This is a genomic window from Methanohalobium sp. (genome assembly GCF_018609725.1).
Taxonomy (GTDB): domain Archaea; phylum Halobacteriota; class Methanosarcinia; order Methanosarcinales; family Methanosarcinaceae; genus Methanohalobium.
Window position 1 is genome coordinate 1 of sequence record NZ_JAHENT010000117.1, and the last position, 42812, is coordinate 42812.

Below are 42812 nucleotides of genomic sequence, written 5' to 3' on the forward strand. Positions count from 1 at the left end.
AATAAGAGTCTATTATGAGCGAAACCGATGTTTTGAGAATGTTTGCAGAGGCAGGTTACCAGATCAGTCCGGATGCAGCCGAGCTAATAGCATCACAAAGTTCACAGGATAAATTGGTGGATTATGTTCTCAAAAACATCGATGATTCTGTACTTGTTATTGATGTTGACGATATAGACTTTGATGGTTTTTTATCCCATAATGGAAATGGTTCAGAAGATGATACATCAACTGTAACTGAAAAATCGGCAGAAACAGAACCGAATTGTTCATCTGAGTCTTTTAATGCATCCTCTGTTACCCATTCTTCCCAGTTACAATCATCGTTTTCACCCGAGTTATCAGGAAAAACAGCCAATCCGGTCAATGTAATTTCTGATATAACAAACCAATCAACCTGTGTTGGAGAATATATGGAATTTGTACAGTATTTTAGAGATAGGTACAGTAAACTTAGTGAGATAATACGTGGAAGAATTAATGCAAGACCAATAGAAAGTCTTACCAAAAACCGAAGACTGGGTGATGGGGGAAACAATGATGAGGTATCTATCATAGGTATGATATCAGATGTAAGAACAACCACAAAAGGTCATAAGCTTATTGAAATAGAGGACAATACCGGTTCACTTTCTGTTTTGGTACGCACAGTAGATAAAGAATTATTTGAACAGGCAAATTCATTTGTTCTGGACGAAGTTGTCGGTGTAACAGGGATGCTAACCAACGATAAAAAACTGTTAATGGCTTCCAAATTCACATTGCCCGACCTTCCTAATACCAATTTCACAAACAAAGGCAGTAATGGTAAAGCGGTGTTTATTTCTGATGTACATGTAGGCAGTTCGACATTCCTTGAAGATGAGTGGTTGAGGTTTATCGATTTTTTGAATGGGTATATTGATGACAAAAAAATGAAGGAAATTTCGAGCGATATAAGGTATGTTGTTGTTTCAGGTGACCTTGTGGACGGTATAGGAGTTTATCCAGGCCAGGATAAGGAACTTTCTATACCGGATGTATATGAGCAGTATAGGAAAGCAGCTGAATATTTCAAACAGATACCTGAACATATCACGGTTATCATAGGTCCGGGAAATCACGATGCAGTAAGACAGGCAGAACCTCAGCCATGTTTTGGGGAAGAATTAAAATCCTATTTCCCGAAAAACATCACTTTTGTGGGTAATCCAGCAATGGTTGACCTTGACGGTGTTAAAGTATTGATGTATCATGGTCGTTCTATCGACGATTTCGTTGCATCAGTACCTCATGTATCCTATCAGAAACCAACTACAGCAATGGTTGAAATGATGAAATTCAGACATCTTTCTCCCATCTATGGAGGGAGAGTTTCAATTGCACCTGAAAAACATGACCATTTTGTAATAAATCAGATACCTGATATACTCCATTGTGGACATGTACATACAGTAGGTGTTGAACCCTACAAGAACGTTCTGTTAATTAATTCTGGCACATGGCAGTCACAAACAGAATTTCAGAAAAGAGTAAATCTGGTTCCCGACCCCGCCAGAGTTCCGGTGGTTGACCTATCGAATATGAAGACATCCATACTTAAATTTAACTAAATCATCCCGGTTGTTTTATATATCTAAAATCTTAAATAAAAGTTAAAATGCCCGACCAAATATACAATAATATTCCAGATTCCAGAACCCTTTTGAAAAATCAGGGATACAGTCTGGTAGGTAACCATTCAGCAGTAAAGACATGTCTCTGGCTCAAACGCTCTATTAAAGAGGAGGGAGCTTGCTATAAATCACGATTTTACGGTATAAAGTCCCACTGCTGTATACAGATGACTCCCACGCTTTTATGCAATCAAAAATGTATTCATTGCTGGCGTCCTACTGAAATTGAAGTACCGGTTCCTGAAGAATGGGATTCTCCAGTTGAAATAAAAGGGTCTTCTATATACGCCCAACGTAAACTAATTTCTGGTTTTGGAGGTTCAGCTTCCAGAGAACGTTGGATGGAAGCCAATAAACCTGAACATGCAGCTATATCCCTTTCTGGAGAGCCGACACTTTATCCCTACCTTCCAGAGTTAATTGATGAATTTACAAAGGAGTGCATAACTACCTTTGTGGTAACCAATGGTACCAGACCAGAAATGATAACAAGGATAAGACCCACCCAACTTTATCTCAGTCTGGATGCACCTGATAAAAACACCTATTTAGAAGTATGCAATCCTGAATCTCCTGAATTGTGGGAAAATATAAAAAAATCACTTTCTAATCTGTATAGCAAAAATGTCAGAACAGTAGTCAGGATTACCCTTATAAAAGGTGTAAACATGTTTAATCCTGAAGGTTTTGCAAAACTGATTAATACAGCAAAACCTGATTTTGTTGAAATCAAGGCTTATATGCATCTTGGATTTTCTCGTGGGCGTCTCTCCCGCGAATCCATGCCTTCTCATGATGAGGTATATGCATTTGCAAGTAAAATCGCTGATTATCTGGGTTATGAAGTGGCAGATAATGTTGAAATCAGTCGTGTAGTTCTTTTATCAAGACCTTTAGAATCGCTTCTGGGACAGTCATAACCTATATCTATAGTAAATCACATAGGGAAAACGACTATAGAACAAGGTTTACCCTGTTGTGACAGTATAAAGCCCGTTTCTTTACCTGATGCAATTATTTTGCTAATTAATACATCACATTATTATCACAAATTCAAGTTAATCACGGAGTACCTATAATATGGTAGAACAATCAGCACATGACAAATACGAATTCAAGAAAAAGCTTGAAGAATTAAGGAATAAAAAGGGAAGAGGTACCGAATTAATTTCCCTGTATCTACCACCGGATAAACCTATATCTGAAGTAACATCCCAGCTTAAAGATGAATATGGACAGGCATCAAATATCAAATCCAAGGTAACCAGAACCAATGTACAGGGTGCGATTGATTCACTGGTCTCCAGACTTAAATATCTGGAAGAAGTACCTGAAAACGGTATTGTATTTTTCACAGGTGCAGTTGATGTCGGAGCCAATAAAACCAATATGGAGACCACTGTTATTGAGCCTCCTGAGCAACTTGTTACCTACAGATATCACTGTGATTCGTCCTTTTTCTTGGAACCACTGGAAGATATGCTCAAGGAAAGCAAGACCTATGGTCTGGTTGTGCTTGACAGGCGGGAGGCTACTATAGGTTTGCTTGTTGGAAAGCGTATAGAAACACATAGACATTTGACTTCTACAGTTCCCGGAAAGCAGAAAAAAGGAGGTCAAAGTGCAGACAGGTTCGAGCAATTAAGGTTGATAGCAATCCATGATTTCAACAAACGTATAGGTGAAGCTGCAAGTGATGTTTTCCTGAATGTAGATCAGGAAAACTTTGAAGGTGTACTTATAGGCGGACCATCTCCCACCAAAGAAGAGTTCAAAGAAGGTGAATTCCTTCACCACGAAATCCAGAAAAAAATACTGGGAATGTTTGATGTCTCCTATACAGATGAGTCCGGATTATCCGAACTTGTTAATGCAGCAACCGATAAACTGGCTGACATAGACCTGATGAAAGAAAAAAAGCTTATGCAGCAGTTTTTCAATGAATTGATTGCTGAATCCGGTAAAGCTGCATATGGTGAAGAGACTGTAAGAAAGAATCTGGAAATCGGTGCTGTTAATACATTGCTGATTTCTGAGGATATGAAGTCAGAAAGGGATATTATCCGGTGTAGTTCATGTGGATATGAGACTTCATTTACACGCAAACCATCAGGTCAGGTGACAGATTACGGAACCTGCCCAAAATGTGGTGGGTCTTTTGAGTTTGTTGACAGTATCGATATTGTTGAAGACCTTTCTACTATGGCAGACCAGACAGGAGCAAAAGTAGAATTTATATCAACCGAATTTGAAGAAGGTTCTCAGCTTTTGAATGCATTTGGTGGTATCGTGGCGATATTGCGGTATAACACCGGTATCTAATTTTATTGAAAGAATAGCTTATTGGGTGATTTTTTGTTTTTGGAGTTAAAAAAACAGGTAGAATCAATTTTAAATGATGCGGTTGTATCACTTGGATACGAGATTGATAGTCTGTATGTGGAAGCATCCCAGCATTCTGATGTGGCTTCAAATATAGCGTTTAGGCTGGCGTCAAAATATCGGCAAAATCCGAAGGACATAGCAGAAAAAATTGGTAATACTGCGGTAATTGGTAACAATTCATATATTGGAAAAATGGAGGTTACAGGGCCTTATCTGAATTTCTGGGCAAAACGTAATTATCTGGATGACACGGTTTTAAAAATCAGGAAAGAAAAAGAAGATTTTGCCAGTAATTTCAGCAGTGGTGACATTATTCTTGAACATACCTCTGCAAATCCAAATGGTCCTTTGCATGTGGGACATATCAGAAATTCGGTTATAGGTGATACTCTATCTCGCGTACTCAAACATGCCGGTTATAATGTCAGAACCCAGTATTATGTTAATGATATAGGTCGACAAATTGCAATCGTATCATGGGGACTTAAAAACTTCGGATTCGATGAATCAAAAAAGAGCGATCATGCAATAGCCGACCTGTATATCAGGTCTAATCAGGAACTTGAAAAGGATACCTTTAAAGTGCAGGATATCGATCGCCTCATGCAGATGGTTGAAAACGGAGATGATGATACCATCAAAATTTTTGATGAATCTGTTAGGTATTCACTTGAAGGAACAAAACAGACTCTAAAAACTCTTAACGTTTCACATGATGAGTTTGTTTATGAATCTGAATTCATAAGAAACGGTTCTGTCTCAAAGATTATTGATGAACTTAAATCCACAGGACATACAGAAATAGATAATGGTGCACTTGTAGTTGACCTTTCAGATTATGGTTTTGAGAAACAACTTGTAATCCAGCGTTCAGACGGCACATCCTTGTACACCACCCGTGACCTTTCCTATCACGAACAAAAGAGTGCAGAATCAGACCGAGTAATCGACATACTTGGAGCAGACCATAAATTAGTATCGTCACAATTGAAAGCTACAATGAATTTACTCGGTAAAAAAGAGCCTGAAGTTGTAATTTTTGAATTTGTCTCTTTACCAGAAGGGTCAATGAGCACCCGAAAGGGCAAATTTATAACGGCTGATGATGTATTTGATAAGGTAAAATCTCAGGCTTACAAGGAAGTTGATAAACGCCGTCCTGATATGCCTGCTGATTTTAAAAAAGAAATTTCAGATCAGGTTGGTATGGGTGCAGTAAGGTATGACATAGTAAGTGTGTCTCCAGAAAAATCCACTGTTTTTGACTGGAAAAAAGCACTTGATTTTGAAAAACAGGGCGGACCTTATGTTCAGTATTCTCATGCACGTGCCTGCAATATTCTAAAAAAAGCAAAAACATTCTGGAATCCAGAAAATTCAGTAAACCCTTCAGTTCTTGTGGAAGATGATGAAGTGGCACTTATTAAAAAAATGGCAAAATTTGATCAGGTGATAGACCGGTCTGCAAAAGAATTAAAACCCCATACAGTGGCTACCTACGCAAGAGAACTTGCTGATGATTTTAATCAGTTTTATCGCTATGTACCGGTAAATAGTGCTGAAGATGATGAGGTTAGGTATGCAAGGCTTGCACTTGTTGATTGTGCCCGTATTATGCTTGCAAACACACTCTATATACTTGGTATCAGTGCCCCTGAATCGATGTAAACACAGCCACAAGTTGTATATATGATGAAATAAGACAATTGGTCATATAGTTTGTAATCAGAAAACAAACCTTACTAAATTTTTAAACTTTTGTGGAAGTATCCACAACTAAAGAGTTGATATATTGCCTGTAAAACAAGGAGATAAAGTAAAAGTAGAATATGAAGGAACACTTGAAGATGGCTCTGTTTTTGACAGCACCGAAAACCACGGTGAACCACTTGAATTTGAAATAGGTTCCGGACAGATTATTGAAGGGTTTGAAGAATCAATCAAGGGCATGGAAGAAGGAGATGAAAAGCAATTCCAGCTCCAGCCTTCAGAAGCTTATGGAGAACCAAGGGACGATCTTAAAAGAGATGTTCCAAAGGAACAAGTTCCTGATGACCAGGAAATAACACCCGGAATGATGTTACTCGTTACTCTGCCTGATGAATCCCAGATTCCTGCAGAAGTACTGGATGTAACAGAAGAAAAAGTAACCCTTGACCTTAATCATCCACTGGCTGGTAAAGTACTGAATTTTAAAGTAAAAATCGATGAGATTGATGAATCCGGATCTGATGAAGAATCCGAATCTTAATCCTAATTTTTCCTTTTTCTTTTTTATTTATTATTCAAAAACTTGTTCCACTGATGTTGGCACTGTTGCTGTAGCCTCTTTTTTCCCAGTACCCTTCATAACTTTGGTTTGTAAATTCGATTTCTGTTATCCATTTAACCCACTTATAACCATATTTACTTTCAGCGACCAGCTGTAGAGGAAATCCTCTGTCACGTGGTAGGGTGACATCATTGATTTTATAGGCTAAAATGATATTGTTATCAATTAAATAATCCAGTTTTAGTGAGGTGGAATACCCATCTGCAGAATAGAAAATCACATTTGTGGCATTTTCTTTGACACCCGTTTTATTGAACAGGGTCTTTAAAGGAACACCAGTCCATTTTGCGGTAAAACTCCATCCTTCTACACAGTTCAAATCAATGACTTTTGAAACATTGGAATAGGATTTTATCTGTTCATATGTAAAGTTTTCAGGATTTTCTACCATGCCGTTTATTTGTAGCTTGTAGGATTCAATATTGATGTTTGGTGTACCTTTTATATCACGGGTCTGTTGCTGGTCAATAGGAGTTAAATCAATACCTTGATAGTTTTTAGCTTCAGTTTGATTTCTGAATATTTCGGTATCGGAAGTATCCGATGGAGTGGATGAAAGGCAACCTGAAACAAGTATTAAAAAAACCACACAAACAATGGCGTATATAATTTTTAAGATTTCCATAATGTTGTAATATCCCCTAAAAAGATATAACTGTAATATAAAAATAACTTTCTCCAGAATCTGTTTATGACTTATAATATTCATTTCGAGCCTGAACCATTGCTTTTAGATTGGCAAGAGGAGATTCTGGAGCAATTCCGCAACCAGGAGCCAGTACATCTACGCCATTTTCAAGACAGTCAAAAGATTCTGATATAACCTGTTCCGGAGTTCCATTATATAATGTCTGGGAAGTGGACACATTACCAATAACGATATTATTGTTTTTATGTGCAGTTTCTACTGCTGTTTTAAAGTCCCCGACGTTTTCTTCAATACTGATACCGTTGAAACCACATTCTACCATAGATGGTATTATTTTGTCCGATTTTCCACAAACATGAAGTACACGATTTCCTTCAAGGTTTTCTGCAATTTTTGTGTATCTGGGTTTTAGAAGATTATTAAAATCGTTCGGTGGAAGCAAATCCGGTGATGCTACAGCCTCTGCTATACATACTGTATCTGCACCGTGTTTTAGACAGGCATTTGCATATTCTATACAGGCATCGGTACACACATCCAGCAGTTTTTCGACTATTTCACGGTCCTTTAGTAACCATTTCATAAACGTTTTTATATCTGCAATATTGGACGCAAGGTCTATAGGACCTTCAACACCTACAATAATTGGCAGTTCATCTTTAACTTCTTCTTTGATGATACGGGATGCATCCAGAATCGTGGGTATTCTTCCATTTTCAAGAAAATCTTCTGGTAATTCTAGTTCCCTAATTGCTTCTTCTGACAATCCACTGGTTATAGAAGGAGTTCTTTTTTTTGTTCCAATATCGATTTCACATCCCAATGCTTCACCTAGTGTGACCATATCGAACGGATATCTCACGGTTTCAAATCCGGCAAATTTAGATGCTGAAATTGCCAATGTAGCCATTTTCTCAGAATCTCTATCTGCTTCGGGTCTTTGTGAGCCTGAAAGTTCCATCAGGTCGACAGGAGACATGCTGGTAAATGACCCGACCGGAGTTTTATCAACTGTTTTCCCCTTAAGTACTCTAACCATTCTTTCTTTTGGTGTTATCTCATCCATTTTCATCATCTCTGGTAGTATTCATCTCTTGCATCCACAAGAGCCTTTATGTTTTTTAGTGGTGTATTGGGAGCAATTCCGCAACCTGGGGCCAGTATATCAACCCCTTCTTCCAGACAATTTTTTGCCTCGTTTTTAACATCATCATAACTACGCATCAGCATAGTTCCAGAAGTTGAAACATTACCTATAAGCTTTGATTTATCTCCAAGAATTTCTTTTGCAGCCTGAAGATCTATTATTTTTTCTTCAACACTTATTCCTTCAAACCCACATTCTGAAAGTGGTTCAAGTACAGCATCAATATCACCACACATATGGGATACTTTAAAGCCCTTAACATTCCTGCAGAATCTCTGATATTCTGGTTTTATGAAACTCTCAAACATAGCAGGATCAATCAGGTCAGGACCTGCAGTACCATCGGGTACACAGACTACATCAGCACCGTGTTCAAGGAGGTTGTTGGCATGGCGAATACATATATCTGTACTGGCTTCCAGAAATTGCCGTACATATTCAGGTTTTTTGATTAACCCAATCAAAAAATTGGATGTACCCATCAAATGGGCGGTAAGGGTTGCGGGACCTACCAGCCCCGCTATAATTGGAACATTTTCATCCAATTCATACCTAATTAATTCAGCTACTTCTAACATGACAGGAATTCTGCCTCTTTTTTCAAGGTCATCAGGAATTTGTGGAATATCGGAAGTATTGGAATAGGGGTTTGATACAATTGAAGGCTGGATATCCATAGCACCCATATTTACCTCACATCCCATCGCTTCAGCAAGGACAGTAAGACAAAATGGGTATCTTACAGCCTCCAGCCCTGCAATTTCATGTCCTCCAACCGCGAGTTTTACCATTTTTTCAGGGTCACTGTGGGCTTCTGGCCATTCAGAATCTGTCATTCTCATAAGTTCAACAGTTGCTGTCTGGGTGACAGATAGAGCAGGAATAAAATCTACTTTTTTTCCTTTCAGACAGTTTACAAGTCTATCTCTTGGATTCATGAGGATCTACCTTTCTGCTGTAAGTTAATAATATATTGGTTTAAGTAGTTATATTTATTGAATTGTTTACTGTCTTCCCTTATGTAAATTGTTTGCAAAACCCCGCCAAACATATAAATAGTATCTAAAATAAGTTAGTGTTCATGACTGAGTTAATTTTCGATGAAATTGGCAGTTACCCTTTACCAGAAGGAGTAACAAAAGAATGGTTAGCTCATGCTTTTTCAACTCGTGAAGAGGATGAGCAATTATTTTCGATTATCAATAATACTTTCCAGAAAAAAATCGATGCAGGAGTACAGGTTCCAAATTATCCACAATTCCAGGATATGAACCAACAGTTTTTGTCCATAATCAATGACGAGGAATGTTCAGACGGACCCTATGAGGTCAAAGAAGATTGTGCAAAGATAATGGAGCTTGAAGCAATTGAACCAGCAGCCCAAAAGTACAGGGAAGAACATGGTGAAAAACTTGGTATCCGTGTCTGCATCACAGGACCACTGGAACTGTATCTTAAAGAATTTGGAAGCACCGAATACACCGATATTTTGAACCTGCTGGCATCCAGTGTCGATAAATTTGCTAAAAAAGCAATCGAATCGGCAAAAAATTTCTATGTAAAAACTATTTCCATTGATGAGCCAAGTATAGGAATCAATCCGCAGATAATGTTTAGCGATTCTGAACTCATTGAAGCGTTAACGACAGCATCACAGTCTGCAAACAAACTGGGTGTAGATGTGGAAATTCATCTTCATTCACCCATACATTATCATTTGGCAGCGAGGACACCTTCGATAAATGTAATAGGTGTTGAATCAGCCGCAAATCCTGATTATCTGGAACTTATTGATAAAAAGTTACTGGAAGATACAGATTCATATCTGAGAGTCGGAGTTGCACGTACTGATGTATTCAATCTCGCTGCTGTACTTAATGAAAAATACAATACCAATGTCTGGAAGGATTTGGAAAAGTTTGAAGAAATAATCACAGGTTTGGAAACTCCTGAAACGGTAGCCAAAAGACTTGAAAACGCCTATTCCAAATTCGGTGACCGGGTCAAATATGTGGGACCTGATTGTGGTCTTGGTTCATGGCCGACCCAAGAAGTGGCAAGTCGTTTACTTAACAATGTTGCCAGAGGAATAGCCGATTTTAAATAATAACTCTTTGCTCAGTTAATATTTATTATTATATCATCCAGAATTTCCATAGCAATTTTTACAAATACTGGAGTGATATTTATTTCTATATAGGCGGCAGCAAATAACACGACCGTAACTGTGGTTAATAATATCCATAACGGTTTGGATTTCAGATAAGTTTTTGTGGTTGAATTAACTTGTTCAAGGCTCTGGTATATACTGGCAATATTATTACCCCTGAACAAACTATTATTTTTAACTGTACAGGATTGTATTTTTGCGAACCTGTGTCCCATGGATGCAGTAAGAATCAGTGCAGGCAGTTCCAGTATTCCGTGAGGTAGTATCGAGGAAACGAAATAGGAAAATGAATATATTCCACCAAACAGTATTCCTTTTAGTCCCATAACTTCATATCCATCGATTATACCATTGAAAATAAAATAGGAAAAAAGCAATCCAATTAATATACCATTGACAAAAACAATTATTACTGGTATAGTATATGGGAGTAATTGTGCGATTTTTTGATAATCGTATTCGCTAAATCCGCTATAATACCATATAGAATCCTGTGTATATTCAGGATTTTGTTTATATCCGTTTTGTTTGTAACTTTTATTACTTTTTGTAGTAAGCTTATATATTTTATTGGAAAAAAACCTGAATAACTGTTCTGTTTTGATGGAAAAGGTTGAGTATTTCTTATTTTTTAATCTGTGTTCCAAATCACCAAGTAGTGCGTGATGGATATATACAAACAACCCTGTACCGGCTGCTGCGGTAAAAGCGGCAATAGTGTTGAATATGAATATCGACCAAACAGGGCTAATATATTTAGCACTGACTTCAACTTTTTTGGTAGCAGTACTTGATGTTGTAGTGATTGCTTTGTTGACGGTTTCAGGACCTGTAAAAGAATTAATAATAAGATAAAGACTAAACCCCAGCAAACACGCAAAACCAATAGCCATAGCAAACAATTTAAGAGACCACAACACATCAGATTTTTTAATACTAAATGTTTTATCAGAAAAATTATTCATAATTTGGCCTCTCATTAACCCTGTAAACTCTTATAATACTAAAACAATTTTTGACATTTATAAATTACTATCAATACATTATTTGTATATTATTAAAATTATATCGATGAATTAAAATATCTTTGGTACAAATATTATTATATTAATATGTTAACTTAAATGAGAGGTTGCGTCATGGTAACAAGAATACAGACCGGAATTTCAGGATTTGATGAGCTGGTTCAGGGGGGTCTGCTGTCAGAAAGGGTATATCTGGTAAACGGACCACCTGGCAGTGGTAAAACAACTTTTGGGATACAGTTTCTGACACATGGCGCTGCAAATGGTGAAATTGGTTTATATATAACCTTAAATGAAAGTCCTCAAAATGTTATTGATGACATGTCTAATTATAAGCTTGGCATACCTTCTCTTATTAGAAAGAGAAAACTCCTTTTCGCAGACCTTGGTCCAAGGATGGAATATGGCTATTCAGATGAAATGAATGAAGTAATTTCTCCCAATTATGATGTTGGATACGCTCCGGTAGATTCGGAAGCTCCTTCACCAAATCTGGTTTTTAAACAGATTACTGCCTATGTCATGGAGTACAATGTCAAAAGGCTGGTAATTGATTCTGTATCAGCTATACGTTTTACAAGTAAAGACCGTTCATTGGAAGAAAAAGAGATGAGCCGGTTTATAAGAAGTTTAAAAAATCTGGGATGTACAACAGTACTGTTATCAGAAATGGTGGATCCTACATCCTATTCTACAGAACAGTTTTCATCTCATGGTGTAATTTTCCTGCATAATTTCCTCTATCAAAAAACAATGACAAGAGCCTTACAGATTATAAAGATGCGAGGAACCAATCATGATTGTAATATGCGAGGTCTTGAATTTACTGAGAAAGGTCTAAAAATTAACGACCAGCTGAGCTGATGGGGGAGTTTAGATGATAGATTTTTTCAAAAAAAGTAATGATACAAGGAAATTATCCAGTACCAGTGAATCCCGAAATACTGAAGTATTGAAAAAAGTTTATGACCTTGGTTTTGAGGTAGGTTATAATAAACATTCTGAGCTTGGATGGGTTACTGACAAGTATTCTCGTTTGTACTCGTTATCGAAAATGTATGGACTGGATGAATATGTACATCGATACTATATAAGGGGGAAAAGGGAAGGAGCTCAGGAAAAAGAACAGAATTTATATGCAAGTTTGTCCAGAGAAGAAAAAAAGAACAAAGATGAAGAAAAGGAGTTGCAGGAGTCACAGGAACTGAATTCCGAAACCAATTTTGAGAGTGGATTTGGCTGTACATACAGCAATGATTACGAATGTATCCAGTCACCAGCTCAAAAACCTACCATGATGGATTTGCCTGATTTTCTTGCAAAACCCAAAAAACTTGAAAAACCTGATAGTGTAAAAGGGTTTAAACCATTTACACATAGGCGATAAACATATTACAAAAATTATGCATTAACAAATCCATAACCTATAAACCTTTGTTTATCATTATTAAGGTTGGCGATTATAAACCTGTCAGAACTATTATAGGCTATTCCTTTTGTACCTGAAAACTCCACCAGATATTCATATCCGGGTTTTGCATGTTCTATATTGTTACCGTTTGATGTAATATTTTCAACTCGTACAGGGGTAGATTGGAGACCTGTAAACAGATGCAAAACATCTCCTACTATAAATCCATCTGTTAACTGGGTTAGTGTGCAGTTAAGGGTGAAATCAGTACTAACTAATTCATTATTGGATATTATAAAACCTCTGTCGATTTCTTTGGTCTGTACATGCTTTAGAGCCAATCCTACACGTGACCCAGCCCCTGCACTTTTTGTATCTTCATCATGCATCTGTATCGAGCGTATTTCCAGTGGTTTTTCTAAAGGATACAAGTACATTTTGTCCTTTGAATGTATTGTTCCTTGGGACACCGATCCAAGAGCAACACATCCGATGCCTGTAACATTAAAAACCTGATCAATAACAACACGGGGTGGTTTATCATCCAGTGATTTCTTTTCTTTGAATACAATGTCTCCCAGTTCAAATATCATATCTCTGAGTTCATTCATTCCTTCAAATGAGGTTGTTGATGTTGAAATGCAGTCCCAGTTTTCAAGATTTGTACCTGCAGTCACCTTTTTTATTTGTTCTTTAAGTTCTTCTATTGCATATGGATAGGTTGTATCAGATTTTGTTAAAACAAATATCCCGTGCTGATATTTCATGATGTCCAAAGATATTATGCATTCACCAACAGTTGCATTGAGACCTTCCGGTGGCACACAGATGAGGGCAATATCTGAAAGGCTGAGAGCTGTAATCAGTGGTTTTACAGATTCTGGATATCCGTTCGCATCTATGGCTGTAAGTATTCTTCCACCCTTGGAATACTCAAATTTTGTAATGTCTGATTCATCCTCTTTTTTTCCCAGATGTGATGCCAGACTAGTTCTTCCACTCTGTTCGCTTCCAATAATTGCTACGCTTGTCATGCCCTTGCCCTTAATTCTAAATTATATTTTAACTTTTCCACAAACTGCCGTTCCAGATTGCCTTTGTTTTATCATTGGTACTCTGGTTAAGTTTTCTGATTGCTACCAGATATTCGTCACCCACCTGTAGGGGGGTACCAAATATAGCATTTATTCCCATTCTTTTAAGATGTTTTTCAAATTCATAAATCGTTTCAGGTTCTTTTACCCGGATCTGGACATCCTCGTGTACTTCTTCTCCTTCTGCAACTTTACTCATAGTCCTGCTCATTGGCTCCAGTATGCTCCTGCCAAGCTGTAAACAGCGTTCTTGGAATTCTTCTTCGGATTCTCCCCACTCAACTGACTGGAAACCTTCACGGATAACTCTTGAATAGAAATAATCCCTTCCAAAATCGTTGTAGAATTTGAATCCTTCTATAAGGTCTGCACAGTTACTCTCAGAACTTGTATACTTTATTGCGTTTATTCGCATCTGTGGATCTTTGATTACTACACCTTCGCGCTCTTGTTTCCCTATTTCTTTGATAATTCTGGTGATATTTTCAGGAGCCTCTTCGATTTTATATTCTCCAAAGAGTTGAACCTGATTTAAATTATAATCGTTCATAAGTTTTCTTCGTTCATATACAGGTAAAGGTTCCCCTGTGTTTTTATATCTGATATCAAATATGAAAAAGTCAAGTGATTCTATATTGTAGATGCTTTTTGGAACATAGGGATTATCGGGACCCACCATTTCCCCGTATAAAACAAGTTCTGGATGTTTTTCAAAAAATTCCTGCCCGATTAAATATTTTGCACGTTCTGTGGTATAGGGACAGACTATACCACTCCGGGTAAAAGCAGTAACATCACCGTTAATACTGGCTACTCTAACGTTGTAGCCGTTCATTTTTTCTTCCACAGAAACGGTGCCTGAATTTTTAAAATGGCTTTTTACAGCAGGTTCTACAGCCATTGCTCTTTTTATTTTGGGGAAACCTCTTATCAATTCAAAGTATCCATTGTTTTGATATAGAACTGTTCCGGTTTCGATTTTGGATACTTTTTTGTCAAATCTAAATAGGTTCTGATATTTGCCCCAGTTTTGTAATATCCTTTTTTTGGATGTCAGTTTTTCAACTTTTGATGGGGGCAGGTTCAGAAATTCTGCCACACCATCAATATCGAGTTTAGTATTTGATTCAAAGCTCATGTTGGTCTTTGTTAAACTTTGCGTATAATCAATCAGCCATGCTTTCTATGATGTTCCTTCTTGTAATGATTCCTACAAGTTCGTCTTCAAGGTTGAGTACTGGCACTCCACCGATGTTATCTTCAATCATCATATTGACAACATCAGATGTAGGTGTATTTGTATAGACGGTTTTAACACCTCTTGTCATAATGTCTTCGATAATCAGGTTTCTTATCCTTGTATCCTGTTTATTACCCGCAACAAGGTCACGGAATGCGCGCATGGATTTTGCAATGTCCTTTTCTGTAACAATACCTACAATTTTTTCATCTTCAACAACAGGAACTCTTCCAATATTGTTTTCAAGCATCTGATGTCTGATATGAATTACACGATCACTGGGATTTGCCTTTAGAGGGTCTTTTTGCATTATTTCTCCTGAATAACCATCAAAATGATTATTTTTCAACAGTTCTTCAGGTGTAACCCAACCGTATATATCATCGTTATCTGTGACTACTATAACTTTTCCTTTGTTTTTCATCAGGGTTATAGCATCTTTGATATCTGTATCAGGCAAAACTTTTGAATAATCATCAGAAACAGCAGTAGCTACATGTAGTGATGATGCAGGTTTGTTGCCTTTTTTACGTGTTCCAAGTTCTTCATTAAGGCTTCTCATGGTAAGTACGCCCATGATTTTATCGTCATGGGTTACGAGCAACCTTCGGGTATTTTTCTTCTCCATGACATCAAGCGCATGGGATGTTGTATCAGATTTATCGATGGTAGGTGGCTCCACCATTATTTCTTTAACTTGCATATATGAAACCTCTTAATTTGTCCTAAATGTTTTTTATAATTATAGAGTAGACCTTACTCAGATAACTGATTCTGTATAGCTCTTAGTATATCACTTCTGCTAATTATTCCGGCTATATCTTCATTTTCTCTTACAGGTAAGCCCAGAACATTTTCATCAATCATAATTTTTGCGGCATTGTTAAGAGAATCACTACTGTCTATTACATGAAGCTGTGTACTCATGATGTCTTCTGCCACCAGTGAAACCTTTTCCACATCCCGGTATACCCTTTGACCACCAGTTTCGGGTTTTCTAGCCATTTTTATTTCTTTGGATTGGAGTTTTCCTTCATCGTCTTTAAGGGTATTTAAAGCCAGGTCTCTGGTAGATATCATACCTACGGTCTCATCGACATCGTTTACTACAAGGAGTTTATGTATATTGCTTTTTTCCATTTCATCTATTACATGGTTTATAGTATGATGTCTGTGAACAAATATCGGATTTTTTGTCATCCATTCAGAAACATTACCTTCCAGTGGACTGTTTTCAGAAATATATCTAACAATATCTATCCTTGTTATAATACCGGCTACTTTATTTTTCATGACAGGAAGGCTACTTATATGATTCTCAAGTATCATACTGATAGCCTGTGATATTGATGCACTGGAATAGATTGTTAATGGAGACTCGGTCATTACCCTGTCGATTAAAATATCATCTACAGGTCTTCTCTTCCATGTTGGTCCTGATTGAGCCTTTTTCCTGCTCAAATCAGACATTGTTACTATTCCTACCATTTCCTCTTCATCATCAACAACAATAAGAGTGTTGATTTTATGTTTTAGCATCAGGTTACGTGCATGTGCAACGGTATCATTTGGTTTTACTACATAAACCGGTGAACTCATGATGTCTTCTACGGTCATTTTTATCCTCATCTGTTTTTGCTTCAAAATAATTTTATTCTACAATGGCTTTCAGGAAGTCTCTTTCTGTAATTATTCCTATAAATTCACCATTATCAATTATTGGTAGAGAACCTACATTATTTTCCTGCATAAGGCTTGCTGCTTCGCCAAGGTCTTTATCAGAAGTTGTCCAGACTACATCTTTTGTAATCATTGAACTTATAGGCTCGTTTAAAGGTTCATGTACATTACCTGTTATAAGTTTTTCAAAGGCTTTACCACTCCCAAGGTAATTCATAATATTTGTTGCAGTAACAATTCCAAGTAATATACTGTCTTTGACTACCGGCAATCTTCTAAAGCCTTCATTCATCATAATTCTTGCAGTTTCTTCTATAGTAGCATTGGATTTAACTCTCATCACGTTTTTGTTCATGTATTCTCCAACACTTTTGTTTGTATAAACTCCATCAATAAACTGCAAAAAATCACGTTCTGTACAGATTGCACGGACACGAAAGTCCTCGTCCACAACCGGTAGACCACCGATGTTTTTGGTATTCATTGTGTTAAGTGCTTCATCTATACTGTCTGTGTTATGGAGATATACTATGTCGTTTTCCATTATTTCTCGTATTTCCGCGTTTATTGCTGCTATAAGATTTCCGTTATAATGGTTTTCAACAAGTAGGTTTTTATCTCCACCACCCATGAAATTTATAATATCAACAGAGGTTACAATTCCTTCAAGGCGGCTGGTACCAGCGTCAGTAATGGGTATACGTCTAAAACCTTTGTTCATCATTGTTTTGATTGCACCCATTATAGTTGTTGTTGGTGGAACAGTTATAACATCCCTTTTGGCAATAGCCATTATGTCTCCTTCATGTTCTGCTTCATGCCCCTGAAAATCCACTGGACCAAGTTCTTGGACTCCATCGGTTGTATGGAGTTGAGGGTCTTTTTTTCTGGATATTTTTTCTTTATCCTGTGCATGCATCTTTTCTTGCATTCTAACTTTTTTTTCCGAAACTATATTCCTTTTTTCTCTTATATCCAAAGTAATCACCTTAAATTAATTTTTATGGTTTATTTCTTATTATCTCAGACATGCTTCCAGTAGGTCGTTCCTGTCTACAATTCCTACCACTTTATTGTTGTTTACAACTGTTAACCTTCCTACGTCATAGTGAATAATCTTGTCTATGGCTTCTGTAATAGGAGTATCAGGAGTTATTGTATAGGTCGGAGTGGACATTATCTTTTCAACTCTGGAACTTTTTTCAGGAGAATTTATTCTTGCATGTCCTGATTTGATGATATCCCTTCTGGTAATCACACCCATTGGTTCATTTTTCTGGTTAACAACAGGTATGCCGGTATAGTCCCAATCCAGCATATTGTTCCATATTCTTGCTACATTATCATCGGTATAGCATGTTATTACTTTTGTATTCATAATTTCGCCGATTGTCTCTGGTGATCGCCTTGAAGGGTTTATTTTTTCCAGTAAATCACGGTTGCTTATAATCCCAGCAAGCTTTTTCTCGGTTGTTGATACCATAACTGGTGACCTATGTAATTTAGCATCCAAAAGGAGTTTTGATGCTTTCAAAATATCAGTACCCTGTAAGATAGTTGGGAATACACGTTCAAAACCTTTTACAGTTAAATTGGATTTGGTGGATGTGATATTTAGTATATCCTGGTCGGTAAGAAGACCTGTTACATGATTTGAATCATGATTATCTACAACAGGAACACTTCGCAAAAAATAATCTCTCATTAGTTGTCTTGCATGGGTAATATAATCGTTCTCAGTTACTTTTACCGGATCTTTTGTCATTATATCTTCTACTACTGTCATGTAATCCCCCTTTAATCATTAACAACATAAACTATGAACAAATAGTTATGTATTATCTCTACAACTTTCGCACAACATCATGCCATTAAACATTTTAAGGTATTCTGAAAAAGTTCCACAATATTCACAAATCCCCTGTTCGACGCTCTGAGATGTTTCAGATTGTTCACTGCTTGTTTCTATATCCGAATTTATTGTAAAGTACTGTCCCTGGTTCATTTCGATTAAATTTTTCAAAATTGTATTAAGTCCTGAAGAGATTGTCAGTATATCCCGGTCAGTGATGAACCCTACAATTTTGTCATCCTGCATTACTATAAGCCTTCGAATGTTGGATTTTACCATCAATTCCGCTGCATCGATTACACTGGTTGAAGGTTTAGTGGTTATAAGTGGTGAAGACATGACTTCACCGGCGGTTATTCTGGAAGGTCTGATATCTCCTGTTAATATTTTTTTAACCAGGTCTCTTTCAGTTATGACTCCAACAGGGTCATTGTTTTGCATAATTATGATACTTCCAACATTGTTTTTGCTCATTTCTTTAGCAACATCAACCACACTAGTATCGATATCTATTGTATAAACGCTTTTGTTCATTATTTCGTGAACTGTCAAATTGTCGTCAAGTTCCTTATATGGTTCACCCGCTTCAATATCTTTCTGAGTTCCTAATGCCATAGGTATCACTTTATTTGTTTAATCGTTCAATATCGACCCACATTCTGTCCCACCTTTTAGAGTATCTATACGATGGTATTTATAGATGTTTGTAATCTGCAGGCTTTATTACTACACATCTACCATAATTTACTTAAGTGTAATATTAGGGCAAAATGATAATACAAATAATCCAAAATTGGATAAAAAAATAAAAAGAAATATTTCGGCTTTATTGGGTGTAGTCCATACACATGTCAACAAACCCTTCAGTTTGCCATTCCAGTAATTTTTCTTCGTTTTCGGTAAGTTTTGTCTCCAAACCTTCAAATAACCCGATAAATCCGACAAGTGCCAGTATGTTTACATTTTCTATAGTTTCTTTTTTAAGTACACCATATTTCATCAATTCTATAACGCGTTTCCAGAAAACAGGACTGTTTCGAAGTATTTCTGCTTGAGTAAATAATATTTCATCGATTTTCAGGTCACTGTTTAACTCATCCAGTAAATCCTTTGATAATTTCTTTTTTCCTTTTTCTGTTATTGAATCTATTTTTAATTGTCCATTTTCTTTTTTGGTTTTAATGTAGCCTTCCCTTTCGAGTCTTAGGTTTTGTGACTCAGTTTCTTTTTTGTTGTATTTTTCGTTTTCAATTGTTCTTCTGTTTAATTCTTCAGCGTTGTTTACAGGACAGCTAATACAATCTCCTCGGGGATGGATACATTCTAAGTCTGTTTTTTGGCAATAAAAACATTCGTTTTTTATCATCGTTTTTCCACTCGGTTATTGTTTTTAGTCACTATATAGACTATTTCCCAGATTCTTAATCTTCTACTCCCCTCACGTCGTCAATAGGAAATTCTCAAGATTTGCAAGATGTAAATTTATGGTTCAGCTGATTGTATGATTTGGGCTGATACATCCAAGTATACTAAAAGTAATTGATATATTTTTATTCTTTTACATCTTAAAAATAAAAAATTAGCAATTTTAACTATTATTATTTTCAATCTGATTTTAAAGCTACTATTTTTTTATAATATGTAATACAATATTTTTACTGTATGTCAAAGGTTAAAATCAATACAAGTATACCTCAGGAATACAAAGAGATGATTGAACAATCAAGGTACAGTCAAACGTATTGTGTTACAGAAGCTTTAAGGCAGTTTTTTTATGGTTCCGATGTTCAAAATCATGAGACATCATCAGATGAAAACAAAAATAGCGGTGTGGATGTATCGGTTTATGAAGAAAGAATACAGGAACTAAAGCAGGACAAAGAAAGACTTTACAAACTGCTCGGTAACAAAGATTTGCAACTACAAAACAAAGATAACCAGCTCACTGAAAAAGACAACCAGCTTAAAAACAAGGAATATCAAATAAGTTCAATGTTTCACAAAATAAATACTGTAGAACAGAAGCAGAACAACAAACCCCACCTGACAGACCATCTGGAAACAGATGACGGCAACCCCGGGTTATTAAAACGTCTAAAATCCAAGTTTACGAATAATTAAAGTAGGGTTACAAAAATACGACCCTGCTTCTGTTTCCTGCACTTAATTCAACATCATCCTGATAACCGGGTTTTGAAGTTGCATCAATGACCTGTATTTTGGAATCGAAATCCAACCGCTCTATCAAATTGGCTTTTTCACCCCATAAGGCTATCCGTATCCGACCGGTATCATCCGAAAGGTAAATATTGGCTACTGTATTGGTTGATCCATCTTTTTTTGTAAACTCTTTCATATCTCCAAGACCTGAGACAGCACCCTCTACAGAATAGAGTTTCCGAGATGATGCATCAATCTCTTCTATAGGAGTGAAATGTTCCTTGTAATCTACATTAGTGTTTGTCTTTTTAATTAACCCGTAATTGCCAATCTGGATTTCAACTTCCTGATTGTAATTATTTGTACGGGCAAATCCATTGATTATTTCTACATTATCATTATAATCAACTTCTTTGACAAGGTCTGCTTTGTCGTCCCATAATGTCACTTTGATTTTTCCGGTGTCATCTCCTATCTGAAGGTTGCTGACTCGACCCTGTGAACCGTCTTTTCTTTGGAAGGTTTTAACATCCCATATATTAAGAACCTTGCCCAGTATATTGATGTCTCCGGTTCCATCTTCTATATTTTCAATTTTTTGTGAATTGGCTGATGTGTCTATATGTTCACCCGCTTCATCGATTGTACCGTATTGACCAATGTGTACTTCCAGACCTTTGTACCCTTCTTTTGCGTAACCGCTTATCTGAAGACTCTGGTCTACTTCAAATTCACCGGATTCTATCAAACTGGCTTTATCATCCCATAATGTTAACCTGATAGAGCCTGTTTCATCTGCTACTATAAGGTTTCCTACTTTCCCTTCTGTACCATCGTTTTTATTAAAATTCTTGGTATCAAAAACAGATATCACTTTTGCGATAAATTTAACGTTGTTGTTGGGGCTGATATCTGAAATTTTTACCACATCATTTCCGGTTTCACTGACTCCAAGGTCGTTGGCAACGAGTAGTGCGGCAGTTTTTCTATCACATAAACCGCTCATTTGTTCAACCTTTTCATCTACTTTGGATAGGAAATCTTCCCTGCTAATCGAATCTTCAAGTTTATCATAGATTTTATCTATTTCTTCGGTTTCACTCATGGTAACACCAGTGATGGATTAATTATTAAAGGTAACTATCAATTTAATTTTGCTACATAAATAAAAATATTTAATTAATTTAATTCTTTAACCAATATTTATAATAATTTGTTTGAAAAAATACGAAATTATTACTCATTTTTGTAGGTATTTTCTTGAGGGGAGTGTGTATCTACTACTAAAAAGAAAGTTCAGGTTTTATAAAATAATTTGTAAATTATTTTTTTGTTAAGTTTTGGCAAGATATATTAACAATAAATAACATTGTTTTTGTAGGTACAATGATTCGTAAATGTAATGAACATGGCTATTTCAGAGGCGAAGTCTGTCCTGAATGTAATACAAAAGGCAGACATGTTCTTGGTGACCGTTATGAAGAACGACTGGGAAAATTCGTATCTGGAGCATTGAGACATTTTCCAAATGCAACAGGTTTAGATATGGATAAAAAAGGTTGGGTAAACCTTGACCAGTTTTGTAATGCTTTAAAGCAGAAATATAAATGGGCAACGAAAGAATCATTAATATCTCTTGTAGAATCTGACATTAAAAACCGATATGAAATCGATGGCGAATATTTGAGAGCTTGCTATGGACACTCGGTAGATGTAGAACTTAACCATTCCGAATGCGAACTTCCATATTTATACTATGGGGTAAGCCAGGAAGAGGCGGATATGATTCTTGAGAATGGTATAAAACCCGTACATCAGCAGTATGTCCATTTAAGTACATCATATGACAAAGCAAATGATGCTGCACAGGTTCATACAGATAATCCTATAATAATAAAAATAGACGCAGATGTTGCAAGAGAAGATGGAATGTCATTCATGTCTGCAACAGATGAAATTGTTTTGGTTAAACAGGTGCCATCAGAGTATTTAAGTGTTGCAAATTTTGATTGATATAATTGAATGAAATGTTTGGTCACTGGGAGGTGACCCGAAATAATCCGTTTTCTTCCATTATATTAAATTCAACATCAAGAAATTGTTTGGTAACCCATATGTTTGTTTTTGTGTGTTGGGTAATATCTCTAACAGTATAAGAACATCCCAGAAAAAGTCCCATATAGGGTATTAACTGGTCAGCAAGATTTATATCAACATCTTCTCCGGATACCAATTCAATGCTTACATTATCTGCAGCCATTTTCCCGACTTCTTCTGCAGGAAAACCTCTTTTTCCCAGCGCACTACCACCACACAAATTTCTCCATAATGTAATACCAGTACCTGTAGAGGGATTGTTTGTGACTTCGGTGGCAATATTACAATCAAAATTTTTATGATTAAGATGGTAGATAGCAGATTCAGCCTGTCTCTGTGAGATATGTTCAGGCAGGTTTGAACAATGTGATATACCATAAATTTTGGAAACTGTTGATTTTTGATTGGAAAAATCAAATTTGTGAAGTTTTTTAGGTTTCAAGTTTGCATACACAATTCCCATACCTTTTGGGTAGTAACCACGTCTGATGTTTTTTATTTCACATGTGTAACCCATTTTTGATAGAGCTGTAACTGTTACATGTTTTAGATAATCAATTGTTGGAGACCAGGCTACATCTGTTCCCCCTGTTATTTTGAGCTGGATATCTTCGTTGGATCTTATAACCAGTGGCATTATACACTGTAACAATAGGGTTATACTTCCTGCAGTTTTTATATCAACGTCGAAGTAACCCCCCTTTATTTCACCTGGAAAAAAACTGATACATGATGACCCCGAATATACTCCATCAATTTGTGCATTGCAAATACGTGCAGCAGTTTCAAGAGTTTTTATATGCTGTTGTTTGAGTCCTGGATTTGAACGAAATTTGCGTATGTTATAAATTTTCACATTTTTACCGGTAGTGGCAGATAGAGCAATCGCAGTTCTGACGATTTGACCTCCGCCTTCACCATATGATCCGTCGATTTCAATCATATTTTTGATTATCCATGTTTTTATAGGCGTCCTTAACAGCATACGTTATAGGGTCTACCAGTTCAGATACTGGTGGAGTGTAACAGGTTTCCATTTTCAACATATCATCAATGGATGTTTTTTTCCTTATTGCAAGGGATAACCCATCGATTCGTTCTTTTACACCTTTTCCGCCAATAATCTGTGCTCCTGAAAGACAACGATTATTGAATAACAGTTTGATGTATATTTTTTCTCCACCCGGATAATATCCTGCTCTTGTAAAACCTGTTGATGAACCGGTTACAGTGTTTATTTTATTTTTATATGCAGTTTCTTCTGTGAGACCGACGTTACCAACCTGATAATCTCCAATAACTCCAATCCACGGATTTGTAATGGGATTAAAAGTTGATGTTTTCTCCAAAAGGTTTTCTGCAATAACAGATGCCATTCTTCTTGCAGTACTTGCAAGCTGACTGACAAAGGGATTTCCGGTTACAAAATCATAAACCTGAGCACATTCTCCGCCTGCAAATACATCATCAAGGTATTTATTATCGTATTTTACCTGCAGTTTATTGTTTACCAACAATCCGCCGCTTTCACCAACAGAGATACCCGTATTTTTTGCAAGTGATACTTCGGGGTTAACGCCTGTAGAAATTACAACGGTGTCAGCAGAGATGTTTTTTATCTTTCCCGTTATATTTTCTTTAATTGTAACCGAATCGGTAGTGTTAGAACCGTTTATGGATACTGGAGTGTGACCTGTCAAAAGGTTGATACCTTTTGAATCAAGATGGTTCTGCAGAATTTGTGACATGTCAGAGTCAAGGTTGTGGGACAACACGGTTTTACTACGGTTGATAAGAGTTGTGTTGATACCTCTTTTTACACCGGCTACAGCGATTTCGACTCCTATCCCTCCAGCACCGATTACTACCAGATTTTTTGATTTTTCCAGGTTATTCTGGATTTCTATCCCATCGGATAATGTTCTAAGTGTATATACATTGTCCATTTTTATAGATTCTTTCAGGGGTTCTGGTATAAAAGGAGAACTACCTGTAGCAACAACAAGTTTATCGTATATTACTGTGTCATTTTGGGTATTTACAGTATGGTTTTCAAGGTCAATGGAGTTAACCTGTGTATTAAGTCGGACATCAATACCCATGTCTTTGAATAACTTTAGATTTTTAACTATAAGTTTGTTGAAATCTGGAATATCACCGGCGAGTACAAAAGGCATTCCGCACTGGCTGTAGGCTGTATGTGAGTCTTTTGATAACACTTTGATGTTGTAATTTCCGTGGCGCTGGACATGAGTAGCAACAGCCATTCCTACAGCTCCACCTCCAATGATAATTAATTCCTGTTTTTTTGTATTTTTCTTTGGTATATTCCCCACCATACTGGTTAATAATTGAGATTGTTTATTAAGTGTATTGTCTATTAGTTTTAAAATCTAGTGATGTTAGGTAATTTCCTAACAAAAAGAATAATTTTATTATGTTTTAAATCTAACTCATTGTTAAAAAGATAAAGGAGGATTAATCATGCCTGATTTATCTATTTCCAAGGGAATTGGCATATTACTGGTAATAGTTGTTTTCAGTAGTGGATTGCTTTTTGCAACTGCTTCAGAATTGAATTTGGGAATAAATAATACAAATAAAATCCCAGAAACTTCTTTGGGTGATGGACAAAATGACTCTCAGATAAATAATACAAACCAGTCTGGATATATCAGTGGACTGGCAAAAATCGATGATATTAATTTGGAAAGAAACCCTGATAATCAATTGCTGGTCAATGTAAGTGGTCACCTTTCTGATGGCTGTACAGAAATTGATGAAATTGTAAAACAAAAAATAAGGAATAAATTTATAATCAATATTACTACCAAAAGACCAAAAGATGCGATGTGTTCTCAGGTAATAAATCTATTTGAGAAAGAATTTAAATTTGATATTAGTGGAATGGATAAGGACAACTTAGAAGTTAAAGTAAATGGGGTAACTAAATCCTATTTATCTGAATGATTTGTTTGTCAGCAAGTAACTTTTATAAAGTTTACTTTGTAAACAATTAAATTTAATATCTTATAAAAATATTGTAACAGTATGGGAGTTGTAGAACTTATTGTGCCTCATTGGATTAGCCCCAAAACTCAGCTAATTTTTTTAGTTCTGCAACTCCACCTCTTTGTTTTAATGACTATTATTACATCTATAATTATTTGTCATATAGTAGTTATTAACCACAAATTTATTAAACTACTACTAACTTCCTATTTATGGGTAATCAATTAATGATTACATTCATAATACAAAAATCACTAATACATTCACAAAAATATTAAAAGATGTGATTATCCAACGCAAAATAGTTTGGATTTAATAAATATTACAGTGTATACAACATCAGTATTACATTAATAATTAAAGACATATAAAAAACAGAACAAGTTTGATATACAATAACAATGATTATGGATTCCAACACATAACAAAGGATTTCGATTTAATAGAAAACTTATAATTGTCACTAATTTGATATAATAATACTTTACAGAAATCCTTACTTATTCAGAATCATCAACCAAAACGCAATAATCATTGAAATCAAATTAATGATTAAAGAGGTAACTCATTGTAATTCAGACAAATAAAGATAAATTGGCATGAGTATCCGGCAGGCAACTCATGTATTAATTGAAAATTCGGTTTCAATCAGAGTACTAACAAAATTAGTGTATTGGGTTTTAAATCAACTGGTTAATCTCAATAATAGTTCTCGAGTTAGATATCAATTTGCCCATCAAACTTGTTCTGTTTTTCTATTTTGCATTGGATAATCCATATTTGATATCTATAACAGCCATTATGGAGATATTCATATGCAAAATCAGAACCATAATCAAAATAATCAAAATCAATCAGCAGATACCACTAAATATATCATCCATTCAAAAATCAGTGCAAATGGAATAATTGAGCGTCCTGATATAGTAGGAGCAATTTTTGGACAGACAGAAGGGTTGCTCGGAAAAGACCTTGACCTGCGTGACCTTCAAAAGACTGGTAGAATAGGAAGGATTGAAGTCTTAATAAGCGGTAAAGGCGGTAAATCAAAAGGAACTATTCTGATACCATCCAGCCTTGACAGAGTTGAAACTTCTGTTCTGGCAGCTGCCCTTGAAACTATAGATAGAGTGGGACCATGCAGTGCCAAAATAGAAGTAAGTAAAATCGAGGATATACGAGCCACAAAAAGAAAAAATATTATTGAAAGAGCTCGAATGATTTATTCTTCGATGTTTGATGACAATCTCCCTGAATCTCAGGAAATCGCAGATGAAGTACGTGAATCCCTGCGAATCCATGAAATGGAATATTATGGTAAAAATAAAATTCCCTGTGGACCGGAAGTATTTGATTCTGATGAAGTGATTCTTGTAGAGGGCCGTGCTGATGTACTTAACCTACTGCGTTATGGGATAAAAAATACAATCTGTGTGGGTGGTACAAATATTCCATCCGAAATAGCGGAAATTACAAAAAAGAGAAACGTAACTGCATTTACAGATGGTGATCGTGGCGGAGTGCTCATAATAAAAGAGCTTTTACAGGTTGCTAATATCGATTATATTGCCAGAGCTCCTGAAGGTAAAAGTGTTGAAGATTTGGTACATAGGGAGGTAATGAGGGCACTACAACAAAGAGTCCCGATAGAACAGGCCATGGAATCATATACTTCAAAACCTGTTGAGTCATCAAAAACTGGAAAGTCTGCAAGGGATTCTAAACGCAAGGATAACAGGTCACAAGATTTACAAAAATCTTCCAGTTTAAAACCGAAAAATCTGGATAAAGAAACCGAGGCTGTGTCCCAACAAGAGGTTCAGGAAAGTTTTACTGAAGAGGTTGAAATAACTGAAGAACCTGTTGTGACTGAAGAACCGGAACCCCAGTTTAAATTTAAACCGCATATAGATGCAATATCCGGTACACTTGATGCACGTCTTCTTGATTCAGGGGAAGAACTGGTTGAGGAAATAGCAGTAAGGGACCTCGTTAATAAATTGAAAAATTATAATGGTGAGGTAGTAAGTGTGGTTTTTGATGGGGTGATAACCCAGAGGATTCTTGATGTATCATCAGAAAAAGGAATCAAAAACCTAGTTGGTGTGAAACTGGGAAATGTGACAAAAGTACCCACAGGAATTAACATTTTTACTGAAAACGATTATTGCTAATTTCTTTATTTCTTTATTTTTTTGTGTCATATTTGTCATGATTAATCATAAATAATAAATAGAAAATTACTTATAAATAATTGGGGAAAATTTTTTCCGTCAATAATGACTTTATTTAAAGTCTAATTAATAATTATCGAGTATATTAAAGTTCATATAAAAACAGCATGATTAATAAAAGGTTGGTCAATATGCACAAAGATGAATTAATACAATTGCATACACTGATGGCTCAATTGAAACGATATTTTGAATGTCAGGGCGTTGAATGTGATTTCAGCGAATACAAGTCCCTGTCCATCAGTCCAGTGCACGTCCACCGTAGCAAGGCAGAGCACAAACATGCAATATTTGTTCTTGGAAATGATATAGCAAAAATAATTTCTGAAGATGAAAATATGGGAGGTGGAAGAACCTCTGAAAGAATGCAGGAACTTGCAGCAAGGACAGGAAATAAGGTTATTCAGGATAATTAAAGGGTATATCCATTTGTAACCCTTGATTCGTATTTATTGTTTATTTTATATCCAGTAGATTATTATATGAATTCATATTACAGGGAGGCTGAAGGTATGCTTTCATTATAATACCGTCTTCACCATCTGAATAATAATTTTTTTCAACCCAGCACTGGACAAAACCCATACTATTGTACAGTTTCTGTGCACGAACATTACTTTTCCTTACCTCAAGTCTGGCATATTTTATTCCTGTCCTGCAGAATAGATTTAATATAGCCTTGAGCAGTTCTGACCCGATACCTTTGTCTCTATAACCTTTTTTTACAGCCAGGGTAAATATACGCCCTTCGTTTTCATATATCTGATATCCTACTACATAGCCCGCTACTTTGTCTCCTACAGTAGCCACTATAAAACCATCACTGTTCATCTCATAAAAATTGATGTAGACGAACGGATTGTGTTCGCTAAATGTTTCTATTTCAATTTCTAAGATGTCCTCAAAATCTTCCGGTTCAAAGTATCGAAGATTCATTGTATCGTTTTGATATTTCCAGTTTATCGGTTAAGTTTTTTTCACATGACGTAATGTTATGGCTATACCCCTTGTGGATTTTTCCATTTCTCTGCCGCTCATCAGTGCTCTGCCTACACCGATAGCATTCTCTCCCGAGATAAGGACTTCATCACCGGGTCTGATTGAAATATCAGCCTCCAGTATTCCCGGTGCAAGAATCGAACCTTTTGGTACAAAACTACCAATTTTGACTACATAATTGTCATGTGGAATTAGCAGTTCAGCACCACGGACAGTTAAAGATAGAGTTCCATGGTGTGGTACAAGAGTAGCGATTTGTTCTTTGTTCAGATAAACCTGATGTTTGGGATAAGGGGCTTTAATTACAGCATCATCTGGAACAAGTATGTTACCTGCACCTTTACCAAACTGGTAATCAGCAATCGCACGCATAAGGTTGTGTTTTGACATTGGTTTTGGTTGGGTGCGTTCATAACTCAGATTTTTAATAGTATCTTTAAGAACCTCAAGAGATTCTTTGGATGTCACATCATTTTCACAGGTATATATGATTTCTATCCCAAGTTTTCTGGCGGCTAAATCACAAACTTTTTTATATGCACCGTCTATATGTGCGATTACATAGGAATATTTGTTTTTAGAAAGATAATTTACAAGACAATCGGTGACCCATTCCACTTCATCGGCGTCCCAATGACCTGTAACTGCGATATCATAATGCGCAGCTGGATATGTAAGTTCAAGTTCTCGGGGAACGATTCCGAGGGGGGATGTCAGGACGAGTTCATGGACGTACTTGCGGTATTTACCCAGAGTATCGATAAATTTCTGGTGGGAATTGGATGTGGAGTAGGGTTTTCGAGCAGAACAAGGGAGTAGCAATAAAATATCCTTTTTAGGAGGGGTGTATCTGTTCTGTACCCTTTCAGCAAAACGGGTGATTTCAGGGCGGTTTAGGGATTCGCTCGTATTTGCAGTAAGTTGAACTGTCCGAGTAGTAGGAAATTGTTCTTCTAAATAACATTGGTCAAAATCTGCAATACGTAAAAGAGCTGTTAACCAGGGTTGACTTCTGCATTGTCCTTCTACGTATTCACGCAGATATCCTTTTCGCATTTTTTCGCGTACAAGAGATAATTCAGAATCAAGCGTATTTTTGTTGTGTTTTTCAAGAATAATCCCACGATTTTCCGCATCCATCGATTTTATATCATCAACGGTTACAGATGCACATGCATCACATCTACATGGCAGTTCTGTGATGTTATAAAGATAAAATTTTCCTGATGATGTTAGATAAATGTCATTGTATGCTGATAAAGTGGCACGGGTATAATCAAATACATCGGCTCCAATATATATAAGCATTGCAAGATTTTCAGGAAGCGCAATGTTTGGAACATAAACAGCAGTATCATGAGGTATTTTTTCTTTCAAATCTTTTAGAGCGTTGAAAAATTGTCTGGCGTTGTTTTCAAGACCGCCACCACCTTCCATTATATATAAGTCACTGTTTTTGGTCTTTTTACCGGGGTGAAAAACACTTCCTGTAGCGCCACTTGTTTCGATATCATAATTACCGGTAGTATCTAATACGGCCTCATCAGGTACATTATAGGGATAATTCTGGTGCGGCAATATTATAAGATTATTCTCACCTACTTTCTGTCGCAACTGGTTTAAATATTGGTTATCAAAAACATGTTGTCCCTGTTTCCATATAGAACCAGCGTCAATAATCGGTAACTTCTCAGTATCTCCGATATCTTCGGTGTTAATAATACATGGTGTTTTTAGTGTCCTACTAAGACTAAGTTTCCCCAATCTTGCTTTTCCGTCTCGTTGTTCTACTTCAAAATGTTTTGTCATGTATCTGTGATACCTCTTTTATAGATGTAAATTTTTGGTTTGATATTTACCGCAACTTTTAAGTTTTTGTATCCTATTTGATACTTAGAGTTTTTGTATGAAATACATTGAAAAACTACATGAGATTGTAGGCAAAAACCGGGTCAGTACTTCTTCTCCAGAACTTTATTGTTATTCATGTGATGCATCCCAGATAAAAGGTATGCCAGATTATGTAGTACGTCCCGATAGTACAGAGCAGGTATCCAAGATTGTACAGTTTGCAAATAAACACAAAATACCGGTAACCTCAAGAGGTGCAGGAACAGGTCTTGCAGGAGGAGCAGTACCAATAAGCGGAGGTATTGTTCTTGATCTGTCATCCATGAACCGGATACTTGATGTAGATATTGAAAATCTTCAGGTAGCTGTTGAACCGGGAGTTGTTCATGCCAAACTCAATGAAAAACTAAAATATCATGGATTTTTCTTTCCACCTGATCCTGGCAGTTCCGCTATGTGTACTATAGGTGGATTAATCGCCAACAATGGAAGTGGTATGCGTTCGGTCAAATATGGAACAAGCTCCCGTTATGCACTCGACCTTGAAGTTGTTATGGCTGACGGAACAGTTATCAATACAGGTTCAAAGACCCTGAAAACGGTTGCAGGTTACAATCTGACAGGTCTGATGGTGGGTTCTGAAGGCACGCTTGGAATTATTACAAAAGCGGTGTTGAAAGTAGCTCCACTTCCCAAAGCACGTACTGTAATACTGGCATCGTTTGAAAATCCCGAACTTGCGGGAGAAGGGGTGGTTAAAACACTGTCATCAGGAATAGTCCCTTCTGCATGTGAAATACTTGACAAAACTGCGATTGAAGCGTTAAATGCATTTGACCCGAACCTTAATTTACCCGATGTAGGCGCTATTTTAATGTTTGAAGTTGATGGTACAGGAGGTGCGGTAGAAGAGGGAGCTAAATTAATAGAATCTTCCTGTTCATCACTTGCGACCAATGTTAAAAGTGCATCAACCAAACAGGAAAGTGAAGAATTATGGAGAGCCAGAAGATTGGTGGGTGCTGCCATTTCCCGACTTGATCCCAATCGTACACGTGTGTATGTAGGTGAAGATGTAGGTGTTCCTATCAAAGAAATACCCAAGATGCTTAAAAAAGTTCGTGAAATCTCAGAAGAATTCAATATCCCAATTATGACATACGGACATATAGGTGATGGAAACCTGCATACAGGAATGGCTATTGATGTGCTGGATGACAGCCAGTGGGACAGTTTGAATAAAGCCGGTGATAAAATACATAGAACTGCTATAGAACTTGGCGGAACAGTTAGTGCAGAACACGGTATAGGTGGAGCTCGTTCTAAATATATGGAACTTGAACTTGGTCCTGCGCTGGATGTAATGCTTAATATCAAAAATGCACTTGATCCAAATAACATACTTAACCCCGGAAAACTGGGGGTGTAATCAAATTCATGACTGAATCAGAAGACAAATCCGATTCTTATCTCAGGTCAATACTAAAATGTGTACGTTGTGGAACATGCCGTTCAGTATGTCCTGTCTTTGATGAACTTGGCTGGGAATCATCAGGAGCTCGTGGACGTATGCTTATAGCACATGCTCTTTCACAGGGTATGGATGTTGATTCTGATGTACTGAACAGCCTCAACACATGTACTACTTGTGGTTTATGTGAGCAAAATTGTCCATCAGGAGCAAAACCTCCAGATGTTATTGAAGATACCAGACGTCAGCTTGTTTTGAAAAACAAAATGACAGATAAACAGGCTGAACTCAGGGAAAATGTAACCAAATACGGAAACCCACTTGCAGAAACATCTGACAGATATTCTTGGCTGGGGCAAGAATCTGCAGATATTAAAAGCCATGCAGAATATGTATTTTTTGTGGGATGTCTTGAATCTTATCGATATCCAGAGGTAGCAAAAACGACATTCGATATATTGAAAAAGTTCGATGTAACTCTCTTACCGAATGAGCATTGCTGCGGGTCACCTCTGATTCGTACCGGTTTTGAAGCGGATGATGTGACCGAGGAGAATGTAGAACAGATTAGAAAAATCGGAGCTCATACAGTTATTACTGGGTGTGCAGGTTGCTATACCACTTTCAAAAATGATTATCCAGATGAGTTTAATGTTAAACATGTTTCAGAATTTCTGGCAGACCATATAGATGAACTGGATTTAAATCCACTGGATATAACTGTTACCTATCATGACCCCTGCCATATAGGGAGAAAACATGGAATATACGAGGCACCTCGAAAAGTTATAAAGGCAATCTGTAATCTCAAGGAGATGAACTCAATACGGGAAAGTGCCAGATGCTGTGGAGGAGGCGGAGGAGTTCTTTCTGGATATCCAGAATTATCCCATTCAATTGCAGAAACACGGATGGCTGAAGTACCGGAAGGTGTGGATTACGTGGTAACTTCATGTCCAATGTGTCGTAGAAACCTGAGTCGGGGCAATAAAAATATTCCAGTAATAGACCTTGTTGAACTTGTGGCACTTGCCATAAAATAAAATTAAAAAAAGGATCATTTCTTATTTTTTCTTCGTGATATCAGGCATTTCCATGCGTTACCTATAAGATCCATACGGTTGGCTTTTTTCAATCCTTCGTATACCAGTTTGTGGTTTTTCGGATTTTTATACTGGAGAAGTGCACGCTGGATACGTTTTTCTTTCGGAGAATCCGGTATATACACCTTTTTACCTGTGAAAGGGTCGATTCCAGTATAGAACATGCAGGTAGAAACAGTCATAGGAGTAGGTGTAAAATCCTGTACCTGTTCTGTATATCTGCCAGTATCCCTTATATATTCAGCCAGTTCTACCATGTTTTCGATTTTGCTGCCTGGATGACCTGAAATTAAAAAGCTTACAAGGTACTGTTCTTTTCCAAATTTTTTGTTGATTTCATTGAATTTACTGGCAAACTCTTCAAAAACCTGTTTTCCCGGTTTTCGCATGACATCTGTTACCTCATCAGAGAAATGTTCAGGAGCAACCTTAAGCTGTCCTCCTACATGATGAGCACACAGTTCTTCCATATAATTTTCATCCTGTAGAGCAAGGTCATGACGGATACCATAACCAATGAGAACTTTTGAAACACCGGGTATCTGTCTTAGACGCCTTAACATATCAATACTTTTGTTATGTTTTGTGTCAAGAGATGGACAGGGTTCAGGATAAAGACAGAATTTGTTTTTACATACACCACTTTTGTGCCATTTTTTACATTCCATCCCATACATATTGGCACTGGGTCCACCTACACCTGATATAGTGCCTTTAAAATCAGGTCGTTCTGTGAACCCGGTAGCTTCTCTAACAATAGATTCAATACTTCGGCTTGTTATTATACGCCCTTGATGCTGGGTTATAGCACAGAATGAGCAGTTACCAAAACACCCTCTGTGAGAAGTTATTGAAAATTTAACTGTGTCCAGTGCAGGGATGGGTTCTTTATATGAAGGGTGAGTTTCCCTTGTAAAAGGTAGTTCATAAACATGGTCAAGTTCCTGCTGGGTCAATGGACGCATTGGTTTGTTCTGGACGATTATGGTTTTAGGGTGGGGCTGGATAATGGCTTTTCCATTTATGTAATCCTGTTCCTCATATATCGTTTTAAAGGCGCTTGCATATGATTTTTTATTTGTGGAAACTTCATCGTAGGATGCAATTTCCACGTAATCATTTAAATAATCATCTTTCTGCTTTTTCCATTTTTTAACCGCAAGTTTCCATACAGTTCCATCGATATTTTGTATTTCGTTGACCGATTTACCATTGTCAAGTTGTTTGGCTATTTCTATGGTTTGTAATTCTCCCATTCCGTAAACCAGTATATCGGCGGGAGCATCGGCAAGTATCGATTTGCGGACTTTATTGGATAAATAATCATACTGCGCAAAACGTCTAAGCGATGCTTCTATACCACCGAGTACAATGGGTACATCAGGATATACCTCTTTTAATCGGTTTGTATAAACCAATGTAGCTCTGTTGGGACGGCGGTTTTTCTCACCACCCGGTGAATATGCGTCACTGCTTCGCGGTTTCAGACTGGAAGTATAGTTGCTGACCATAGAATCGGTATTACCCGCAGTGACTGCAAAAAAGAGCCTTGGTTTTCCCAATTTTTTGAAATCATTGATGTTGTTCCAATCCGGCTGTGCAATGATACCTACACGGAATCCTTCATCTTCCAGTACACGTCCTATGATAGTGGCCCCGAACCCAGGATGATCTACATATGCATCTCCGGTTATAATAATCACATCCAGCTCTTCCCACCCGCGTTTATTTGCATCTTCCAAACTCATGGGAAGAAAATCGGATGTCGGGAATATATTGTGTTTGAATTTTTTCATAATTGTAAGTATTTTAGTTGTTTGGATGCCTGATGTGATTGTTTAATCTGTCCATTCACATTGTCAACACTGACATTGCCATGTCCAGGATACAGAACTTTTACATCAAATTCGGTAAGCTTTTCTATTGATTTTTCCAGTTTATCGGCAGATCCACCATCAAGATCAGTGCGTCCAACACTGCCTGAAGGGAATACAGTATCACCTGAAAACAGAGATTTAGATTGCGGCTCATAGAGGCATATACAACCTTTTGTGTGTCCCGGGGTATGGATAATTTGAAGGTATTCATCATCTGCAATTTGTACCTTGTCACCATCTTTGTAGATAATATCTGGTTCTATACCGGGAGCTTTGTATCCGAAAAGGTCTGCGGCACTTGCACTGTTGTCTTTTAGACATTCAACATCATCTTCATGGATTGCTATTTTTGCTCCACTTTTATCTGCAACCTCTGAAGCTGCACCTGAGTGGTCAAAATGGCAATGGGTAAGTATTATTTCATCTAATGTGTTTAGGCCGATATGGTTTTCAAGTTCCTTTATCAATGTTGCCGCATCCATACCGGTATCGATAAGGAATTTTTTGTTAATCAGGTAAATATTGGAATCATAGGGTGAAGCATTGATTTTTTGTACATGCATAGTTTATGCTCCTTTTTATCAAATAGGTCATATTTGGTTTACAATCCAAAAACACGATTCGTATTTTCTGCAGTTTTATAAGCTATATATGATGCATCTGTGTTTAGGATGTTTGCTATTGTCTCCACAGAATTGACAATAAATGCTGGTTCATTTCTTTTTCCACGATGTGGTGATAAATAGGGGCTGTCTGTTTCCAGCAACGTTTTATCAATGGGTAATTCTCTAACAAGGAATTGATGGTGTTTAGAAAAACATACAAGAGTTGCTATGGATATGTAGTATCCCATACCGGTAATTTTTTTCATGGTTTCAATTGAACCACTGTAACAGTGGAAAACAACATTATCAAGGTGTTGGACAAGGTTTAATATTTTGTCTTCGGCATCTCTTCCATGGATTACAAGGGTTTTGTCAAATGAGTCAGCCAATTCAACGACCTTTTTGAATGCCTGCAACTGGTCATCTTTTTCAGACTCATTTTTGCAGTGATAAAAGTCCATGCCTGCTTCTCCAATACCGACTGTAGCTTCAAGATTTTGCTCAATCTGGGACAGAATATCATCAACAACATTATCCTTTGAATTAGAAGCTACCATAGGGCTTAAGCCAAGGGTGGCATGAATATTGGGATATTTACCAGAAAGTTTTAAACTTGATTCATTTGTCTTGTAATCTATTCCGGAATTTATTAGTTCTGTTACTCCGTTAAGATTTGCACGTTCTATAGCTTCTTCTCTGTCTTTATTGAATTTTTTAAAATCGAGATGGCAATGTGAATCGATTATATTGTATGACATATATGAATCTGGTATTAACTTTTACTTTTTAGCATAATGTTTAGGGATGTTATTAAAGCATCAACTGATGCAATCACAATATCCGCACTTGCTGAACGTGCTGATATTATTTTTCCTTTCTCATCTTCTACGCCAATGGTAACTTCAGCGAGAGCATCTGATCCACCTGAGATTGCTTCTATCCGGAAATCGTGAATATTTATTGTAGCATATTCCCCGATTATCTCCTCTACCGCTTTTATAGCGGCATCAACAGGACCTACACCTGTGTTTGATGCAATTGTTTCACTGTCTCTGATAACCGCCTTTACAACGGCAGTAGGTGTACTTATATTCCCAGTCATGACAGAAAGTTCTTTCAGTTTGATGGCATCTTTTCCGGAAGGTTTACCCATCACAGTGGACGCAATAGTATATAGATCGGCATCTGTTATACGTTTGCCCTTATCAGCGATTGATTTTATGTTGTCGATTATTTCATTTAATTGTTCATCTGTTGGGTAGATTCCTGCAGTTTCTAGTGATTTTTTAATTGCGTGTTTGCCTGCATGTTTTCCAAGTACAATACGCCGGTTTTGACCAACCATTTCAGGAGTCATTATGCCGGGTTCAAAGGTATCGGACTTCTCAAGTACACCATGTGTATGTATTCCAGATTCGTGGGCAAAAGCGTTTTCTCCAACAATAGGCATATGCGCTGGAATGTTGATGCCAGTATATCGCTCTATCATTTTTGCAGTTTCCATTATATATTCGGTGTTTATGTAGGTCTTTGCACCGTAAATGGAGTTTAAACTCATTGCAGTTTCTGCAAGATCAGCGTTTCCGGCTCTTTCACCCAGACCGTTTATAGTAACCTGTGTTTGACTTGCTCCAGCTTCCACTGCCATCAGGCTGTTAGCTACTGCCAGTCCAAAATCATTGTGGCAGTGGACGTCAATAGGTATGTTTACATTATTATTGATATCACTTATAAGGTTATACATACTGGAAGGGGACATTACTCCTACGGTATCAGGTACATTAATAATGTCGCATCCTGCATTTTCAACTGATTTGTATATATCAATAAGGTAATCATAATCAGTGCGTGTGGCGTCCATGGCTGAAAATAGGCATTTTATATCATAATCTTTTATGTATTCCACAGCATCAACTGCCATCTCCAAAACTTCTTCCTTGCTTTTATTTATGGTATGTATCCTCTGCACATCAGATGTAGATACAAATGTGTGAATCATATCTACGCCGGTTTCTACACATGCGTCAATGTCTTCTCTTTTGACCCTTGCAAGACCACAAACATCAAGACTTAATCCTGCATTTGCTATAGCCTGTACAGATTCACGATCGCCTTTAGTTGAAACTGCAAACCCTGCTTCCAGAACATCTACACCTAATTTATCGAGCTGGTGTGCAATATTCAACTTTTGTTCTGTATTTAATGAGATACCAGGAGTTTGTTCTCCGTCACGAAGTGTGGTGTCAAAAATACTTATTTGTTTGTTTCTGATATGTTCAGTCCCGTAAAAAACGATCCCTCTTATTCACTTTTATAACCATAGTTATCTGGAATAAAATTATCAATTATAGTATAAAAATAAAACGTTGCTTTTTGGATTATAATCGCTTATTTTTTATTTATAGGTTGTAACTGATGTAAAATCACTTTAATTTATACTTTTTCTTATATATCCTATATTCAAGTATAGAGAATATATATAGATATATATTTTATATGGAAAACATATATATAACCTATTGTGAATTCGGAATTGGGATCAACATGAAAAAAGATGAATTATCAAATACCAATGTAAAGAAAACAGTATTAATGTTGATCGGTATTATTGCATTTTCAGTTGCTTTAGCTGGATGTGTAAGTGATACCGGACAGAATGATGACCAATCACAAGACCAGAGCGCAGATAGTGGAAATGGAGAAAACCAACAACTTTCTGGTCAGGTTATAGTTGATGGAAGTAGTACAGTTTATCCCGTATCTCAGGCAATGGCAGAAGAATTCAAGAAACAGCATTCTGAAGTCAAAGCTTCAGTAACATCCTCGGGAACAGGTGGAGGTTTCAAGAAATTCGTCCAGGGTGAAACCGATATCAACGATGCCAGTAGACCAATAACGCCCAGTGAATCACAAAAATGCAAGGAAAATGGAATTGAATATGTGGAATTTAAGGTTGCTACAGACGGAATATCTGTTGTAGTAAACCAGAATGCTAACTGGATAGATTCTGTATCCAAAGACACACTGGCTGAAATTTGGGGTCCAGAAAATCCTCCGCAAAAATGGAGTGATGTAAAATCCGAGTGGCCTGATAAAAATGTAGAACTTTATGGACCAACCAGTGCATCAGGTACTTTTGATTTCTTTACTGAAAATATAGTCGGTGAAGAAGATTCCAGTAGAACTGATTACCAAACAACAGAAAATGATAATTTCATAATTAAGGGTGTAAAAGGTTCAGAAAATGCAATGGGATATTTAGGTTATGCCTATTATCAGCAAAATGAGGATAATGTTAAAGCAATAGGTATAAACGGAGTAAAACCTACGGTAGAGTCTATATCTAATGGGGAGTATCCTCTGTCAAGACCTCTGTATTTTTATGTAAACATCGACCATCTTAAAGAAAATGAGACACTTAGAGAATTTGTTAAATTCTATATAGAAAATGCTGATGGTGAGATAATAAGACAGGTCGGATATGTTCCAGCTACAGAATCTCATCAAAATGATTTGATGAATAAATTTGAAAATGTAATGGATGGAAATTATGAAGTCAACTACAAAAGTTGATTTATAAACAAATATTCTTCCTACTTTTTAATTTTTTTAATTACGCAGAGCCGTAAAAACTTTATAGCCAATATACGTTTTACGAACAAATAAAACAGTCTGATAACAAAATATTTTTTGATGGATACCAACAAAAAAGGCTGGAATCATGGATAACAGGCTTAAAATTAAAAGAACCAATCCTAAAGTTTTAAAAGAACGTGCGATTAAATCGGCATTGTTTTCCTGTGCTTTTGTATCTTTGCTGGTTACTATACTTATAATCGCTACTCTATTAGGGGATGCTATTAACTTTTTTACTGAAGTTTCGATTGTGGAATTTTTAACTGGTACAAACTGGTCTCCTTCTATGAAACCCTATAGTTTTGGTGTATTACCACTTGTTACAGGAACATTAATGATTACTGTCATATCAGCGGTAGTAGCAGTTCCACTAGGTGTTGCAACTTCTGTTTATTTAAGTGAATATGCAGATAAGAAAGTAAGAAAAGTGGTAAAACCTGTTCTTGAAGTATTGGCAGGTATCCCTACAGTAGTCTATGGTTTTTTTGCATTGACTTTTATAACACCAGTGCTACAGACCATATTTCCTGAAATAAGTCTGTACAATGCGTTAAGCGCTGGAATAGTAGTAGGTATTATGATACTTCCTATGATATCCAGTCTTAGTGAAGATGCTATGAGTTCTGTACCGGATGACCTGAGGGATGGAGGATATGCGCTTGGAGCATCAAAATTTAATGTGACAACCGGCATTGTGGTACCTGCATCTATTTCTGGTATTCTTTCTTCGTTTATACTGGGCATATCAAGAGCTATAGGTGAAACAATGGCAGTAACTATTGCAGCTGGCAGACTTGCAAACATGTCAGTTGACCCTCTAAAATCTATAGAGACAATGACCGCTGCAATGGTTGAAGTTGCTGAAGGGGACATAGCAGCTGGGACAGCTGCATATGATTCGCTTTTTGCGATAGGTCTCTTGTTGTTTGTAATTACACTTGCAATGAATATGGTTAGTCAGTATCTTAAATCAAGATACAAGGAGAAATACTGAATGGATGTTAGATCAAATAAAGGGGACTTAAAAGGGCAAATATTCCTGTTTTTACTTGTAATTGCAACGTGCGTTGGTGTGGCGTCCCTTGCAATATTGGTCTATAGCGTGTTGGAAGATGCAACAGGTTGGTTTGACCTTGCGTTTATATTCAATTCGCCATCTAGGTTTCCTGAAGAAGCGGGTATATATCCAGCACTTATAGGATCTATTTATCTGATGTTGCTTGTAGCAGTTTTTTCATTTCCGCTTGGTGTAGGAACTGCTATATATCTTGAGGAATATGCGGGGCAAAGTCGAATCAAAAATATAATTGAATTAAATATATCGAATTTAGCAGCTGTACCTTCTATAGTTTATGGTTTACTTGGGCTGGCTCTATTTGTTAGAGCGTTAAATATGGGGAGAAGTCTTATTGCAGGTGCTTTAACACTTACGCTTTTAATTCTTCCTATTGTGATTGTATCGTCACAGGAGGCTATAAGAGCAGTACCTGATTCGCTCAGGGATGCTTCCTATGGAATAGGATCTACCAAATGGCAGACAATTAGAAAAATAGTTATTCCTGAGGCCTTGCCTGGTATAATGACTGGAACAATTTTGTCATTGTCCAGAGCAATAGGTGAAACAGCACCTTTGATTATGATAGGGGCTGCTACTTCTATGTATTCAGCGCCTGATGGTATATTCAGTCTTTTCAGTGCAATGCCTCTGCAAATCTATGCATGGGTCGGGCAGCCTCAATATGCTTTCCAGGAAGGTGTTGCTTCTGCAGGTATATTATTGCTACTGATTGTACTTTTAACCATGAATTCAGTGGCTATACTAATTCGAAATAGGTTCCAAAGGTGAAACTTAATGCCAAATATAAATGTAGAGGAAGCATTAGCAGGAGATTCTGCAAATGTTAAATCTTTTAATAATCCCATCATTGATGTAGAAAATCTTAATTTATGGTATGGTGAAACTCATGCATTAAATGAGATAACTTTAGAAATACCTGAAAAACAGGTAACTGCTATCATTGGTCCAAGTGGTTGTGGTAAATCAACTTTTCTGCGCACATTAAACAGGATGAATGATAGGATTCCAAATGTTAGAATTGAAGGAAGTATCATCTATGATGGGATAAATATCTATGAAGGAGATATTGATGTGGCAACATTAAGAAAAGAAGTTGGGATGGTATTTCAAAAGCCTAATCCATTCCCCAAATCTATCTATGAAAATGTTGCTTATGGTCCCAAGGTGCATGGTGTTAATGATAAGACCAAATTAAATGAAGTTGTAGAGAAAAGTTTGAAGAATGCGGCTCTTTGGGATGAGGTAAAGGATCGGCTTGATGCTTCAGCTATGGACCTTAGCGGAGGTCAGCAGCAGAGGTTGTGTATTGCCAGAGCTTTAGCAGTTGAACCTAAAGTTTTACTGATGGATGAACCAGCCTCTGCTCTTGATCCTGTAGCAATGTCTAAGATTGAAGATTTAATTCATGAACTTAAAAAGAATTATACTGTAGTAATAGTAACTCATAATATGCAGGAAGCTGCAAGAGTCAGTGATTATACAGCCTTCTTCCATCTGGGTGAATTAATAGAATATTCCAAAACCAAGAAGCTTTTTGAAAATCCTGATAAAAGAATGACTGAAGAGTATATAACTGGAAGGTTTGGATGAATGAGACATCCTGACCGTAACTTTTATATATTAAGATGTTGTTGTGAGGATGCTCTTTATGAGGCGAGTTGGTGCGAACGATGCATCAATTTATGAGTCGTAAAGGGTTAAAATTTGAACATCACAAATTTTGATTATTCGTTAAATAAACCTCATCTATGTATGAGGTGGAGACATAAATTATATATAACATGAACAACCTATATCAGAGGTTGCTCATCACCTCCATAAGTGGAGATAGGAGTTTTTTCCTGTCTGACGTTGGATCTGCCAGTTCGGTTAATCTTGACTGGTGGTGGTTGTTATTCTATACAATCGCTATCAAAGGGAAAGCTGGACTGTTCAGTTACTGAATTAACCCTGCAATTTCTATGATTGTAATATACCAGGTGGACTTAAGTAAGTTGGTATGACCAATAGTGAGTTCGACCAAATTTTTCATCTAAAATTCTGGTTGAT

Annotated in this window: 40 protein-coding genes; 19 read left to right on the forward strand and 21 right to left on the reverse strand. The window is 36.8% G+C overall.

The window, feature by feature from the left end; all coding sequences use genetic code 11:
- Window positions 1-14 precede the first annotated feature (14 nt).
- From QZ276_RS07865 to QZ276_RS07885, 5 genes are all read left to right on the forward strand, one after another.
- The gene (locus QZ276_RS07865; protein WP_292486890.1) at window positions 15-1592 is read left to right on the forward strand and encodes a DNA-directed DNA polymerase II small subunit; all 1578 of its coding nucleotides are present in this window, start codon (window positions 15-17) and stop codon (window positions 1590-1592) included.
- A gap of 47 nt (window positions 1593-1639) precedes the next feature.
- On the forward strand, window positions 1640-2575 hold the full coding sequence (gene twy1 / locus QZ276_RS07870; protein WP_292486892.1) for a 4-demethylwyosine synthase TYW1: 936 nt from the start codon (window positions 1640-1642) through the stop codon (window positions 2573-2575).
- Window positions 2576-2735: 160 nt separating this feature from the next.
- Window positions 2736-3977 (forward strand): peptide chain release factor aRF-1, encoded by a 1242-nt coding sequence (gene prf1, locus QZ276_RS07875; RefSeq protein ID WP_292486895.1) that lies wholly within the window; start codon window positions 2736-2738, stop codon window positions 3975-3977.
- Window positions 3978-4010: 33 nt separating this feature from the next.
- Window positions 4011-5708, forward strand: a complete 1698-nt coding sequence (argS, locus tag QZ276_RS07880; protein ID WP_292486897.1) for an arginine--tRNA ligase — start codon at window positions 4011-4013, stop codon at window positions 5706-5708.
- 124 nt (window positions 5709-5832) lie between these two features.
- Entirely contained in the window at window positions 5833-6291 is a 459-nt protein-coding gene (locus QZ276_RS07885) for a peptidylprolyl isomerase (protein WP_292486899.1), read from the forward strand.
- Window positions 6292-6325: 34 nt separating this feature from the next.
- On the opposite strand, the gene QZ276_RS07890 is transcribed toward QZ276_RS07885, so the two are convergent.
- The 3 genes from QZ276_RS07890 to mtaA (QZ276_RS07900) form a co-directional block, all read right to left on the reverse strand.
- Window positions 6326-6997: a molybdopterin-dependent oxidoreductase gene (locus tag QZ276_RS07890; RefSeq protein WP_292486901.1), complete on the reverse strand. Its 672-nt coding sequence runs from the start codon at window positions 6995-6997 to the stop codon at window positions 6326-6328.
- A 64-nt stretch (window positions 6998-7061) separates the two neighbouring features.
- Window positions 7062-8087, reverse strand: coding sequence for a methylcobamide:CoM methyltransferase MtaA (gene mtaA / locus QZ276_RS07895; RefSeq protein WP_292486903.1), 1026 nt, complete (start codon window positions 8085-8087; stop codon window positions 7062-7064).
- A 5-nt stretch (window positions 8088-8092) separates the two neighbouring features.
- A complete protein-coding gene (gene mtaA / locus QZ276_RS07900) occupies window positions 8093-9106 on the reverse strand; it encodes a methylcobamide:CoM methyltransferase MtaA (RefSeq protein ID WP_292486905.1) in 1014 nt (337 codons plus the stop codon).
- 143 nt (window positions 9107-9249) lie between these two features.
- Between mtaA (QZ276_RS07900) and QZ276_RS07905 the strand changes: the two genes are divergently transcribed.
- Entirely contained in the window at window positions 9250-10275 is a 1026-nt protein-coding gene (locus tag QZ276_RS07905; protein WP_292486907.1) for a methionine synthase, read from the forward strand.
- Between the two features lie 11 nt (window positions 10276-10286).
- Here QZ276_RS07905 and QZ276_RS07910 read toward each other — a convergent pair whose 3' ends face one another.
- Window positions 10287-11303, reverse strand: coding sequence for a stage II sporulation protein M (locus tag QZ276_RS07910; protein WP_292486909.1), 1017 nt, complete (start codon window positions 11301-11303; stop codon window positions 10287-10289).
- 174 nt (window positions 11304-11477) lie between these two features.
- Here QZ276_RS07910 and QZ276_RS07915 point away from each other — a divergent pair, with 174 nt between their 5' ends.
- Both QZ276_RS07915 and QZ276_RS07920 read left to right on the forward strand, forming a co-directional pair.
- A complete protein-coding gene (locus QZ276_RS07915; RefSeq protein WP_292486911.1) occupies window positions 11478-12227 on the forward strand; it encodes an ATPase domain-containing protein in 750 nt (249 codons plus the stop codon).
- Between the two features lie 13 nt (window positions 12228-12240).
- Window positions 12241-12750: a hypothetical protein gene (locus QZ276_RS07920; protein ID WP_292486913.1), complete on the forward strand. Its 510-nt coding sequence runs from the start codon at window positions 12241-12243 to the stop codon at window positions 12748-12750.
- Window positions 12751-12764: 14 nt separating this feature from the next.
- Here QZ276_RS07920 and QZ276_RS07925 read toward each other — a convergent pair whose 3' ends face one another.
- The 8 genes from QZ276_RS07925 to QZ276_RS07960 form a co-directional block, all read right to left on the reverse strand.
- Window positions 12765-13808 carry an EF-Tu/IF-2/RF-3 family GTPase gene (locus tag QZ276_RS07925; protein WP_292486915.1) on the reverse strand — a complete coding sequence of 348 codons (1044 nt, stop codon included), beginning with the start codon at window positions 13806-13808 and terminating at the stop codon, window positions 12765-12767.
- Window positions 13809-13836: 28 nt separating this feature from the next.
- Entirely contained in the window at window positions 13837-15006 is a 1170-nt protein-coding gene (locus QZ276_RS07930) for an RNA ligase (protein WP_292486917.1), read from the reverse strand.
- Between the two features lie 28 nt (window positions 15007-15034).
- Complete coding sequence (locus tag QZ276_RS07935; RefSeq protein ID WP_292486918.1) at window positions 15035-15811, reverse strand: CBS domain-containing protein; 777 nt, start codon at window positions 15809-15811, stop codon at window positions 15035-15037.
- A 53-nt stretch (window positions 15812-15864) separates the two neighbouring features.
- Window positions 15865-16725, reverse strand: a complete 861-nt coding sequence (locus QZ276_RS07940; protein WP_292486920.1) for an HPP family protein — start codon at window positions 16723-16725, stop codon at window positions 15865-15867.
- 34 nt (window positions 16726-16759) lie between these two features.
- Window positions 16760-17767 (reverse strand): CBS domain-containing protein, encoded by a 1008-nt coding sequence (locus tag QZ276_RS07945; RefSeq protein ID WP_292486922.1) that lies wholly within the window; start codon window positions 17765-17767, stop codon window positions 16760-16762.
- Window positions 17768-17806: 39 nt separating this feature from the next.
- A complete protein-coding gene (locus tag QZ276_RS07950; RefSeq protein WP_292486923.1) occupies window positions 17807-18574 on the reverse strand; it encodes an HPP family protein in 768 nt (255 codons plus the stop codon).
- 45 nt (window positions 18575-18619) lie between these two features.
- Window positions 18620-19255: a cyclic nucleotide-binding/CBS domain-containing protein gene (locus tag QZ276_RS07955; protein WP_292486925.1), complete on the reverse strand. Its 636-nt coding sequence runs from the start codon at window positions 19253-19255 to the stop codon at window positions 18620-18622.
- A gap of 211 nt (window positions 19256-19466) precedes the next feature.
- Complete coding sequence (locus QZ276_RS07960) at window positions 19467-20006, reverse strand: hypothetical protein (protein ID WP_292486927.1); 540 nt, start codon at window positions 20004-20006, stop codon at window positions 19467-19469.
- A 296-nt stretch (window positions 20007-20302) separates the two neighbouring features.
- Here QZ276_RS07960 and QZ276_RS07965 point away from each other — a divergent pair, with 296 nt between their 5' ends.
- Entirely contained in the window at window positions 20303-20761 is a 459-nt protein-coding gene (locus QZ276_RS07965) for a hypothetical protein (RefSeq protein ID WP_292486929.1), read from the forward strand.
- A gap of 7 nt (window positions 20762-20768) precedes the next feature.
- Here QZ276_RS07965 and QZ276_RS07970 read toward each other — a convergent pair whose 3' ends face one another.
- Window positions 20769-21905, reverse strand: a complete 1137-nt coding sequence (locus QZ276_RS07970) for an OB-fold nucleic acid binding domain-containing protein (protein ID WP_292486930.1) — start codon at window positions 21903-21905, stop codon at window positions 20769-20771.
- Window positions 21906-22186: 281 nt separating this feature from the next.
- On the opposite strand from QZ276_RS07970, the gene QZ276_RS07975 reads away from it, so the two are divergent.
- On the forward strand, window positions 22187-22813 hold the full coding sequence (locus QZ276_RS07975) for an RNA 2'-phosphotransferase (RefSeq protein ID WP_292486932.1): 627 nt from the start codon (window positions 22187-22189) through the stop codon (window positions 22811-22813).
- A 22-nt stretch (window positions 22814-22835) separates the two neighbouring features.
- On the opposite strand, the gene rtcA is transcribed toward QZ276_RS07975, so the two are convergent.
- Both rtcA and QZ276_RS07985 read right to left on the reverse strand, forming a co-directional pair.
- On the reverse strand, window positions 22836-23840 hold the full coding sequence (gene rtcA / locus QZ276_RS07980; protein ID WP_292486934.1) for an RNA 3'-terminal phosphate cyclase: 1005 nt from the start codon (window positions 23838-23840) through the stop codon (window positions 22836-22838).
- Window positions 23833-25236: an FAD-dependent oxidoreductase gene (locus tag QZ276_RS07985; protein ID WP_292486936.1), complete on the reverse strand. Its 1404-nt coding sequence runs from the start codon at window positions 25234-25236 to the stop codon at window positions 23833-23835. The genes rtcA and QZ276_RS07985 overlap by 8 nt, the downstream gene beginning before the upstream one ends.
- 145 nt (window positions 25237-25381) lie before the next feature.
- On the opposite strand from QZ276_RS07985, the gene QZ276_RS07990 reads away from it, so the two are divergent.
- The 3 genes from QZ276_RS07990 (at window position 25382) to QZ276_RS08000 (ending at window position 28559) form a co-directional block, all read left to right on the forward strand.
- Entirely contained in the window at window positions 25382-25867 is a 486-nt protein-coding gene (locus QZ276_RS07990; protein WP_292486938.1) for a hypothetical protein, read from the forward strand.
- An 857-nt stretch (window positions 25868-26724) separates the two neighbouring features.
- Window positions 26725-28083, forward strand: a complete 1359-nt coding sequence (gene dnaG / locus QZ276_RS07995; RefSeq protein ID WP_292486940.1) for a DNA primase DnaG — start codon at window positions 26725-26727, stop codon at window positions 28081-28083.
- A gap of 191 nt (window positions 28084-28274) precedes the next feature.
- Entirely contained in the window at window positions 28275-28559 is a 285-nt protein-coding gene (locus QZ276_RS08000; RefSeq protein WP_013193533.1) for a UPF0058 family protein, read from the forward strand.
- Window positions 28560-28599: 40 nt separating this feature from the next.
- Here QZ276_RS08000 and rimI read toward each other — a convergent pair whose 3' ends face one another.
- Entirely contained in the window at window positions 28600-29079 is a 480-nt protein-coding gene (gene rimI, locus QZ276_RS08005; RefSeq protein ID WP_292486943.1) for a ribosomal protein S18-alanine N-acetyltransferase, read from the reverse strand.
- A gap of 30 nt (window positions 29080-29109) precedes the next feature.
- Window positions 29110-30951, reverse strand: a complete 1842-nt coding sequence (gene arcS / locus QZ276_RS08010; protein WP_292486945.1) for an archaeosine synthase subunit alpha — start codon at window positions 30949-30951, stop codon at window positions 29110-29112.
- Window positions 30952-31048: 97 nt separating this feature from the next.
- Between arcS and QZ276_RS08015 the strand changes: the two genes are divergently transcribed.
- Window positions 31049-32422: an FAD-binding oxidoreductase gene (locus QZ276_RS08015; RefSeq protein ID WP_292486947.1), complete on the forward strand. Its 1374-nt coding sequence runs from the start codon at window positions 31049-31051 to the stop codon at window positions 32420-32422.
- An 8-nt stretch (window positions 32423-32430) separates the two neighbouring features.
- Window positions 32431-33507 carry a (Fe-S)-binding protein gene (locus tag QZ276_RS08020; protein ID WP_292486949.1) on the forward strand — a complete coding sequence of 359 codons (1077 nt, stop codon included), beginning with the start codon at window positions 32431-32433 and terminating at the stop codon, window positions 33505-33507.
- A 14-nt stretch (window positions 33508-33521) separates the two neighbouring features.
- On the opposite strand, the gene QZ276_RS08025 is transcribed toward QZ276_RS08020, so the two are convergent.
- The 4 genes from QZ276_RS08025 to QZ276_RS08040 are packed head-to-tail and all read right to left on the reverse strand — an operon-like array spanning window position 33522 to window position 38354.
- Window positions 33522-35363, reverse strand: coding sequence for a YgiQ family radical SAM protein (locus QZ276_RS08025; RefSeq protein WP_292486951.1), 1842 nt, complete (start codon window positions 35361-35363; stop codon window positions 33522-33524).
- The gene (locus QZ276_RS08030; protein WP_292486953.1) at window positions 35360-36007 is read right to left on the reverse strand and encodes an MBL fold metallo-hydrolase; all 648 of its coding nucleotides are present in this window, start codon (window positions 36005-36007) and stop codon (window positions 35360-35362) included. The genes QZ276_RS08025 and QZ276_RS08030 overlap by 4 nt, the downstream gene beginning before the upstream one ends.
- A gap of 38 nt (window positions 36008-36045) precedes the next feature.
- Window positions 36046-36807 (reverse strand): TatD family hydrolase, encoded by a 762-nt coding sequence (locus tag QZ276_RS08035; protein ID WP_292486955.1) that lies wholly within the window; start codon window positions 36805-36807, stop codon window positions 36046-36048.
- A gap of 14 nt (window positions 36808-36821) precedes the next feature.
- A complete protein-coding gene (locus tag QZ276_RS08040) occupies window positions 36822-38354 on the reverse strand; it encodes a 2-isopropylmalate synthase (RefSeq protein WP_292486965.1) in 1533 nt (510 codons plus the stop codon).
- Between the two features lie 239 nt (window positions 38355-38593).
- Between QZ276_RS08040 and QZ276_RS08045 the strand changes: the two genes are divergently transcribed.
- From QZ276_RS08045 to pstB, 4 genes are all read left to right on the forward strand, one after another.
- The gene (locus tag QZ276_RS08045; protein WP_292486957.1) at window positions 38594-39622 is read left to right on the forward strand and encodes a PstS family phosphate ABC transporter substrate-binding protein; all 1029 of its coding nucleotides are present in this window, start codon (window positions 38594-38596) and stop codon (window positions 39620-39622) included.
- Window positions 39623-39770: 148 nt separating this feature from the next.
- Window positions 39771-40679: a phosphate ABC transporter permease subunit PstC gene (gene pstC / locus QZ276_RS08050; RefSeq protein ID WP_292486959.1), complete on the forward strand. Its 909-nt coding sequence runs from the start codon at window positions 39771-39773 to the stop codon at window positions 40677-40679.
- A complete protein-coding gene (pstA, locus tag QZ276_RS08055) occupies window positions 40680-41531 on the forward strand; it encodes a phosphate ABC transporter permease PstA (protein ID WP_292486961.1) in 852 nt (283 codons plus the stop codon).
- Window positions 41532-41537: 6 nt separating this feature from the next.
- A complete protein-coding gene (gene pstB, locus QZ276_RS08060; protein ID WP_292486963.1) occupies window positions 41538-42353 on the forward strand; it encodes a phosphate ABC transporter ATP-binding protein PstB in 816 nt (271 codons plus the stop codon).
- The last annotated feature ends 459 nt before the right edge of the window (window positions 42354-42812 follow it).

Bases quoted from the DNA above. Each gene is read 5' to 3' on its own strand.
- QZ276_RS07865 (WP_292486890.1), top strand. From the start codon at position 15: ATGAGCGAAACCGATGTTTTGAGAATGTTTGCAGAGGCAGGTTACCAG.
- twy1 (WP_292486892.1), top strand. From the start codon at position 1,640: ATGCCCGACCAAATATACAATAATATTCCAGATTCCAGAACCCTTTTG.
- prf1 (WP_292486895.1), top strand. From the start codon at position 2,736: ATGGTAGAACAATCAGCACATGACAAATACGAATTCAAGAAAAAGCTT.
- QZ276_RS07890 (WP_292486901.1), bottom strand. From the start codon at position 6,997: ATGGAAATCTTAAAAATTATATACGCCATTGTTTGTGTGGTTTTTTTA.
- mtaA (WP_292486903.1), bottom strand. From the start codon at position 8,087: ATGGATGAGATAACACCAAAAGAAAGAATGGTTAGAGTACTTAAGGGG.
- mtaA (WP_292486905.1), bottom strand. From the start codon at position 9,106: ATGAATCCAAGAGATAGACTTGTAAACTGTCTGAAAGGAAAAAAAGTA.
- QZ276_RS07905 (WP_292486907.1), top strand. From the start codon at position 9,250: ATGACTGAGTTAATTTTCGATGAAATTGGCAGTTACCCTTTACCAGAA.
- QZ276_RS07910 (WP_292486909.1), bottom strand. From the start codon at position 11,303: ATGAATAATTTTTCTGATAAAACATTTAGTATTAAAAAATCTGATGTG.
- QZ276_RS07915 (WP_292486911.1), top strand. From the start codon at position 11,478: ATGGTAACAAGAATACAGACCGGAATTTCAGGATTTGATGAGCTGGTT.
- QZ276_RS07920 (WP_292486913.1), top strand. From the start codon at position 12,241: ATGATAGATTTTTTCAAAAAAAGTAATGATACAAGGAAATTATCCAGT.
- QZ276_RS07925 (WP_292486915.1), bottom strand. From the start codon at position 13,808: ATGACAAGCGTAGCAATTATTGGAAGCGAACAGAGTGGAAGAACTAGT.
- QZ276_RS07930 (WP_292486917.1), bottom strand. From the start codon at position 15,006: ATGAGCTTTGAATCAAATACTAAACTCGATATTGATGGTGTGGCAGAA.
- QZ276_RS07935 (WP_292486918.1), bottom strand. From the start codon at position 15,811: ATGCAAGTTAAAGAAATAATGGTGGAGCCACCTACCATCGATAAATCT.
- QZ276_RS07940 (WP_292486920.1), bottom strand. From the start codon at position 16,725: ATGACCGTAGAAGACATCATGAGTTCACCGGTTTATGTAGTAAAACCA.
- QZ276_RS07950 (WP_292486923.1), bottom strand. From the start codon at position 18,574: ATGACAGTAGTAGAAGATATAATGACAAAAGATCCGGTAAAAGTAACT.
- QZ276_RS07955 (WP_292486925.1), bottom strand. From the start codon at position 19,255: ATGGCATTAGGAACTCAGAAAGATATTGAAGCGGGTGAACCATATAAG.
- QZ276_RS07960 (WP_292486927.1), bottom strand. From the start codon at position 20,006: ATGATAAAAAACGAATGTTTTTATTGCCAAAAAACAGACTTAGAATGT.
- QZ276_RS07965 (WP_292486929.1), top strand. From the start codon at position 20,303: ATGTCAAAGGTTAAAATCAATACAAGTATACCTCAGGAATACAAAGAG.
- QZ276_RS07970 (WP_292486930.1), bottom strand. From the start codon at position 21,905: ATGAGTGAAACCGAAGAAATAGATAAAATCTATGATAAACTTGAAGAT.
- QZ276_RS07975 (WP_292486932.1), top strand. From the start codon at position 22,187: ATGATTCGTAAATGTAATGAACATGGCTATTTCAGAGGCGAAGTCTGT.
- rtcA (WP_292486934.1), bottom strand. From the start codon at position 23,840: ATGATTGAAATCGACGGATCATATGGTGAAGGCGGAGGTCAAATCGTC.
- QZ276_RS07985 (WP_292486936.1), bottom strand. From the start codon at position 25,236: ATGGTGGGGAATATACCAAAGAAAAATACAAAAAAACAGGAATTAATT.
- QZ276_RS07990 (WP_292486938.1), top strand. From the start codon at position 25,382: ATGCCTGATTTATCTATTTCCAAGGGAATTGGCATATTACTGGTAATA.
- dnaG (WP_292486940.1), top strand. From the start codon at position 26,725: ATGCAAAATCAGAACCATAATCAAAATAATCAAAATCAATCAGCAGAT.
- QZ276_RS08000 (WP_013193533.1), top strand. From the start codon at position 28,275: ATGCACAAAGATGAATTAATACAATTGCATACACTGATGGCTCAATTG.
- rimI (WP_292486943.1), bottom strand. From the start codon at position 29,079: ATGAATCTTCGATACTTTGAACCGGAAGATTTTGAGGACATCTTAGAA.
- arcS (WP_292486945.1), bottom strand. From the start codon at position 30,951: ATGACAAAACATTTTGAAGTAGAACAACGAGACGGAAAAGCAAGATTG.
- QZ276_RS08015 (WP_292486947.1), top strand. From the start codon at position 31,049: ATGAAATACATTGAAAAACTACATGAGATTGTAGGCAAAAACCGGGTC.
- QZ276_RS08020 (WP_292486949.1), top strand. From the start codon at position 32,431: ATGACTGAATCAGAAGACAAATCCGATTCTTATCTCAGGTCAATACTA.
- QZ276_RS08025 (WP_292486951.1), bottom strand. From the start codon at position 35,363: ATGAAAAAATTCAAACACAATATATTCCCGACATCCGATTTTCTTCCC.
- QZ276_RS08030 (WP_292486953.1), bottom strand. From the start codon at position 36,007: ATGCATGTACAAAAAATCAATGCTTCACCCTATGATTCCAATATTTAC.
- QZ276_RS08035 (WP_292486955.1), bottom strand. From the start codon at position 36,807: ATGTCATACAATATAATCGATTCACATTGCCATCTCGATTTTAAAAAA.
- QZ276_RS08045 (WP_292486957.1), top strand. From the start codon at position 38,594: ATGAAAAAAGATGAATTATCAAATACCAATGTAAAGAAAACAGTATTA.
- pstC (WP_292486959.1), top strand. From the start codon at position 39,771: ATGGATAACAGGCTTAAAATTAAAAGAACCAATCCTAAAGTTTTAAAA.
- pstA (WP_292486961.1), top strand. From the start codon at position 40,680: ATGGATGTTAGATCAAATAAAGGGGACTTAAAAGGGCAAATATTCCTG.
- pstB (WP_292486963.1), top strand. From the start codon at position 41,538: ATGCCAAATATAAATGTAGAGGAAGCATTAGCAGGAGATTCTGCAAAT.